This is a genomic window from Janthinobacterium sp. SUN033 (genome assembly GCF_030397595.1).
Taxonomy (GTDB): Bacteria; Pseudomonadota; Gammaproteobacteria; order Burkholderiales; family Burkholderiaceae_D; genus Janthinobacterium; species Janthinobacterium kumbetense.
The window spans coordinates 1,251,756-1,307,724 of sequence record NZ_JAPQNV010000001.1; the positions used below are offsets into that span (position 1 = coordinate 1,251,756).

A 55,969-nucleotide genomic window follows, 5' to 3' on the forward strand; every position below is an offset into this window, starting at 1 on the left:
CGCATGGCTGGCCGCCAGGCGCGCATACGCCATTTCATCATAGCCGGGAAAGTCGAAGCCGATGGAATACGTGCGCGCGGGCCGGCCCGTCACTTGCCCCATGATGGCGGCCAGGGTGGAACTGTCCGTGCCGCCGCTGAGAAACGCTCCCGTGTCCGCCCCATCCGCGCCCAGGCTGCTTTCCACGGCCAGTCGCAGCAGGCGCAGGAATTCCTGCTTGTTGCTGGCGAAGGTGGCCCGCGTGCGCGCCGCCGGCTCCTGGAAGGCCAGCTGCCAATAGCTGCCCTTGCATAGCTTGCCGCCCCGCATATGCAGGTATTCGCCGGGCAGCAGGCGCTGCTGACCCAGGTAAGCCGTGGCGGGGGCCGGCACCATGTGGAAGTACAGGTAGTGATACAGGGCCTGCGGATCGAGCGCGCCCCGCACGGACGGATGGGCCAGCAAGGCGTCCGCCGAGGAGGCAAAGAACAAGCCTTGCGCATTGTTCGCATAGCTGAGCGGATGCATGCCGGCGCGGTCCACGGCCAGCAAAGCCGAGCCGGAAAAGGCGTCGAGGATGGCCAGCGCGAAGGGGCCGGACAGGCTGGCGCAAGCCGCCACGCCCCGGCTCAGCCACAGCGACGCGAGGCGGCACGCCACGTCGTCGGCCGAACCGTCAAGTTCGGGCCGGCCCCACAGGGCCACTTGCAAGCCATCTTGCTGATACACATGGCGGCTGCCGTCGATGGCGGCCACGGCAACGCCGCCCACTTCGCTCAAGCTGCTGGCCAGCGGCGCGCCATCGAAACGCGACAGAGGCGCCGCCATGCTTGCCAGCGCTATGGACACGGCGCCATCGGATGCCGTGCCGCCTTGCGCGCCGGCAAGGCTGGCAGCGCCGTGCGCCACCCCGCCAGGCGCGGCCAGCCAACCGCACAGGCCGCTCATACGAGCACCTCGGCCGGCAGCGGATGGCCGAGAAACGCCGTCGGGCTGGCCGTCAAGCCGTAGGCGCCCGACTGGAACACCACCACCAGGTCGCCCTCCTCGGCGCGCGCCATCTCCATTTGATCGGCCAGCATGTCCAGCGGCGTGCACAGCGGCCCCACGACGGACGCCACTTCGCGCGGCCCGCCCAGCAGCCGGTTGCCGATGGCGACCGGATAATTCTTGCGGATCAGCTGGCCAAAGTTGCCGGACGCGGCCAAGTGGTGGTGCAAGCCGCCATCCGTCACGAGAAATACCTGCCCATGCGACACCTTGCGTTCAAGCACCTTGCACACATACACGCCCGCCTCGGCCACCAGATAGCGTCCCAGTTCCAGGTTCAGCCGCGCGCCGGGCGCTTCCTGGGCCAGGATGGCGAGCTGCCGCTGCAAGCCTTCGGCCACAGGCGCCAGGTCCAGCGCCTGGTCGCCGGGAAAATACGGTACGCCGAAGCCGCCGCCGATATTCAGGGTGCGCAAGGGCGACGGCGCGCTGTCGGCCAGTTGCAGGGCCAGTTGCACGCTGAGCGCCTGCGCTTCGGCCAAGGCTGGCGCCGACAGGCTTTGCGAACCCGCATACAGGTGGAAGCCGTGAAAATCCAGTCCCAGCTGGCCGATGCGCCCCAGCAGCGCCGGCACCAGGGCCGCATCGACGCCGAACGGCTGCGCCCCGCCGCCCATGCGCATGCCCGTGCGGCGCAAGGCGAAATCGGGATTCACGCGCACGGCCACCCTGGCAGTCAGGCCCAGCCGTTCGCTGGCCAGCGCCAGGCGTTCCAGCTGGGCGCCCGATTCCACGTTGACCAGCACGCCCGCGGCCACGGCCCGCGCCAGTTCCCCGTCGCTCTTGCCCGGCCCCGCAAAACTGATGCATTCGGCAGGCATGGGCGTATCGAGCGCGGTGGCCAGTTCGCCGCCGGACGCCACGTCGATGCCATCGACCAGCCCTGCCAGCCACTGCACCACGGCCGGCATGGGGTTGGCCTTCATGGCGTAATGCACGTGCACGCCGGCGGGCAAGGCGGCGCGCAAATCCGCCACGCGCCGCGCGATGTGCGCCCGCTCATAGGCGTAAAACGGCGTGCTGCCCACCCGCTGGGCCAGCCGGCGCAGGGAAACACCGCCGATCTGCAGCATGTCGTTTTCCACTGCGAACTGGCGCAGTGGTTGGTGCGATGGCAATTCCGTATTGTTCGAGCGTATCAAGTCCTTCATGCCGCATCTCCCGATTGGACCGCATACGCATGTGCCAGTTCCCTGGCCAGCAAGGGGCGGTCGATCTTGCCGTTCGGATTGCGCGGCAACACGCCGTCGCGGATGTCCACCCACAGCGGCACCATATAGCTGGGCAGGCGCGCGCGGCAGGCGGCCAGCACGCTGTCGCGCAGCAAGACGACGCCCGGCGCGGGCGTGACGAGCAAGGCGATGGCCTGGCCCAGCACGGCATGGGGCAAGCCCAGCGCGGCCGCCTCGCCCACCAGCCCGCTCGCATACACGACTTCCTCGATCTCGGCCGGGCTGACCCGGTAGCCGGAGGTCTTGATCATGTCATCGCTGCGGCCCACGAAATACAGGTAGCCGTCCGCATCGCGGCGCACCGTGTCGCCCGACCAGACGGCCAGTTCCGGCAGCACCAGGCCGCTCGCCTGGGGCGGCAGCGGCTTGAAGCGCTCTGCCGTGCGCGCCGCATCGTTCCAGTAGCCGAGCGCCACCAGCGCGCCGCGGTGCACGAGTTCGCCCGGCTCGTCCGTGTCGCACGCGCTGCCGTCCGGGCGCAGCACCAGCACTTCCGCGTTGGGGATCGCTTGCCCGATGGAATCGGGGCGCCGCTCCAGCTGTTCCGGCGCCAGATAGGTGGAGCGGAACGCTTCCGTCAAGCCATACATCAGGTAGACCTGCACGCGCGGCAGCGACTGGCGCAACCGGTCGAGCGTGGCGCGCTGCATCACGCCGCCCGAATTGGTGATGTAGCGCAAGGGCGTGGACAAGGGCCAGCTCAGCTGCGACAGCTGCACCCACAGGGGCGGCACGGCGGCCAGTCCCGTGATGGCTTCCTGCTCCACGGCTTCGACGATATCGCGCAGCAGCAGATAATTCATCAGCACGGCGCAGGCGCCGCTGGCAAACGCCGTCGTCAGCTGGCTCAGGCCGTAATCAAAACTGAGCGGCAAGACGCACAGGATGCGGTCTTGCGGCGTATTGCGCAAATAGCCCGACACGCTGAGCGCGCCCGCCAGCATGTTGCGGTGCGACAGCACCACGCCTTTCGGCCGCCCCGTGCTGCCCGAGGTATATAGAATGGCGGCCATGTCCGCGTCGATCGCCGCATGCGGCCGGGGTGCGGGCGCGCCGGCGGCCACGTTGGCGGGCATGGCGCTCCACGCCAGCACGCGCACCTTGCCCAGGCGCGATTCCGGCAGTGCTTCGCCCGTCAGCAGCACCGTGCGCAAGTCCGGACAGGCGGCCAGCGCGGGGCCCAGCTGCGCCAGGCGTTCGCGCGACGTGACGAGGATGTCCACGTTGCAATCGGCCAGGATGTACGCCACCTGCTCCGGCCTGAGCAGCGGGTTGACGGGCACGAACACGCCGCCGGCCGCCGCCGCGCCAAACATGGCGCTGACGTTTTCCGGGCGTTTTTCCAGGTACACGGCCACGCGCGCGCCACGCTGCAAGCCCAGGGCCAGCAGGGTGCAGGCCGCCTCGCGCACGGATTGCGCCAGCGCGGCATAGTGCATTTCCTCTCCCTGCCACGACAGGGCCGGCGCCTGCGGCGCGCGCTGCGCCGTTTCAAAGATCAGATCGTGTATCAGTGTCGCCATCGTGTTATCCCCGGGTTGCCATGATTGCCATGCATTCCCCTATGATTCAGACAAACGGCCACAGCGGTCTTGATTTTGATCAATTAACAGTTTCAGCAACACAGCTTGAGCCGGCGCAAGACCGCCGCTGGCCGCTGCGCTCTAATGGACAGCGTTGGCTGCATAGCCGCCCCATCCGTTACCGCCATGGCCCTGTCCCCGCAATTTCCCCTGCTGCAACGGCTGGCCGCCAGCCTCGATCAACTGGGCTGGCGCGACAGCGCCTGGCTGGCCGTGGCGCGCTTGCTGGCGATGGTGACGGGCGGACGCTGCGCCCTGTACCGCTATCAATTCGTCGCGCAGGCCGTGGCGCCCGGTTCGCTGTGCCGCGGGCGCGGCCAGTCGATCAAGGTGACGCCCTGCCTGGCGGAAGCGGACTTGCCGCCCGGTCCCGAGCGCCGGCCCGGCGCCCTGCGCGAGCGCTACCGGCAAGGCGCGCAATGCCTGGTGGCGCGCGACGCGTCGGGCATGCTGGGCTGGATCTGGCTGCTGCGCCACGGCTGCCAGGAAGACGAGGTGCGCGCCCGCTATGCGCTGGCGTCGCAGCAGTCGTCGTGGGACCTGGACGTGTGGGTGCACCCCGAACGGCGCGGCGGCCTCGTCTTCGCGCGCCTGTGGGAAGAAGCCAACGCCGTGCTGCACGCGCAGGGCGTGCGCTGGACGTGCAGCCGTATCTCGCGCTTCAACCGCGCCTCGCTGGGCGCCCATGCGCGCCTGGGCACGCACGCGCTGGGCACGGCCACCTTCATTCGCTGCGGGCGCTGGCAAGCGATGGCCGCCAGCCTGCCGCCGTATCTGCACCTGTCGCGCCGTCCCGACGATATGCCCTGCCTGGCCTTCGATACGTCTTCCCTGCCGCACTACCCTTCCCTGGAGCTGACATGCCGCATCTTGAAGCAGTAAAGCACATCCTCGACACGACGCTGGGCTTGAACGGGCGCATGCTGGAAGCCCACACGCCGCTGCTGGGCAGCGTGCCGGAACTCGACTCGATGGCCGTGATCGGCGTGATCGCCGCGCTGGAAGACCATTTCGGCATCGTGGTCGCCGACGACGACATCCATGCGCGCCACTTCGCCACCGTGGGCACCCTGCACGATTTCGTGTTTGCAAAGCTGCGGGCATGAACCGCGCCGCCCTCGACGCCCTGCCGCTGCTGCCCTTCTTCCTGCCCGCCAGCGGCGGCCAGCGCTACTGCCTGCTGCACCTGCCGCCGCCGGGCCAGGCCGCGCGCGGCGGCATCCTCTACGTGCATCCGTTCGCGGAAGAGCTGAACAAGAGCCGCCACGTGGCCGCCGCGCAGGCGCGCGCCTTTGCCGCGGCCGGCTACAGCGTGCTGCAGATCGACCTGTTCGGCTGCGGCGACAGCAGCGGCGACTTTGGCGAAGCGCGCTGGGACATCTGGCACAACGACCTGCACCTGGCTTGCGCGTGGCTGGCGCAGCGCGTCGACGGTCCGTTGAGCGTGTGGGGCTTGCGCCTGGGCGCCCTGCTGGCCCTCGATTTCGCCAGCCGCGCGCCGCTGCCCCTGGCGCGCTTGCTGCTATGGCAACCGGAACTCGACGGACGGCGCAGCATCGACCGCTTCCTGCGGCTGCGCCTGGCGTCCCACATGCTGGCCGGGGCCTCGCAGGAAGCGCCCGGCCAGGCGCGCGCCGCGCTGGCGGAAGGTGAACCTGTGGAAGTGGCCGGCTACCTGCTGGCGCCCGAACTGGCGCAGGCCATCGACGGTGTCAACGCGTCGACGCTGCTGCCTTGCGTGCCCGTCTACTGGCTCGATTACCGCGCGGCGGAGCAAAAGGACGCTTGGTCGCCGCCGCTGCTGGCGCGGCAATGGCGCAAACGCGGCGCCGCCGTGCACGTGGCCAGCTTCGATGACGGCCCGTTCTGGCACAGCGGCGAGCTGCTCGCGTGTCCGCAACTGCTGTACGCCACGCGGGAACTGTGCCGCGACTGGCTCGACGAGGAAAGGTCCCGGTCATGAAGCGCGACGACAGCCGGCAGCACCCCGCGGCGCACGCCGTGCGCGAGCTGGCCCTGCGCTTTCGCAGCGCAGCCGAAGACAGCGAGGCGCAGGCGCGCCTGGCCGGCATCCTCAGCCTGCCCGACGCGCCTGGCCCGCGCGGCGTCCTGATCGTCACGGGCGGGCCGCAGTACCGGATCGGCAGCCACCGCCAGTTCGTCCTGCTGGCGCGCGCGCTGGCCGCGCAAGGCTGGCCCGTGCTGCGCTTCGACTTGCGCGGCATGGGCGACAGCGAGGGCGGCGCGCGCGATTACCGCGCCGCCGGTCCCGACATCGCCGGGGCGCTGGCGCAATTCTTCGACGCCGTGCCGGCCTTGCGCGAAGTGGCGCTGTGGGGCTTGTGCGACGGCGCCACGGCCGCCGCCTGCCATGCGCCGCGCGACGCGCGCGTCAAGGCGCTGGTCCTGCTCAACCCGTGGGTGCGCAGCAGCGCCGGCCTGGCGCGCGCCACCTTGCGCCATTATTACTTGGGGCGCCTGCTGCAAGGCGATTTCTGGCGCAAGCTGGCCAAAGGCGGACTGCGGCTGGGCGCCAGCCTGGCGTCGCTGCGCCAGGTGGCGGCCACCACGCGGGGGCAGGCGCAGGCAACGGGGGAAGACGACGCGCCCGCGCCGGCCCTGCTGCGGGCGCTGGCGCAATTCCAGGGCAAGGTCTTGCTGATCCTCAGCGGCGACGACCTGGGCGCGCGCGAGTGGCAAGCGCTGCTCGAAGGCGACGCGGCGTGGCGCGCCGTGGCCGCCCGCACGCAATGGACGCAGGCGCAGGTCGACGGCGCCAACCACACGTTTGCCAGCGCCGCCTGGCGCGGCGCGGTCGAACAGCTGTGCGCACGGTGGCTGCAGTCATGGTAGCGGCCCGACCAAAACGGGTGCTGATGGTCGCCTACCATTTTCCGCCCCTGGCAGGCGGCAGCGGCATCTTGCGCACCCTGGGCTTTGCGCGCCATTTGCCCGACTGCGGCTGGCAGCCGCTCGTGCTCAGCCCCGGCGCCAGCGCGTATGCGCAGCGGGGCGATACGCAACTGGCGCAGGCCGCCACGCAAGCCACCGTGCGGCGCACCCTGGCGCTGGACGCGGCGCGCCATTTCGCCATCGGCGGGCGCTATCCGCGCTGCCTGGCGCTGCCCGACCGCTGGAGTTCCTGGTGGCTGAGCGCCGTGCCGGCCGGCCTGCGCATGATCCGCGCCTACCGTCCCGACGCCATCTGGTCGACATACCCGATCGCCACGGCGCATTTGATCGCGCTGACCCTGCAAAAACTCAGCGGCCTGCCGTGGATCGCCGACCAGCGCGACCCGATGCTCGACGACAGCGACCCGCAGGCGCCGTATCCGCCCGAGCCGCGCCTGCACCGCATGCATGCGTGGATCGAACAGCGCATCGCGGCGCGCAGCGCGGCCATCGTCTGCACCACGCCGGGCGCCATCGCGGCGCACCAGCGGCGTCTGGCGCAGGTGGCGCGCGAGCGTTTCCACCTGATCGAGAACGGTTACGATGAAGACGGCTATGCGCATGACGGCGGCCATGAGCGCACGGGCCGGCGCGGCCGCTTCCTGCTGCTGCACAGCGGCGTGATCTACCCGTCCGAACGCGATCCGCAAGCGCTGTTCGAAGCGCTCGCCCGGCTGCGCCGCGACGGCGTGCTCCACGCGCGCAATTTCCAGCTGGTGCTGCGCGCCACGGGCCACGATGCGTGGCTGGCGGGCCTGCTGGTGAAATACGCCATCCTCGACCTGGTGCGCCTGGAACCCTTGCAGCCGCACGGCGCGGCGCTGCAGGAAATGCAGGCAGCGGACGGCTTGCTGCTGCTGCAGGCGGCCAATTGCAACGGGCAGATTCCCGCCAAGCTGTATGAATACCTGCGCTGCCGCCGGCCCATCCTCGCGCTGACCGACGCGGCGGGCGACAGCGCGGCCAAGCTGCGCCACTGCGGCATCGACACCATCGGCCAGCTGGCCTCCAGCGGCGATTGCGCGCGCGCGCTGCTGCGCTTCCTGGAACTGGCGCGCCAGGGCCAGGCGCCGCTGGCCAGCCCCGCCGCCATCGCCCTGCAATCGCGGCAAGCCCGCAGCAACGCCCTGGCCGCCTTGCTGGACCAGGTCAGTCACAGGAGCCCGACATGAAGCATCGCCTGCTTGCCTGCACCCTCGCCGCCTGCTGCGCCCATGCCGGCGCGGCCGAATGCCCGCCCTACGTCAAGCACACGCCGGGCGGCGACTACACGAGCGAGGAAGACCGTTCCGGCCTGTCCGTGGTCGAGAAATTCCATTTTTCGCGCGCCGTGGAAACGCTCACGCAAGGCATGACGACCAGCCTGGGCGGCGACATCAGCTACACGCTGGAGCACTTCCCGAATCACCACCGGGCGCTGGCGTCGATGGCAAAACTCGGCTTGCGGCTGAAAAGCGCGCAGCCCGTCGGCGCCCGCTACACGGTCAACTGCTACTTCGAACGGGCGATCGCCTTCGCGCCGCACGACGTGACGGCGCGCATGGTGTATGGCAGCTACCTGCTGGCCACGGGCCAGGACGCGGCGGCGCTGGAGCAGCTGGACGCTGCCAGCCGCCTGGCGCCCGACCAGGCCACCATCCAGTACAACCTGGGCTTGATGTACGTGAAAAAGAAGGAATATGACAAGGCCAGCGCGCACGCGCAAAAAGCCTACGCTCTGGGCTTTCCCTTGCCGGGCCTGAAGAACAAGCTGAAGGCGGCGGGCAAGTGGAAAGAACCGCCGCCGGCCGTCATGGAAGCCAAGGAAGCACCGAAGGCAGCGACAGAACCGGCCGTGCCGCCGGTCGAACAGCCTAGCGGGGAATGACGGCGGGCCGCCCGGCCACGCTCAGGTGCGCCGTCGGCGACGCGGCCAGCGCGGCGGCCAGGTCGCGCCGCGACTGCGCCTTGTCGGCGGCATTGCCGATATGCGCCAGTTCCGCCGGCTGCAGCACGGTGGCGGTGAGCAGCATCACTTCGCCGTACGGCGTGGCGAAGGATGCGGGAATGGTGGCCGTGCCCTGGGCCAGCAGCACGCCCACCTGTTCGTTTTCGTCTTCCAGTCCCTTGGGCGCATCCTGCACGTCCAGCACCATCGACACGCTGCCGTGGCGCTGCACCAGCAAATCGATGGAACCGTGATCGGCCACGTTCTGGCTGACCTGGTAAATCACGTCGAACAGCCACGATTGCGCCACTTCCTGCTCGTCGAAGGCGGACAGCGGCGCTTCGATGCACACTTCCAGCAGGTGGCCGCGCGGGACGAACACGTCGTCGTCATCCTCGAACGGATCGCTCAAGCCATCGCTGGCGAGAATGATCGACTCGGCGCGGCGGATCACGCGCCACGCCTGGCGCAACGATGGCCAGCGCGGGCCACCCATGAAGGCGGGATTGACGAGGGGCGCCAGCACGTCGGCATCTACAGTGCCCAGGGTGGCATAGAAGGCGTCGCGCGCGGCGCAGGCCGCAGCCAGCATGCGCGCGCCCGCTTCCTTGCCGACGACGGCGTCGTCCGGTTGCGGTACTTGCGGGATAGCGTTTTCAGGCATGAGATTCCTCTTGAATTAATCGGCGGGTGGAAAATCGTGGTACGAGCGTGGCAAGTAGCCCCAGATGCGCGCCACCCGGTCGCGCACCTCGAAATCGAAGCCGATGCGCGCCAGTTCCGGCACGATCCACACGCCATGGTCGATGATTTTCTTGGGCAGCAGCATGGCCACGTGTTCTTCCGAGTACAGGCTGATGTCGAACCATTCCACGCCCAGGAAGGGAAACGGCGGGTGGTAATCCCATTCCGTATCCCAGCGCGAGACATAGCCGGTGACGGAGCCGTAACGGTAGGACGGCGCCCAGTCGGGTTGCCCGCGCATGAAGGCCAGCAACGCGTTCCACTTGCAGTCGTTGGCGGCGCCGGCCAGGTTGCGCCGCGCGATGTGGCCGCGCAGCTTGCGCTTGACGTCGTCGCCGCCCGCATCGGCCTGCGGCAGGCCGTGCGTCGCTGATGCCATCATGCGGGCGTCTCCTGCGCGTCGCTCACGCGGAGGTTCGCCCGCAGATCCTCGACCAGGCGCTTGCGGCTGCTCAAGGCGTATTCGATGGGCGAAAATGGCATGGCCGCCGCCGCATAGGCATCGATCAGCGCATGCATCTGCTGCGCCTGCGCTTGCGGCAACAGCGTCTTGCTGCCATTCCCGCTCTGCTGCGCGAGCTTTTCCTGCAGCACTTCCTTCCAGGCGATGTGCGCCTCGGACATGGGATTGGCCACGCACAGGGAAAACGTGCCGTTCAAGAAATACGTCCAGGCGCTGTCGGTGCGGGCGCGCAAGCCCTCCGCGATCGGCGCGCCCCTGTCGTCGAAACTGTCGCGCAGGCGCCAGGTCGTCAGGTTCAGGGTCGCCAGCGCGGCCCCGTAACGCGACGCAAATTGCGCCTGCAGGCGCGCTGGCGCCGTTTCCGCATCGCCGGCAACAGCGTCACGCGCCACGGCGATCCAGGCCAGCTGGGACGGCGGAAAATAACGGCCGGCCCTGGACCCGGGCGCCGCCATGGCGCCAAAGACGAACGAGCACAGATTGCCACTGGCATCGACCACGTATGCCGGCGCGGGAACCTGGCGGGCCTGGATCAGGGCGTCGATTTCTTCCATGGTCATGGCGGCGGCGGCCGCCAGCTGCCTCTCGTCCAGATAGTGCTGCGCGAGATAATGATCGAGTTCCGTCATGCGCCGGCTTCCATGTTGATGACTGTTGTATCGGCCAACACGCTTACGGCGCGACCGGCTTGACCTTGGACGCGGCCAGCACGGCGCGCGCGCGGGCCGTGTCGATATCGTCGGCCGTGGCCAGCGCCACGCCCATGCGGCGGCGGGCGAACGATTCCGGCTTGCCGAACAGGCGCAAGTCCGCGCCCGGCACGCTCAAGGCGTCGGCCACGCCTTCGAAGGCGATGCCTTTCGCTTCCAGCTGGCCATAGATGACGGCCGAGGCGCCGGGCGAACGCAGCGCCACGTTGACGGGCAAGCCGAGGATGGCTTTCGCGTGCAGTTCGAATTCGCTCTGCACCTGGCTGGCCATGGTGACCATGCCCGTGTCGTGCGGACGGGGGCTCACTTCCGAGAACCACACCATGTCGTCCTTGACGAACAGCTCCACGCCGAACAGGCCCAGGCCGCCCAGGTTGTCCGTCACCTTGCGCGCGATTTCGCGCGCCCGTTCGAGCGCCAGCGGCGCCATGCGGGCCGGCTGCCACGATTCCACGTAGTCGCCGTGCACCTGCAGGTGGCCGATCGGCTCGCAAAACTGCGTCTCGACCTGTCCCGAAGCACCCACGGCGCGCACCGTCAGCAGGGTGATTTCGTAATCGAAGTCGATGAAACCCTCGACGATGACGCGGCCCGTATCGACCCGGCTGCCGCTGGCCGCATACGCCCACGCCGCGTCCACCTCGGCGGCGCCATCCAGCTTGGACTGGCCCTTGCCCGACGACGACATCACGGGTTTCACCACGCACGGGAAGCCGATTTCCCGGCATGCATCCTGCAACTCCTGCAGGCTGCTGGCGAAGCGGTACGGCGACGTGGCCACGCCCAGGGTTTCGGCGGCCAGGGTGCGGATGCCTTCGCGGTTCATCGTCAGCACGGCCGCGCGCGCGTTCGGAATGCACGTGATTTGCCCGGCCGCTTCCAGCGCAGCCAGGGTATCGGTGGCGATGGCTTCGATTTCCGGCACGATCAGGTCCGGCTTTTCCAGGGCTATCAAGGCGGCCAGCGCCACGCCGTCGCTCATGTCGATCACGTGCGAGCGGTGCGCCACCGGATGGCCCGGCGCGTCCGGATAGCGGTCGACGGCGATCACTTCCACGCCCAGGCGCTGCAGCGAGATGATCACTTCCTTACCCAGCTCACCGGAACCGAGCAGCATGACTTTGATGGCGGTGGGCGACAGCGGTGTGCCGAAGGTGCGGGGCGCGATGGTGCTGCTGGTGGTGCGAGTGGTCATGGCAGGGTCTGTAGGCGGATGGAAAGATGGCTGGGACTATAACAAATGCCGGCCCGCTTGGACAGGGTGCGCCAACCGTGCAGGCGCTGGCGGCGGCACTTGCCAGCGCCCGCAGTCAATGCAATAATTGAGAATGATTCTCAATTAACTATCGCCGACCATCGTCCCAGCCGCCATGAACCCTGCCGCACCGCCCGACCTTGCCACCCTGTACCGCGCCCACCACGGCTGGCTGCAGGGCTGGCTGCGGCATAAGCTGGGCTGCGGCGCCGATGCGGCCGACGTGGCGCACGATACCTTCCTGCGCCTGCTGCAGCGGCGCGAACGGCCGCAGCCGGCCCTGCGCGAACCGCGCGCCTACCTGACGCGCATCGCGCAAGGCCTGGTGATCGACCATTACCGGCGCCGCGACGTGGAATACGCCTACCTGCAGGCGCTGGCCGCCCTGCCCGAGCAGACGGCGCCGTCGCCCGAAACGCGGCTGCTGATCATCGACACCCTGGTGCGCCTCGATACGGCGCTCGACGCCCTCAAGCCGCGCGCCAGGCTGGCCTTTTTGCTGGCCCAGCTGGACGGCTTGACGGGTCCCGCCATCGCCGCCAGGCTCGAAGTCTCGCTGGCCACTGTCGAGCGCGACCTGGCCAGTGCCTGGCGCGCCTGCTACCGCGTGTATTTCCAGTGACGGCCGCCTTGCAGGATGACCCCGTCGAGCAAGCGATCGCCTGGGCCGTGCGCCTGCAGATGCACGGCGCCACGCCGGACGCCCTGCTGTCGCTGCAGCGTTGGCGCGATGCCGATCCCGGCCACGAACAGGCGTGGCAGCGCCTGGCCGCCATCGGCAATCAATTCTCGGGTTTGCCGCCGGAAGCGAGCCGCGCCACCCTCGACGCCAGCCTGGCGCGCCGCCGCCAGCGCCGCCAGGCCTTGAAAGTGCTGGCCGGCATCGGCTTTGCCGGCACGGCCGCCTGGTTCGCCATCGACACGCGCGCCGACTACCGCACGGGCACGGGGCAACACCTGGCCGCGCGCCTGCCGGACGGCAGCTTGCTGCACCTGAATGCGGGAACGGCCGTCAGGCTGCGCTTTGACGGCAAGCAACGGCTGCTGACCTTGCTGCATGGCGAAATTGCCGTCACCACGCAAGCCGACCCGCAGCGCCGGCCGTTTCTCGTCGACACGGGCGAAGCGCGCATGCTGGCGCTGGGCACGCGCTTCACGGTGCGCCGTCTCGGCGGCGCCGACGGCATGCTGACGCGCCTGGCCGTGCAGGAACACGCGGTGCAGCTGCAGGCCGGCGCAAGCACAGGCGTGGCCAGTCCCGTGCTGGTGCAAGCCGGCGACAGCGTCGTGACGGATGGCGCGCGCACCTGGCGCGAACCGCCGCATGACGATCCGGCCGCCTGGCTCGACGGCGTGATTGCCGCGCGCGACATGCCCCTGGGCCAGCTGGTGGCCGAACTGGCGCGCCACCGGCACGGCTTGCTGCTGTGCGACGCCGATATCGCCAGCTTGCCCGTCTCCGGCGTCTTCCAGCTGGACGACCCCGAGCGGGCCCTGCGCGTGCTGCTGCAGACGCAGCCCATCGTGGCCGTGTACCGCACGCGCTTCTGGGTCACGCTGAAAAAAGCGTAAAAAAGATGAGGGGATCGGGCTGGCCGCACGGCATACAGCTTGATACCCCCCAACTTGATAGCGATTATGAACCACTCTTTCCTGCCCTGCCCCCAGCCATTCCCCCCGCTTCCCGCGCGATTTCCAGCCCGTTCCCGCCTGGCCGGCGCCGTCGCCGGCGCCCTGCTGCTGCTCGGCGCGCCGCCCGTCCTGGCCCAGCACAATCCGCCGCAGGCCAGCAGCGCCAGCGCCACGTACACCCTGCAGATCGCCGCCGGCCCGCTCGATGCGGCGCTGGAACAGCTGGCGCGCAAGGCGGGCCTGACGCTCACCTACCAGGCGGCCGAGGTGCGCGGCTTGCGCACGGCCGGCCTGGCCGGCAATTACAGCGCCGCGGCCGGTCTCGATGCGCTGCTGGCCGGCAGCGGCCTGGCGGCGCTGCGGCTGGCGCCCAACGATTTCGTCCTGCGCCCGCTGCCCAGGTCGGCGAACGCGGCGGCCGATGGCGCGCAGCAACTGGCCGAAATCACGGTCACGGCCGGCGGCGAGCCGGCGCTGGAAACGGAAGGCAGCGGCGCCTATGCGGCGGCGCTGGCCGGCACGGCCACGCGTTTTACCCTGTCGCCGCGCGAAACGCCGCAATCGCTGACCGTCATCACGCGCCAGCAGATGGATGACCAGGGCGTGCTGAGCCTGGCCGACGTGCTGCAGCAGACGCCGGGCGTGACCGTTTCGCACGACGATACGGAGCGCTATAACTACTATGCGCGCGGCTTCAGCCTGAACAGCTTCCAGTATGACGGCGTGCCCACCTTCGATTTCAGCACCAATTCGAACGGCCTGGGCATCCGCGACATGGCCATCTACGACAGGGTGGAAGTGGTGCGCGGCGCGAATGGCCTGATGAGCGGCGCCGGCAGCCCGGCCGGCGCCGTCAACCTGGTGCGCAAGAAACCCACGCGCCAGTTCCAGGCGTATGCGCAGGCGGGCATCGGCAGCTGGGACCGCTACCGCGCGGAAGCCGATGTCTCCGGCCCCTTGAATGCGGACGGTTCCGTGCGCGCGCGCCTGGTGGCCGCGCACCAGCAGCACGGCTCCTACATCGACTATTACCAGCAGGACAAGAGCGTGATGTACGGCGTCATCGAGGCCGATGTGACGCCGCGCACGCGCGTGCTGGCCGGCATCGATTACCAGAAAATCGATTCGAAGGGGTCGTCGTTCGGCCAGAATCCCCTGTTTTACGCCGATGGCAGCCGCACGCGGTTCGCGCGCGCCTTCAACCCCGCCGCGCGCTGGACGGACGCGGGCAGCACCAGCACGCGCGTGTTCGCCGCCGCCGAGCACCTGTTCGACAACGGCTGGCAAGCGAAGGCGGAAGCGAGCCACTGGAAAGGCGATACGGACCAATTGCAGGCGAATATCATCAGCTGGGGACCGTATCCAAACCCGGCCACGGGCCTGGCTACCGTGCAGCGGGGCGCGAAAACCTATGTCATCGACAGCAATTCGCTCGATGCGTATGCGACGGGACCATTCCAGTGGCTGGGCCGCCAGCATGAGCTGGTGCTGGGCGTCAACGCCAGTCACCGCACGTCCGACTACCTGGCGTATGGCGGCGGCAATGTGGAAATCGATTACCGCCACTGGAACAACAATGTGCCGCTGCCGGCGAGCATGGCCGTCAGCCTGACGCAAAAATACAGCTTCAAGGAGTATGCGGCGTACGGCGCGGCCCGCTTCAAGCCGGCCGATGGTCTGTCGCTGATCTTCGGCAGCCGCCTGAACAGCTATGAGCGCACGGGCGACCTGATCTACGGCTGGGGCGGCACGGGCCGCGACGACGCGAAGGAAAAACACCGGCTGGTGCCGTATGCGGGCGCCGTCTACGACTTGAACGGCACGTATTCCGCGTATCTCAGCTATGCCAGCATCTTCGAGCCGCAATCGGTCAGCGACGCGAATGCCAGGGCGCTGCCGCCCACCACGGGCAAATCCTGGGAAAGCGGCATCAAGGGCGAGTTTTTCGAGCGCAAGCTGAACGCCAGCGTGGCCATCTTTCACATCCAGCAAGACAACCTGGCCGATTACGTGGGCACGGACGCCAACGAACGGGAAGTCTACCGCCCCATCGACGGCACCACCACGCGCGGCGTGGAGCTGGAAGTGGCGGGCCAGTTGTTGCCTGGCTGGCAAGTGCAGGCGGGCGCGACGTTCAGCCGCCCGCGCGACAAGGATGGCCGGCGCATCGATACGACGCGCCCCGAACGCAGCGTCAAGCTGGCGACCAGCTACCGCCTGGGCGGCGACTGGCGCCGCTTGAGCGTGGGCGGCAATATCAACTGGCAAGGCCGGACCTATTACCACACCGTCCTGACGGGCGACGTGCCGGCGCGCGCCGACGAAGGCAGCTTTGGCGTGGCGGGACTGATGGCGCGCTACGAGTTCGGCAAGGGGCTCAGTGCCGTGCTCAATCTCAATAATGTCTTCGACAAGCGTTATTACAGTGGCTACGGCCTGTACGGCAGCGGCTACTATGGCGATCCGCGCAACGCGCAGCTGACCTTGCGGGCCAGCTTCTAACCGGCGTACGCCCGCTTGATCTCGTCAATGTCGATCTTTTTCATGCCCATCATAGCCTTCATCACGCGCCCGGCCTTGACGGGATCGGGATCGGTCAGCAGCTTGATCATGAGGGTGGGCACGATTTGCCAGGACACGCCGAACTGGTCCTTGAGCCAGCTGCATTGCTGCGCTTCCGGCGGCCCCCCTTCGGACAGCAGGCGCCAGTAATGGTCGACCTCGTCCTGGGTTTCACAATTGACCTGGAACGAGATCGCCTCGGAAAACTGGAACAGGGGGCCGCCATTCAAGCCCGTGAACGTCTGGCCGTCCAGTTCGAACGCCACCGTCAGCACGCTGCCCGGCTCCTGGCCGTGGATTTCCCTGCCCTCTTCGCCATAGCGCAGGATCTGGCCGATCTTTGAATTGGGAAATATTTCAGTGTAAAACCGGGCCGCCGCCTCGGCGTTGCCGTTGAACCATAAACATGGGGTAATCTTTTGTACGCTGTGCATGATGTCTCCCTTGGCCGAAGCAGAACACCTTCCCTGTGCGGGAAGGCCAGTGCTCCATCATAGTCACTATCGCGCCGTCGAGGCGCGCAATTTGCCGCCGCCTGTGCCGCCGCTTGCGCCACCCTCTTGCGCGATATCGGCGCGTCCCAGCATGCCGGCGCTGGCCAGCAGGCGCAGCCGGGCCGAGCGCCATTCCGCCTGGCAACGAATGCGTTCCTGCTGCGCTTCCAGCAGCGCCGACTGCGTATTGAGCATTTCCAGGATGTCCGCCGCGCCCAGGCCGAACTTGCGCTGCACGCTGGCCAGCGCATCCTGCGCCGCGTCCAGCCACGTCTGCGCCGCGGCCAGGTTGGCCAGAGCCGTGCTCGCCTCCGCATGCGTCCTGACCAGGTCCATCAGGGTCTGCTGCTGCACCTCCTGCGCCTCCGCCTCCCTTTGCTCGGCCTGCGCCTGCGCGCCGCGTACCTTGTAGTGGCGCGCAAAACCGTCGAACAGGGGGATGTTGAGCGAGATGCCCACCAAGGTTTCGCGCGTGGAAGCGGGCGACAAGCCCTGGTTCGGGCGGCCGTTCTGGTACAGATTCGCCGTCAGGTCGATGCTGGGCCGGCCTTCCGAACGGGCCACGGCCACCCGCTCGCGCGCGGCCGCCAGCTGCGCCTGCGCCGCCACGATGGCCGGATGCCGTTCCCTGGCCTGCGCCAGCCAGGCGCCCAAGTCGTCGCGCAAGCCCGCGTTCAAGCCCGCCCCGGCGCCATCCCCGTCGTCGTCCACGAGCACCGCCGTGCCGGCCGGCAAGCCCAGGGTGTACACCAGCACGGCGCGGGCCTTGCGCTCGTCGCCGTCGGCGCGGCTGGCGCCCAGGGCCGCCTTGGCCAGCGCGCTCGTCGCTTGCAGGGTGTCGCTGTGCGAGCCCAGGCCCCGCTGCGCGCGCCGCTGCGTCGCCTGCACCGTTTCCCGGGCCAGCGCCTCGTATGCCTGCCGCATCCGCACGCTGGCGCGCGCCGTCTGCGCATCGAAATACGCGCTGACCGTCGCCGCCAGGGTCTTTTGCAGCACGGCGTCGCGGTTGGCCAGGGCCGCATCGAGCAAGGCCTGGGCCGACCGCTGGCCCGCCGCGCGCCCGCCAAAGTCGAACAGACGCCAGGACAGGCTGAGCGAACCCGTATTGCTGTCCAGGCTGCTGGAAGCCGTTCTGGCGCCGGGATAGGCCGTGCGGTCATGCACGCGGCTCAGGCTGCCATTCAGGGTGGGCAGATAGGCGGCTTTCGCTTCGCCCACGCCGGCCGCCTGCAGCCGGATGCCGGCCCAGGCGCCGTGCACCTGCGCGTTGCGGCACAGGGCCAGGTCGACGGCCGCCGGCAGGGTCAATGGTAAGGTCAGCTGTGCTTCGGCCTCCCAGGTGGACGGACATGGCGCGGTATTGAACTCCATCGGCGGCTGCGCCTGCGCGGGCAAGGCCCCCAGCAAGACGGCAGCCAGCAAGGCGGCGCGGCATCTAGCGTTCATGCAGCGCCTCCTTCTGGTGCTGCACCAGCGGCGAGAGCACGTATTCGATCACCCGTCGCGTGCCCGTGCGGATTTCCGCGCGCACGGCCATGCCGGCCGACAGCGGCACCAATCTGCCGTCGACGGCGATGGCCGGCTGCTGCAGCGTGATCCTGACCGCATACACGAGGCCCTTCTTCTCGTCCTCGATGGCGTCGCGCGACACGCTGCTGACGACAGCGGCCACGGTGCCATACTTTGTGTAGTCGAAAGCGTCGACCTTGATGGCGACCGCCTGCCCTTCCTGCACGAAGCCGGCGTCGCGGTTTTCCAGCATGGCGTCGATTTCCAGCCGGCCCTGGCGCGGCACGATCTGCATCAGCGCCTGCGCGGCAGGCACCACGCCGCCCACCGTGTGCAGCTTGAGCTGCTGCACCGTGCCGTCGACAGGGGCCGTCAAGCGCAGCAGGCTGCCGCGGGCGCCGGCGCGGCGCGCATCCTGGCCGCTGGCGGCCGCCACCCTGGCCCCTTCCGCCAGCGCGTCGTACGCATCCTTGCGCGTCTGCGCGACCAGGGCCGCCCGTTCGCTGCGGGCCGACGCCAGTTGGCCCGCCAGGTCGATGCGCGCCTGCTCCTTTTCCAGCCACGCGTGTTCGGCCACGTCGCGCGTGGCCGCCAGCGCCTTGTAGTCGCTGGCGCGCTGCACCGCCAGCGGCAGCGCCTGCGCATAGCGGGCGATTTCGCCATCGAGATGGGCCAGCCTGGCGCGGAAACTCGCGTACTGACCGTCCACATGCGCCTGCGCGGCGGCGACGTCGGCGGCGGAAGCCTCCGCGGGCGGCGCCAGCTTCGGCGCGCGCACGGTGTCGACGGCGGCGATCAGCGCGCGCGAGCGGGCCATTTGCAGCGCGGCCGCCACGGCGTCGCCGGCAGCCTTGTCGCGCTCCGCGTCGGGGCCGCGGCTGTCGAGCTCTACCAGCAGCTCGCCTGCTTTGACGGCTTGCCCTTCCCGCACGTGCAGGGCGCGCACGGCGGCCACGTCGACGGAAGCGATGGTCTTGGTATTGCCGGAGGGAATGATCTTGCCCGCCGCATTGACGATGATGTCGACCTTGCCGAAGACGGCCCACAGCACCACGCAGCCGACGAGCAGCATCAGCACGCGCGCCGTGAAGCGCAGCGACGGCGACACGGGCCGTTCCTGCAGCGCCAGCGCGGCCGGCAGGAAGGCTGCCTCGTCTTCGCTCAGCACGGGGCCGCCCAGGGTGGCGCGGCTGCGCCAGCTGTGCCGCAGCACCTGGCCATAGCGGGCCAGCAGTTCGCCATACGCGGCCAGGCGGTGGCCGGCGCTCATGCGGCGCTCCCGGTCGTTCCCTGCTGCAAGCCGTACAGGTGGGCATAGATGCCGTTCGGCCTGGCCAGCAGCGCGTTGTGCGTGCCCAGTTCGGCCACCTGGCCCCGCTCCATGACGACGATGCGGTGCGCCTCGCGCACGGCCGACAGGCGGTGGGCGATGATCAGCACGGTGCGCCCCGCGCAGATGCCGCGCATATTGTCCTGGATGATTTTTTCCGACTCATAGTCGAGCGCGCTCGTCGCCTCGTCGAAAATCAGGATGCGGGGGTTGCCGACGAGGGCGCGGGCGATGGCGATGCGCTGGCGCTGGCCGCCCGACAGGCCCGTGCCGTGCTCGCCCACCATGGTGTCATAGCCTTCTGGCAACTCGCAGATAAAATCGTGGGCGCCCGCCAGTTTCGCCACGGCAATGACGGCGTCGATGGGCAGCGCCGGGTCGCTCAGCGCGATATTGTCGCGCACGGAACGGTTGAACAGGATATTTTCCTGCAACACCACGCCGATCTGGCGCCGCAGCGAGGCCGTGTCGATGACGGCGATATCCTGCCCGTCGATCAGCACCCTGCCCCGTTCGGGGATGTACAGGCGCTGCGCCAGCCGCGTCAGGGTGCTCTTGCCGGAGCCGGAACGCCCGACGATGCCGATCACTTCGCCGGGCGCGATGGCGATCGACACGTCGCGCAGCACCTCGGCTGCATCGGGCCGGTAGCGGAAACCCACCTGCTGGAATTCGATGACGCCCGCGATGCGCGGCATGCGCGCCTTCTGGCTGCCGCCCAGGCCGCCGGATTCCGTGCGGGCATTCAGGATATCGCCCAGCCGGCTCATGGAAATGCCCACTTGCTGGAAATCGTTCCACAGCTGCGCCAGGCGCAGGATGGGCGAAGCCACCTGCCCGGCCAGCATATTGAAGGCCACCAGCTCGCCCACCGTCATTTTCCCGTCGATGACGAGGGTGGCGCCCCACCACATGATGGCGGCCGTCACCAGCTTGCTGACGAGGGTGACGCCGCCGCTGGCCAGCATGCCGATATTGTTCGCCGACAAGCCCGCCGACACGTAGCCGGCCAGCTGTTTTTCCCACTGCAGCTGCCAGCGCGGCTCGACGGCCATGGCCTTGACCGTGTCGACGCCGCTGATCGTTTCGACCAGGAAAGACTGGTTTTCCGCGCTGCGGTTGAATTTGTCGTTCAAGCGCCCCCGCAGCACGGGCGTGAGCAGCATCGACAGGGCCGCATACACGGGAATCGAGGCCAGCACGATCACGCTCAGCGCGGCGCTGTACCACAGCATGGCGGCGATGAAGATGAAGGAAAACAGCACGTCGAGCACCAGGGTCATGGCGTTGCCGGTGAGAAAGGAGCGGATGCTTTCCAATTCATGGATGCGGGCCACGGAATCGCCCACGCGGCGCGCCTGGAAATACGCGATCGGCAAGGCCAGCAGGTGGCGGAACAGGCGCGCGCCCAGTTCCACGTCGATCTTGCTGCTGGTGCGCGCAAAGACATAGGTGCGTATCTGGCCCAGCACGGCCTCGAAGACGATGGCGCACACGAGGCCGATGGCCACCACGTTCAGGGTCTGCATGGCGTGGTTGACCAGCACCTTGTCCATCACCACCTGGAAAAACAGGGGCGTGGCCAGGCCGATCAGCTGCAGCACGAAGGAAATCAGCAATACTTCGCCCAGCAGCCGGCGGTATTTGACGATGGCGGGGATGAACCAGCTGAAGTCGAAGCGGGCCGTCTCGCCCGCGTAGCTGGCCTTGCTGGTGAAAAAGATCAGTTCGCCCGACCAGATGGCGAGGAAATCGTCGCGGCCCAGGATTTGCGGCGGCTGGCCCGGATGCTGGACGAGTACCTTGCTCACGCCGCCGTCGCCCGTGTCGACCTTGCCGAGGACAAAGAAACGGCCGTCGTGGCCAATGGCGATGGCCGGCAGCGGCGCCTGCGCCAGCCGTTCAGGCGCTTGCTGCACCAGCTTGGCCGTCAAGCCCAGCTGTTTTGCGGCCAGCAAGACGGTTTGCCGCGTGAACACGGACTGGCCGAATGCGTGCTTGAGCTGGGCGCCGTCGGCAGCAATGCCATGCAGGCTGGCCATCAGCAGCAGCGACAGCAAGCCCGTGTCGGGCGCGGCAGGTTCCAGGGGGGACGTATCGTGGCGATATGAAAATGCGGTCATCGGATCATGTCAGAAATTCAATGGCGCAGCCTGGCCGGCACGTGCAAAGCCGGCCTGGCTGCGTAAGTGGCGATACGGCTAGCTAGCCGTTAGTGGGCCGCCGCCAGCTGGATCTGCGCCGCCGGGCCGCCATGGGCCGACCACGGCGCCGATGCGGCCGCCGGCACGGCAAAGCCGGCCATCGCTTGCACCAGTTGCGACGCATCCGCTTGCCAGCCGGCAAAGCCGCCCGCACTGGCGGCCTGGGTTTGTTGCGCGGCGCGCCAGTTCTGCGCCAGTACGGGCGCCAGGATCGCGGCCGTGCCGGCAGGCAAGGTGAGCTGGCCAGCCGGCGGCGGCGTCAGGCTGGCCATCGCCTGCACCAGGTTTTGCACCTGGCTGCCCAGCAAGACCCGGCCATCGGCCATGCGGAATTCCTCGATGCTCGCCCCAGTCGCCGCATACCAGCCAGTGATGCTGATCTTGTCCGTGGTGCCGATGGTGCTCACTTCCAGGTTCGTGCCCACCTGGCGGAACCACAGTTGCTCGGCGCTGACGCCGGCCAGGAAGGACACCACGTCGCGGCTGCCCGCCTCGTTGGCCTCGTTGATCATGTCGGCGCCGTCGCCGCGGGCGAAGATATAGGTATCGTTGCCCAGCACACCGGCCAGGACGTCGTCGCCCTTGCCGCCCTGCAAGATATCGTTGCCCAGGGCGCCCAGCAGGGTGTTCTTCAGTTCATTGCCGATCAGCACATCATCGAACTTGCTGCCGACGACCGCGTTGAAATTGGCCACCACATCCACGCCCGGACGCGCCGCCAGTGCCGTGCCTACGGCTGCGAAGGCAACCGTCGCGCCAGCGCTTGCGTTGACGTAATTGAGCGCGTTGCCCGCACCGCCGCCGTCGAGCACGTTGCCGCCGGGGGTAGTAACGAAAAAGATGTTGTTGGTGAAGGAGCTGCCCGTCACGGTCAGGCCAGAGCCCCCGAGGCGCACATTCTCGACGTTGTCGGCCACCGTGTAGTTGACCGTGGTAAACACGGTATCGTTGCCGCCGTTGTCCCGTTCGTCAATGAAATCGCCGCCGTGGTTGACGTAATACGTGTCGTCGCCGCCCAGGCCCTGCAGCAGGTCGGCGCCGGCCGTGCCATACATGACGTCGGCATTCGCCGTGCCCGTGAAGGTTTGCCCCGTCGGCTGCGTGGGGCCGTTGAAGTGCCAGGCCCGGGCCAGCGCGGGCGCCAGGGCGGCGGCCGTGGCGGCAGGCAAGGTCAGCTGGCCCAGCGCAGGTGGCGCCAGGTACGCCATCGCCTGCACCAGCGATTGCACGTCGGCGCCGCGCAGGACGTGGCCGGCGGCCGTGCGGAATTCCTCGATGTTCGGCGCGGCCGCGTTCCAGGCGCGGATGGTGATCTTGTCCGTCGTGCCGATGGTGCTCACTTCCAGGTCCGCGCCCACCTGGCGGAACCACAGCTGGTCGATGTTCACGCCGGGCAGGAAGGCGATGGCGTCGTAGCCGGCGTCGGCGGAAAGCTCGGTGATGACGTCGGCGCCGTCGCCGCGGGCGAACACGTAGGTATCGTCGCCCAGGCCGCCGGCCAGCGTGTCGGCACCCTGGCCGCCTTGCAAGGTGTCGTTGCCGAGGCCGCCGGACAGGCTGTTGGCCAGTTCGTTGCCGATCAGCACATCGTCATAGGCGCTGCCTGTCACGCTGGAAATATTGACCAGCACATCGCTGCCAGGCAGGAACGCGGTACTGCCGCCGACGGGAGCGATGGTCGCCGTGGCGCCCGCCCTGGAACCGGCATAGGTCGCGGAATTATTGCTGCCGATGCCATACAACAAGTTGCCGCCGGCTACGTCGACGTGAAAGACGTTACCGCTGCCGTTGCCCGTCACACCCAGGCCCGCTGCGGCCAGGTGCAGTTCTTCGATGTTGGCGGCCATGGTGTAGTTGACGGTCGTGTAGACAGTGTCGCGGCCGCCACCAGGCTGTTCAGTTACCACGTCGTTGCCATGGTTGACGTAATAAATGTCGTCGCCGGCCAGGCCCGCCATCACGTCGGCGCCCGCCGTGCCCTTGATGATGTCGGGATTCGCCGTGCCGGTGAAGCTGCCATTGGCGGGCTGGCTTGGTCCCTCGGTGCGCCAGTTCTGCGCCAGCACGGGCGCCAGGACGGTGGCTTCGTAGACATGCAAAGTCAGCTGGCCCAGCGGCGGCGGCGTCAGTCCCGCCATCGCCTGCACCATGTTTTGCACGTCGCTGCCCAGCAGCACGCGGCCGTCGGCCGTGCGGAATTCCTGGATGCGGGGCACGATGCCCTCGCTGTACCAGCCGCCGATGGTGATCTTGTCGCCGGTGCCGATGGTGCTCACTTCCAGGTTCGAACCGACCTTGCGGAACCACAGCTGGTCGGCGCTGACGCCGGCCAGGAAGGAAACGACGTTGTGCGCCCCCGCTTCGGCCATTTCGGTGATGAAATCTGCACCATCGCCACGGGCAAAAATATAGGTGTCGTCACCGCCCAAGCCAATCAGGTGATCATCGCCCTGGCCACCGCGCAAGGTATCGTTGCCAATACCGCCCAGGAGACTGTTTTTAAGTTCATTGCCGGTCAGCACATCATCGAATTTGCTGCCGATGAGGTTGGCGAAGTTGAGCAGCACGTCGCTGCCCGCAGGCGCCGTCAGAGGGTCATTCGCGCCCAGCAGCGTTGCCGTCACGCCCGTGCGAGAACCGATATACACGACCGAGTTGCCCGTGCCGCCGCCATCGATCCTGTTGCTGCCAGCCGTGTCGATGTAAAAGATATTATTGGTATTGGCGCTGCCCGTGACGGTCAGCCCGGCGGCGGTCAGGTACACCCTCTCCACATTCTCGGCCACCGTGTAATTGACGCTGGTGTACACGCTGTCGTTGCCGCCGTTGGCCAGTTCGACGATCACGTCGCCGCTGTCGTTGACGTAATACGTGTCGTCGCCGGCCAGGCCTTCGAGCACGTCCGCGCCCGTGGTGCCGGTCAGCACATCCGCGTTCGCCGTGCCGATGAAGCGCTGCGGAGCGGCCGCGACACTGTTCAGGTATGCCTCGATGGCGGACATGCCGTCGGCAGCGGTGGAAGTTTGCGATGCAAATTTTTCAGTCATGTTGCAGTTTCCTGTCATTAAACGTCAAAACCAAGAGTGAATATGTCGGCGCAAGCTGACATGCAAGGCAAAAGTTCCGGCCGCCTCCACTTGCAGTTCAGCGTGCACCTTCAACGGTCCGGCACTTTCGGCGCAGGGACGGCGCGCGATTGAACGCCGCCTCGCATGCACGCCGTATTGACGTTCAAGCGGGTGTAGCACTGTTATTTGTCATGCAAATGTCACACTGCATGGTGGAAGGGAGGCGGGGAAGGAAGCGCGCGGGCGCGCCCGCTGCGATGGCGTATGGTTTCAGGCGGCAGGGACAGAACTCTCGCTTGACGGCCGGGCGCCGAACGTCTGATCCTGCAGCTGCGCCACCAGGAAATCGATGAACACGCGCAAGCGCGGCGGCAAATGGCTGCTGGCCGGCCACAGCAGCCAGAATGCCGTGCGCGCCTGCGTATGCGCGTCCAGCAGCGAAACCAGTTGCCCCGCCGCCAGCTCGCGCTGCACGGCGAACGCGGGCAGGTAGGCGATGCCCTGCCCCTGCAAGGCCAGGAAGACGCGCATTTCCACGCTGTTGCACACCATGCCGGACGCCGGCTGGGCCAGCGCATCCATCAGCGGCCACGGCTCCAGGCGGCCCGTGGCGGGAAAACGGTAGTCCAGGCGGGCGTGCCGCAGCAGCGCGGCGCCATCGGCGGGCCAGCCATGGCGCGCCAGATAGGCGGGCGACGCCACCAGCAAGCGGCGGAACGTGCATAGCTTGCGCCGCATCAGGCTTGAATCGGCCAGCTCGCCCGTGCGCACGGCCGCGTCGAAGCCGTCGCTGACGAGGTTGACCATGGCGTCGGAAAAATCGAGATCGAGTTCGATGGCGGGATAGGCTTGCATGAAAGCGCCGATGGCCGGTTCGAACAAGCCGCTGTAGCGTGGCAGGCTGATACGCAGGCGACCGCTGGGGCCGCTGCTAGCCTCGCTCAATTCCCGCTCGGCCGCGTCCACCTCGGCCAGGATGCGCTTGCAGCGCTGCAGGAATTTTTCCCCTTCCGCCGTCAGCGCCAGGTGCCGCGTGCTGCGCTGGAACAGGCGCGCGCCCAGCCGCGCCTCCATGCGCGCCACGCTCTTGCCCACGGCCGACGAAGACAGGCCCAGCAGCCGGCCCGTGGCCGAGAAACTGCCGCTGTCGGCCACCTGTACAAACATGGCGATGCCGCCGAGACTATCCATGCGCTCCCCATTAAAGACAAATGTGTCCGATATGTTGATCAGTTTAGCCCATTTTTCTTCAATGACGGGCGCGCCATACTTGCCGCTCCTTCTCTCCGAGCCCACTTCCATGCCCTCTTCCCCACGTTTGACGCTTGCCCTGCAAGTGCTGGCCGCCTGCCTGACAGGCTTGCTGATTCCTTTGTGCTTCACGGGCCCGGCCGTGGCGCTGCCCGCCCTCGGCGCCGAATTGCGCGGCAGCGCCGCCGCCCTGAACTGGGTCATCAATGCATACATCCTCAGCTATGGCAGCGCCATGATGGTGGCCGGCAGCCTGACGGACGTGCTGGGCCGGCGCCGCGTCTGGCTGGCGGGCCTGGCCCTGTTTTGCGCGGCCACCCTGGCCATCGCCATGGCCCCGTCCGTCGCGCTGGTCGCCGCGCTGCGCTTCGTGCAGGGCCTGGGCGGCGCGGCCGCGTTCGCCGCCGCCATGTCGTCGCTGGCGCCCCTGTTCCACGGCGCGGCGCGCAGCCGGGTGATGAGCGTGCTGGGCACGACGTTCGGCCTGGGCCTGGCCTTCGGCCCGCTGGCGGCCGGCGCCATGCTGGAACTGGCCCGCTGGCCCGCCATCTTTTACGCCACGGCCGCGCTGGGCGCCATCGGCGCGCTGCTGGTGCTGGCCAGCGTGCCGGCCGATGCGCCCCGTGCCCAGGGCCGGCTGGACTGGCCCGGCGCCCTCAGCTTCAGCGGCGCGCTGTCCCTGTTGACCCTGGGCATGCTGCTGGCGCCCGAACATGGCTGGCGCAACGGGGCCGTGCAACTGTCCATCGCCTCGTCCGCGCTGCTGTTTTGCGTGTTTGTCGCGGTCGAACGCAGGACGGCGCGGCCCATGCTGGACTTGACCCTGTTCCGCCAGCGCCGCTTTGTCGCCGTGCAAGTGCTGGCCGCCTCGCCCGCCTTTTTGTTCATCGTCCTGATCGTCATGCTGCCGGGGCGCTTCATCGGCATCGACGGCGTGTCGCCGCTGGCGGCGGGCCGCCTGATGATCGCCCTGGCCGCGCCCCTGCTGGTCGTGCCCATGCTGGCGGCGCTGCTGTTGCGCTGGGTCAAGGCCGGCACCGTGTGCGCGGCGGGATTGCTGCTGGCCGCCGCCGGACTGGCCTGGCTGGCGCAAGTGCTGGGCAACGGCGGCACCGCCGCGCTGGCGGGACCGCTGCTGCTGGTGGGCGCCGGCATCGGCTTGCCGTGGGGCTTGATGGATGGCATGGCCCTGAACGTGGTGGACACGCCGCGGGCCGGCATGGCGACGGGCATCTTCAATACCGTGCGCATCAGCGCCGATGGCGTGGCGCTGGCCCTGGCGGGCGCCGTGCTGGCCAGCCTGATCGGCGCCGCGTTGCAGCGCCAGCTGCCCGCCGGCCTGCCCGTGCTGGCCGCCGCCAGCCGCGCCGCGCTCGGTGATATCCAACAGGCAACTCAGCTGCTGGGCGGCCAGGAAGCGCTGCTGCGCGCCAGCTATGACGCCGCCTTCCGCCATTTGCTCAATGGCCTGGCCGTGCTGGCCGTGGCGCTGGCGGCGCTGGTGCCGTATTTACTCAAGAAAAGAGAACTTCACGACGCTTGACAAAACCGTCGCGAGCGGAAGGTAGAGGTGGTCGAGAAGCGCAACCGTACTCAGGTACGGTGAGCATCGCAGGCCATCTATACCGACGCGCAGCAGGTTTGGGCAGGCGTCCTAGGCGTCCAGGCCATAGAACACGGCAACGAGGATGGCGATGTTATTGCAGGCGCGGGAAAAAGTCGTTGTGGCGTAGGCCACGGCCACACTGGGGCCGCGGTAGCGCAGGTAGACAAAGCTGAACATGGCGCCCGACCCCAGCGCGACGATGGCGTGCAACAAGCCGCCGCTGATGAAATGCACGATGGCCCACAGGATGGCACCGATAAAAATGCTCAGCTGACGGCTGGCGCCCAGGCGCCGGAGGATTTCCAGCGGCAGCAGCTGGCCGAGGAAGGTTTCCAGGATGGGGGAATAGATGACGACCCAGAACACCAGCAGGGGCAGCGACATTTCGCGCTTGAATTTGGACAAGCCCGTGTGCGCACCCCAGTATTCAGGCGGCAACAACCATTTGGTGAGGAACAGGATGGCAAAGCACAGCATGCAGGTGAGTAACCCCCAGCCGAGGCCGGCAAGGGCCAGCTGCAGCACGGGCGGCGCCGGACCGTCGTCGTCCGGGCTGGAGAGATCATGGCTGCTGCGCACTTGCATGAGTAGTCCTGGCGGTGATCCAGCGCTCATTGTAGCGCGGAATACGACTGTTCGCGCATGGCTGTGGAGCGCGGCGCATGGCGCGCCGCGCTGCCGCGCTATCGGCGTCAGGCCGCCAGGCGCAACGGACCGTTGGCCGGCTTGGCCAGTTTGAAGATGCCCACTTCCTGTTCCAGTTGCGCCGCCTGCTGCTGCAATTCATGCGCGGCGGCGGCCGCCTGCTCGACCAGGGCCGCGTTTTGCTGGGTCACGCGGTCCATGTCGACGATGGCGCGGTTGACTTGCTCGATGCCGGCGCCCTGCTCCTGCGTGGCGTGGCTGATCTCGGCCATGATGCCCGTCACCCGGCCGATGCCGGCCACCACGTCATGCATGGTGACACCGGCCTGCTCGACGAGCAAGGTTCCCGTGCCCACCTTGCTGACGGAATCGTCGATCAGCAGCTTGATTTCGCGCGCGGCGGCGCTTGACCTCTGCGCCAGGTTGCGCACTTCCGTGGCGACGACGGCGAAGCCGCGTCCCTGCTCGCCCGCGCGCGCCGCTTCCACGGCCGCGTTCAAGGCGAGGATATTCGTCTGGAAGGCGATGCTGTCGATCACGCCGATGATGTCGACGATCTTGTTCGACGAGGCATTGATCAGGCTCATGGTGTGCACCACTTCGGCCACCGCCTTGCCGCCCTGCTCCGACACCTTCGACGCTTCGCGCGCCAGGTGGTTCGCCTGCTGCGCGTTATCCGCATTCTGGCGCACGGTGGAAATCAGTTCTTCCATCGATGAGGCGACCTCTTCCAGCGAGCCGGCCTGCTGCTCCGTGCGCTGCGACAGGTCGCGGTTGCCCGAGGCGATCTCGGTCGAGGCCGTGGCGATGCTTTCCGTGCCGTGGCGCACCTTGCCGACGATGGCGGCCAGGTTGTCGCGCATGGTCTTGATGGCAAACAGCAGGCTGCTGTCGTCGCCGTGGCGCGTGTGCACGTCGATGGCCAGTTCGCCGAGCGCGATGCGCCCCGCGATCGAGGCCGCATACCCCGGTTCGCCGCCCAGCTGGCGCAGCAATCCCCGCGTGATGACGGTGGCAACAAAGATGCAAATGAGTACGCTGAGGGCGGCCAGCACGCCGATCCAGCGCAGCGACTGGCCGTAGATGGCGCGCGCGGCCACGCTGGCCAGCTCCGATTCGCGCTGCACGTTTTTCAGCACGGTATCGATGTCGGCGACGATCTGGCGCCGCAGGGGGCTGCACTCCTCGACGAGGAAGGTGCCGTACTGTTCCATCTGCCCCGTGGCGCGGAACTGGCGCGGACGCTGCAATTGCTGCGCCATGGTGTTCAAGCCCGCGCTGACTTTTTCGAATTGCGGATCGCCGGCGAACTGCGGCGCCAGGCGCGCCAGCGCTTCCAGGTACAGCGCCTTCTGGCTGTCGAGGATGGCCAGCTCTTTTTCGGCGGCGGCCTGGTCATGGAAGATATACGCGTTGCGGGCGGCCAGGCCCGTCTGGTCGAGCGCTTCGCGCGCCACATACAGCGGTTCGAGTTTTTCCAGCTGTACTTTGTCTTGCGCGTCCATGGCGCCGGAGATGGCGCCGATGCGCAGCAGCGCGAAAGCCGCCAGCACCAGCATGAATACCACCAGCAGCCCGAAGCCTGCGCTCAGGCGCGCGCCTATCGTCAAACGATTGAATGACATCATTGTTGTTATTGCCCTGTAAATAAAGTTGATTGTTGCTGGTTATTTAAAAACCAGCGATCTGCTCGCCGTCGTGTTGCCTTTCCTGCATGGCGCAGGATGGGTCTCTAACTGGCGTTTTTTGGGCAGTCAGCTTCTAATTTCGGGCAATGCAGGCGCGCGGGACATACCCTGCGCCATACAACAGCACACTGAATTATAAGCGAACAGCGTTATGGATGATTCCACGCGCTCACTTTTAATGCCTTGACGCATATCAAAAAAGACAATTAACGCTGGCCTGGCGTATCGATGACGGCCATGGTGATGCGCGAGATGCAGCACAGCTTGCCGTCGTCGTCGGTGATGCGGATTTCCCAGACCTGGCTGGTGCGGCCCCGGTGGATCGGCGTGGCGCGCCCCGTCACCTGGCCACCGCGCACGCCGCGCACGTGGTTGGCATTGATTTCCTGGCCCACGCTCACTTGCCGGCTGGAATCGAGGCAGGCATTCGCGGCCATGCTGCCCAGGGTTTCGGCCAGCAGCACGGAAGCGCCGCCATGCAGCAGTTTAAAAGGCTGCATGGTGCGGTGGTCGACGGGCATGGTCGCCTCAATCCAGTCGGGGCCGAAGGCGCTAAATTCGATGCCCAGGTGGCGCATGGCCGTGCCTACACTGGCGGCGTTGAGGGTGGCCAGGTCGAGCGGTGCGTGCCAGATTTCCATCGTTACCTCATATCAGTGGGGAGAACAGCCATTGTAGGACAGAGCGCTGCCGCGCGCCGCTTCATCTTTCCTTCACCGTGGCACGGGGTGGCGCCGGCATTAACTGGTTATAATTGCCCCATTCTTTAAAAACGAGGTTGTGTATGAAGTGGGCCTTGCTGGGCATTTTTGTGTTTTCTGTTTTACATATTCATTTTCGTGGCAAGGTGCGCCTGCCGTTCCGCCGCCAGATCTTCGATCACTCCTCGTTCATGGCGCCGCTGAACCTGTTCATGCACACCTTTTCCAAGGTGCCGGCCACGCCCTATTTAGCCGTCGAGCAATTCCCGGAACTGGCGCCGCTGCAGCAGAACTGGCAAATCATCCGCGATGAAGCGCTGCGCATGCAGGAAATGAAAAAGATCAAGGCTGCCGAAAAGAACAATGACGTGGGTTTCAATTCCTTCTTCAAGTATGGCTGGAAGCGTTTCTACCTGAAATGGTATGACGCGAACCACCCGTCGGCGCAACAGATGTGCCCGCAAACCTATGCGCTGCTGCAATCGATTCCGTCGATCAAGGCGGCCATGTTCGCGGAACTGCCGCAGGGCGGCAAGCTCAACCCGCACCGCGACCCGTTCGCCGGCTCCCTGCGCTACCACCTGGGCTTGCAGACGCCGAACGACGACCGCTGCTTCATCGACGTCGATGGCGAACGCCACAGCTGGCGCGACGGCCAGGCCGTGATGTTCGATGAAACGTATATCCACTGGGCCCGCAACGACGCCGACAGCGACCGCATCATCCTGTTCTGCGACATCGAGCGCCCGATGCGCTACCGCTGGGCGCAAGCGCTGAACCGCTGGCTGGGCCGCACCCTGATGACGGCCGCCGCCTCGCCAAACGAGCTGGGCGACCAGGTGGGCGGCGTGAGCAAGCTGTTCCAGATTTCCTGGACCATGGGCCAGTACCGCCGCCGCTTCAAGGCGTGGAACAAGACGGCGTACCAGGTCACCCGCGTGGCCCTCGTCGTGGGCGTGATCGCGCTGATCTACTTTATCTAGACGCCGGCATCGCCACTTTGACAAAAACCGCCTCCGGGCGGTTTTTTTTATAATGCGATGCCACTCACCAGGAGAATCTGCAAATGACCGAACGCGACCGCCAGTACGATATCCAGATCGGCGACGATGCACGGATCGAGTTCATCAGCCTTGACGGCCGCTATGACCAGGCCATCGATATCGATGCCCTGCTGGACGGCCTGTGGCCGCTGATCTGCCGCCTGGAAACCTATTGCGTGGCCGGCTGTTGCGGCATGGATGCCTTCGATTTCACGCCCGAAGGCATCGCTGCAGCGCTGGTAGACCTTGACCGCGCGCAACTGCACGCCGCCTGCGCGCAAGCCCGCAACGCCGTGGCAGCGGCCGCCAGCGACGTCTTCACGAGCAACACGCTGAACCACATGGCCGACAAACGCGTGTTCCTGCAATTGCTCGAGCATGTCGGGCGCTGCACGGCGGACCCTGAAACGGGCCGGCCGGCAAGCCAGCCGCGCTGACATAGGCGATAATACGGGTTCACACCACTCTCTTCTTTTATTTATGCGCGACATCATTGCCGGATTTCTACGTTTCCAGAAGGAAGTCTTTCCTGAACGCCGAGAGCTGTTCAAGACACTGGCCACGGGACAGACACCCAAGGCCCTGTTCATTTCCTGCTCCGACAGCCGGATGGTGCCGGAACTGGTGACGCAGCGCGAACCTGGCGAACTGTTCGTGATCCGCAACGCGGGCAATATCGTGCCCTCGTTCGGCCCGGAACCGGGCGGCGTGAGCGCATCCGTCGAATTTGCCGTGGCGGCCCTGAATGTGACGGACATCGTCATTTGCGGCCACTCCGATTGCGGCGCGATGAAAGCCATCGCCACCTGCACCTGCCTCGATCACATGCCGGCAGTCAAGAACTGGCTGCGGCACTCTGACGCGGCGCGCATGATCAATGAATCGATCGAGCATGCGACGGAACAGGACCGCATCGATGGCATGGTGCGGGCCAATGTCGTGGCGCAACTCAACAACATCCGCACCCACCCTTCGGTGGCGCTGGGCATCACGCAAAAACGCCTGACCCTGCATGGCTGGGTGTATGACATCGAAAATGGCTCGCTCGATGCGCTCGACGAGTCCACCGGCCAGTTTGTCCCGCTCGCGGAACATCCGGCCTCGAAGCTGTAAGGGCAAGCCATCCCCGTCAGGCGCAACATTGCGCTTGACCTTGTCCAGACGGGAAGGTGCAAGGTAGCGGTACTCAAGGAGATTATCGTATGCCAACCATCACCGTATTACCCCATCCCGAGCTGGCCCCCGAAGGCGCCGTGTTTGACGCGCCGCAAAACATGAGCATTTGCGACGCCTTGCTGCTCAACAAGATCGACATGGAACACGCGTGCGGCCAGGTGGGCGCCTGTTCCACCTGCCACGTGGTCGTGGTGCAGGGTTTCGACTCGCTCAATGCGCTGGGCGACAATGAAGAAGACATGCTCGACCAGGCCTGGGGCTTGCAGCCCCACTCGCGCCTGTCTTGCCAGGCGCGCATGGCGCAGGAAGACCTGACGCTCGAACTGCCCAGGTACACGCTCAACCACGCCAAGGAATAGTCCCCGGCGCGCTTGCCCAACGCCCTACCTGATTACCACATGATCACGCGCTGCTCGGGCGGCAGATACATCGGGTCGCCCGGCTTGATGCCGAACGCTTCGTAAAAGCCGGGCTGATTCTTGACCGTGCCCTTGGCGCGGAATTCGCCCGGCGAATGGGGGTCGCTCTTGATCTGCGCGATGGCCGCTTCCGGACGCAATTTCGCGCGCCATTTCTGCGCAAAGCCGATGTACAGGCGCTGTTCGCCCGTCAAGCCATCGATGACGGGCGACGGCTTGCCGCCGAGCGAACGCTGATACGCCTTGTAGGTGATCGACAGGCCGGAATTGTCGCCGATGTTTTCGCCCAGGGTGAGTTCGCCATTGATATGGTAGCCAGGCACGGGGCTGTAGGCGCCGTATTGCTTGACGAGCCCGGCCGCCAGCGCCTTGAAGGCCGCGCGGTCCTCTGCCGTCCACCAGTTGCGCAGACGGCCCTTGGCGTCGTACTGGCTGCCCGAATCGTCGAAGGCATGGCTGATTTCATGGCCGAAAGTGATGCCGAGCAAGCCGTAATTGACGGCGTCTTCCGCCTTCACGTTGAAGAACGGCGGCTGCAAAATGGCGGCCGGGATCGTGATCGCGTTGAGGGCCGGGCTGTAGCTGGCGTTGACGGTTTGCGGCGTCATCGACCATTCGTCGCGGTCCACCGGATTGCCCAGCTTGGCCAGGTTTTGCTGGCGGCTCCACGCGCGCGCGGCGCGCACGTTGGCGATCAAGTCGTTCGGCTGCGTCTTCATGCTGCCGTAGTCGCGCCAGGTATCCGGGTAGGCGATCTTCGGCTTCAGGGCGGCCAGCTTGAGCTGGGCTTCCTTCTTGGTTTCCGGGCCCATCCAGTCCAGCTGTTCGATGCCATCCTTGAACGAGGCGACGAAATTGTCGAACATGGCCATCACGCGGGGCCGGGTTTCCGGCGGCAAATACATTTCCACATAGCGCTTGCCGACGGCGTCGCTGATGGCGTTATCCGTGAAGCGCAGCGCCAGCTGCCACTGCGGTTCGCTTTGCGGCACGCCGCGCAGCACCGTGCCGTCGAAGGCAAAGCGCTCCTTGACGGCGGCGCTGTCCAGGTAGGAGGCATAGCTTTCGATGATGCGCCAGTTCAGATAGCTCTTCCACGACTCCAGCGGCACGGCGGCCACGATCTCGGCAAAACCTGTCATGAAGCTGGGCTGGCGCACCACGGCCGAGGCGGCTTTCGGCGCCAGGCCGGCAGCCGTAAAGTAGGCGTTCCAGTCGAAGGCCGGCGCCAGCGCCGCGAATTGGTCGAAGTCGACGCGGTTGTACGATTTGACGGGGTCGCGCATCTGCACGCGCGTCCACTGCACCGCCGCCAGGCGCGTTTCGAGGTCGAGGATTTGCGCCGCGTGCGCGCCGGCGGCCTTGTCGCCGCTCATGGCCAGCATGGTTTCGACGTGCTTGAGGTATTTGGCGCGCACGGCTTGCAGCTTGGCGTCGTCATCCTTCAGGTAGTAATCGCGGTCAGGCAAGCCCAGGCCGGACTGGCTGATGTTGACCGTGTAGCGCTCGGGGTCTTGCGCATCGGGCGCCACATAGGCGGAAAACGGCGTGGCAACGCCATTGCCTTGCAGGTAAGCGAACAGCGCCGGCAAGTCCTTCTTGTCTTTCACGCCAGCCACGCGGGCCAGTTCGGCCTTCAAGGGCTTGAAGCCGGCCGCATTGCGCGCCTTCTCATTCATGAAGCTCGTGTACAGGTCGGCGATCTTGTGCGCCTCGCTGCCGGGCTTGCCGGGGTTCTTGACGGTGGCGTCGATCAGACCGCGCAACTGGCCCTGGGCGATTTCGCGCAATTCGATATACGTGCCCCAGACGGATTTGTCGGCCGGGATGTCCGTATTGCGGGTCCAGACGCCGTTGACGTAGCCGTAGAAGTCGTCCCGCGGGCTGACTGCCGGGTCCAGGGTTTTCAGGTCGATGCCGGAGACGGGTGCGGCGGCGGTAGCGCCTTGCTGGGCGTACAGCGACGGCGAAGACAAGGCGAACAAGGCGCAGCAGGCGGCGCTGATAAGCGAACGTTTCACGAAGATTCCTTTAATTGTTTTGACTTCATGTTGGGGAACATGCTGTATCCAGGCATGAGAGGTCGGATTATAGTCGGCATGCTTGCGGGGAAACAATGTCGATTGAACAATCCCGGTGATCCGATGTGCATTGAAGCACGCCTCGCGCCCGCGCCGATGATCGGCAAATGTTACCATCTAGCAATAGCCATACCTGTCGCTCACCACCTTTTTTGCCTGGCTCTTGGACTGGAGAAGTTTGATGCAGGAATGCAGATTCAATATTTTCGGCACGCTGATTGCCGTCCGGGGACATCAAGGAGCATGGCGCGCCTTCTATCTCGGCGCGGAAGGCAAGCGCAGGCCCGCCGATTTCATCATTCCCGACGATATTCAAGGCGATGCGTTGTGCGAATACCTGGCGGACCTGTTCCATGAAGAGGCGACGCCGCGCAACAACACGGCCACGCAAATCACCACGCCCGCGTTCCAGGCCTAGCTTCTTATTTCACCGGTTCGAACGTCACCGTCAACCCGTTTCCGGTAGTCCGGATCTGCGTGGGCACGAATTGCACGCCCGCATAGCGCAATTCGTCGGGTTTGAACGTATAAATGGGCGTTTCATGCATGAGCTGGTCGGCCACCAGGCTGGCCACCTTGGCGAACTGGCGCTGCTGCGACTCGTCCATGCCGTCGATGGTCACCTTGTCCACGCTCGCTTCGCTCAGGTAGACGGCGTTGCGCTGGGCGTCGAGCACGAGGCGGCCCGACATGGCCAGGCTGCCGCGCCAGCTCTGGCGTATGAATGGCGGCAAGACGCTGGCATCCACGCCGAGGGCGACTCTTTCGCGCTCGGGCTGCAGCGACAATTGCGGATGCGTCAGCTTGACGTCCAGCACGGACAGCACCCGCTTGTCGATGGGAAAGCGGCGCTCCAGGCCTTGCTGCATCTTGCTCAGCGACACATTCACGTCGCGCGGGCCGATCAGGGTGGAGCACGCGGCCAGCGCGCTGCAGGCCAAGGCGGCGATGGCGGCGGTTTTCAGCAAGGGACGAAAGGCGGTCACATTCATGGATAGTCTCGGTGGAAAGATGGCGCCATCTTACACATGCGCCCGCTTTCACGCAAAAACCGGCGCCCACCTTGCAGCGGACGCCGGTTTGCATGTGGGCCTTGTCAGCGCACGAACAGGGCGATCAGGATTACGATGGGCAATGGAATGCCCAGCAGCAGCAAGAGGATGGAACGCATGGCAGTCTCCTGGATTGAATTGGTGGATTAATCGGTAAATTAAATGGTCACATGGCGCAGCACGCGCTCATGGTCGCGCTGGCGACCACCAAACGTGGCGGCCAGGCTGGCCACGAAAGCGCCCAGCAGCAAGGCGACGAACATCCACAGCGCCGTGTGGGCGCCGGCCTTGCGGGCCGCTTCGGCCGCTTGCTGTGCCTGCGCCTTGGCGTCGGCGGCAGCCTTGGCGGCGCGGCCGTAGACGGCGTCGACACGCGCTTCCGCTTCCGCCTGCGTCAAGCCCGTGCGGCTGGCGACGACCTGGCCCAGGTAGGCGCGGTCATCGGCGGCCAGGCTACCCGTGGACAGGCCGGTGGCGAAGATCTTGCCGATTTCGCCGCGCTGTCCGGCGGATACGCCGCCCGCTTCACCCGCCCCGGCCGCCGGGGCGGCGCGCAGCAGCATGTCGGAAAAATAGTCGAGCGGATTGGCGCCGCTGCCCTCGCCTTGCTTGGCGCTTGCAGCGCCAGCAGCACCTGCGCCCGCTGCCGCTGCGGGGGCAATGGCAGCCGCCACGCCGCTGCCCGCATCAATGGCACCGCTCAGTACGGCCCGCGTGCCGCCGGCCAGCACGGCCACGGTGATCAGGGTGGCCACGGCCCAGGCCAGCAAACCGTGCGCCGTATCGCGGAAATGCACTTCATCGGTATGGATGGAGCTCCATTTCACGCGCAGACGGCCCGCCATGTAGCCGCCGATGCCGGACGCGGCCAGTTGCATGAAGGCCAGCCAGGCGATGGTCGACACGCCGATGGCCGTCGCATTGAACGACCACGGCGACACGGACGACAGACCCAGGCCCACGCCGAGGATCAGCAGGATGAAGGACAAGGCGGCCGCCGCAGCAGCGCCCGCCAGCACGGCGCCCCAGGAGACGCCCGGATTGTTCAAGTCCGAGACGGACAGTTGTGTAGCTTGCATAAAATTCTCCCTTGGTTGTTGATTGTTTAAGCCGTTCAGGCGGCGACGCCCGTCAGTTGTTCCTTGCGCGCGGCCATTTCCTTGCCCAGCGCGTCCAGGTCGACGGCCGTGTGGCGCACCTTGGGAAACATGTCGCCCTCTTCTTCCTTGACGTGGTGCTCGATCTGTTCGGACAGCACCTTGACCTTGGCGTCGTACAGGTCGTCGGCAGGGTCCATCGCTTCGATCTGCGCGATGAGTTCCTTGGCGCTCGCGTGCTCGACGACGGCTTCATCCATCAGATCGCCATCGTGAATGGGGCGGCGCACGGCCGGGTAAAAGATTTCTTCTTCCAGCTGCGTGTGCACGGTCAATTCCTGACAGATCTGATCGGCCAGCTTTTTCTTGGTGGCAAATGAGCGGTCGCTCAAGCCTTCATATTGTGCAAACAAAGCCTTCACGGCCTTATGGTCCTGCATCAATAAACTGATCGCGTTCATGGCGCCTCCTCGTTGTGGATGAGGCAAGGATGCGCCACGGCGGCGCCAGCGTATGTGCGACGCCTTACACAATCTTGATTTTTAATACATTCGCCTACTTGATGCCGTGATGGCCCATCAGGTCGTACAGGGTGGGCCGGCTCACGCCCAGCAGCTCGGCCGCCTTGGCGATATTGCCGTCGGCCCGCGCCAGCGCGCGCACCATCACCTTGTATTCGGCCCCTTCGCGGGCCTGGCGCAGGTTCAGCGGCTCGTCCGGGGGCGCCGCCCGGGCGCTGGCGGGCAAACCCAGGTCGTCGGCGGCGATCTGCGGCCCGTCGCACATGATGACGGCCCGCTTGATGCAGTTTTCCACTTCGCGCACATTGCCGGGCCAGCCATAGCTTTCGATCAGCTGCAGCGCGCCCGCGCTGAAATGCAGGTTGCTGCGGCCCTCGCTGGCGCAGAACTTGTTCTTGAAATGTTGCGCCAGCAAGGTGCAATCGCCGGCCCGCTCGCGCAAGGGCGGAATGCGCAAGACGATTTCGCTGAGGCGGTAAAACAGGTCTTCGCGGAAGCGTCCCTGTTCCGCCAGCACTTTCAGGTCCTGATGCGTGGCGCAGACGATACGCACGTCGACGGCGATCTCGGCGCGGCCACCTACCCTTTCGATGACCCGCTCCTGCAGGAAGCGCAGCAATTTCGCCTGCAGCGGCATCGGCATGTCGCCGATTTCATCGAGAAAGAAGGTGCCGCCGTGGGCCAGTTCGATCTTGCCCAAGGTTTGCCGCGCCGCGCCCGTGAACGCGCCCCGCTCATAGCCGAACAGCTCGCTTTCCAGCAGGTTTTCCGGGATGGCCGCGCAATTGATGGCAACGAAACGCTGCGCATGGCGGCTCGACAGCGCATGCAGTCCCCGCGCGATCAGTTCCTTGCCGCTGCCCGAATCGCCCAGCAGCATCACGCTGGCCGACGAGGGCGCCACTTTTTCCACGTTGCGGCACAGTTTCAGCATGCCGGGATCGCGGCTGACGATGCCGGCCAGGGGAGAATCGGCCTGCGTCTGCAGCATGCGGCGGTTTTCCTGCTGCATCGCGTGCAAGTAAAACGCGCGCGCGATGACCAGGCCCAGCATGTCGGCCTCGAACGGTTTCTGGTGAAAATCGTAGGCGCCCAGCGCGATGGCCTTCAAGGCATGCGCGCGCTCCTGGTTGCCCGAGAGGATGATGACTTTCGTGTCCGGCGCCAGCGCAAGGATTTGCTGCAAGGTGGCCAGGCCTTCCGTGGCGCCGTCCGGATCGGGCGGCAAGCCCAGGTCCATCGTCACCACGGCCGGCTGGTGGCGCCGCACGAGCGCCAGCGCCGCCTCGCGCTCGCCCGCCAGCAAGACATCATAGCCGTCAAAGCTCCAGTGCAACTGCTTTTGCAGGCCGGGATCGTCTTCGATGACCAGCAGTTTTTGTTTGCCCATGGCACTCCTTTGCTATGCCGCATGCAGCGGCAGGATCACGCGAAACGTCGTGCCCACTTGCGGCTCGCTGCGCACTTCCAGGCTGCCGCCCACTTCGCGCAGGTATTCGCGGCTTTCGAACACGCCGATGCCCATGCCCGCCGTCTTGGTCGTGTCGAACGGTGTAAATAGACGTTCGCGGATGAATTGTTCGCTCATGCCCTGCCCCGTATCGTCGAGCTCGACAACGGCCGTATGCTGCACGCGCCGCAAGCGCACGGCCACCTTGCCGTCGCTGGCCGTGGCCTCGATGGCGTTCTGGATCAAATGGCCCAGCACCCGCTCCAGCCGCGCGCGGTTGGCCAGCACCGTCAGTTCGCCGTCGACGATTTCCAGGCACGGGGCCGGCGCCAGGCTGGCCTTGGCCGCCACGGCCTGGCGCAGCAAGCCGTCCAGCAGCAGCGGCACCGGCGCTTCCGGCGCTTCGCCGCGCGCCAGTTTCTGCAGCAGGGTCTTCATTTTCTGCACGGAATGGTCCAAAGTGCCCAGCATGTCTTCCTGGAAGGCGGGATTGGCGCGGTGCTTCTCGGCATTGCTCAGTAAAAGGGAGAGTTGAAACACCAGGTTCTTCAAGTCGTGCACGATGAAGGTGGACATGCGGTTGAACGAATCGAACTGGCGCGCCACCGTCAGGGTGGCGAGCGATTCGCGGTGCGCCAGGTAGCTGGCGGCCTGGCTGCCGGCAATTTTCAGCACGTCGCGGATCTCCCAGTTCAGGCCGATGCGCGTGCGGGGCCGCGCCAGCGCGACAAAGGCGAACAGCTGGCCATGCAGCATCAAGGGCACCAGCAGCCACACGTCGGGCAGCGCCAGCAGCGCGGGCGGCAGTGGCAAGCCGCCGTACTGGTCCGGATTCTGCACCCAGTCGGGCACGTCGATCACCCATTGTCTTGCTTCTAGGAACTGGCACAGGGGGCCGGACGCCGGCTCGCTCCACGTGCCCGGCGGCCAGTTCCAGCTGGCCGCCGGCGCGAAACGGTCCTGCTCGCGCAAGATCCACAGCGCGCCGGCGCGGCTTTCCACCAGCTGTGCCATGGCCTGTATCGTGCGTTCGCCCAGGTCCGGCCCGTCTTCGGACAGCGCGCGCGTAAATTGCAGCCATTCTTCGCGGTAATCGAAGATGGCATTGTAGAAATGCTTGTTGATCGTTACCTTCAGCTTGGCGCGCAAGCTGCCGGAAAACAGCACGCCCGCCAGCAGCAAGGCCGCGCCGCCCAGGTAAGCCATTTGCATCAAGGAACCCCAGGTGCCGCCGAAGTAGCGCAAATAATAGGCGCTGGCCGCCATGGCCAGCAAATAGATGGCCGAGCCCAGCAAGGCGGCCGAGCGGTACAGCATCTGGCGCGACACGGACAAGCCCAGCGCCCAGCCCGGATTGCGCGCGGCCGAGACGGCCAGCAGGGGCGCGCACAGGGCGTCGACGATGCCGCGCGCGGCCCAGATATCATCGTTGACCGCGCGAAACAGCAAGGCGTCGCTGTACAGATAGAAATCATAGGCGAACAGGCCGCCGACACCGAGGCACGCAAACTTGATGCCCCAGCGTTTCAAGGGCGGCGTATTGCGGTACCACTGTTCCACCAGCAACATGCCCAGCACGGCCAGCAGCAAACGGCAGACACTGGCGATGAATCGCGCAGGCAAAGGCAGCGCCAGCCAGGACGAGGCCATGGACAGCAGCCAGGGCGCCAGCGCCGTGAGGGCGATGCCGGCCAGCACCATGCGCAAACGGGACCGTGCCGGTTCGATCAGCAGCAGCAAAAACACCAGCCAGGCCAGGGTGCGCAGCAGTTCCAGCGCATCGCCGGCCAGCGCCGTGCGCTGTCCCAGCAGCACCAGCACCACCGTGCCCGTCGCCCAGCCGCCCGTCGCCAGGCAGGCGACCAGCAAGGCGCGCACGTTTTGCCGCGCGCGCCAGTTGCTGATGAGCAGCAGCGCCAGCACGAAGAAGGCCAGCGACGCCAGGCCATGGCTGAGGGCCGCCGCATCGGCCGCCGCCAGCCAGTCCGACTGCGCCCGCATCATCGGCTGCCCTTGCCAAACAGCACCACCTGCACCGTGTCGAGCAAGATCAGCAAGTCGAGGAACAGGCTATTGTTTTTCACATAATACAAATCGTATTGCAGTTTTTTGACGGCGTCGTCGACGGAGGCGCCATATTGATAGCGCACCTGCGCCAGGCCCGTGATGCCCGGTTTGATGCTGTGACGAATGTTGTAGTACGGTACCTGCTGCTTCAATTGCTCGACAAAGTAGGCGCGCTCGGGCCGCGGTCCCACGAAACTCATCTCGCCGCGAAACACATTGAGCATCTGCGGCAGCTCGTCGATGCGCAGCTTGCGGATCAGCCTGCCCACGCGCGTGATGCGCGCATCGTTGTCCAGCGCCCAGATGGGCTTGCCATCGCGCTCCGCGTCGCAGCGCATGCTGCGAAATTTCAGCACATTGAAGGGCAAGCCGTCGCGCCCCACCCGCTCTTGCTGGTAAAACACGGGGCCGCCGTCTTCCAGGCGGATGCACAGGGCCGTCGCCAGCATCACGGGCAACGCCGCCAGGCAGATGACGCCGCTGGCGGCCAGGTCAAACAGCCGCTTCGAGGCGGCGCGGAAAAAACTCTGGTCGAAGCCGCCGCCATAGATCAGATAGCTCGGTTGCAAGGAATCGATGCGGATCTGGCACGCTTCGCGCTCGAAAAACGTGGCCGCGTCGATCACTTTCACGCCGCCCAGCGCGCATTCCAGTAGTTGCTTGGCAGGAAACGCACCATTGCGCCGGTCGCTGACGGAAACGACGATTTCATGCGCCGCATGGCGCTGGGCCATGGCCAGCAGCGACGGTTCCGCCGGCAGCAAGGCCGAAGCCGGTACGCAACATTGCTCGCCAGCCACATCGATGCAGCCGACGACGGTAAACTGGTGGAAACCGATCTTGCTCGCCGCCAAGTCCATGCATTCGCGCGCCAGCGCCCCGCCGCCCACCAGGATCAGCCGTCCCTCCATCAGCGCCGATTGCGAGGATTTGAACACCACCAGGCGCGCCAGCAGCACGCCGATGGCGCCCAGGCCGAAGATCAGCACGCTGCCGCGCCCGAAATGCAAGGAAGGAATAAAGCGGATCAAGACGCTGAGCACGGCAAAACCCAGCACGAACGACGGCAGGATGCGCAGCAAGGTGTTGCGGATGTCTTCACGCGAGCGGTGCTGGTACATGCCCAGTGCGCTCATGCTGAAAACGATGACCAGGGCAAAGATCGAGGACGACAAATACACCTCGCTCGCCCGCACGAGGCGGCTGCCATCCGCCAGCCACAGCAGGGACGTCAGGGTGGCCGACAGCAGCAGGATCAGGATTTCCAGCAACAGCAAGATAAACGCTGTTTTCGAGACGTAATGGCTGAAGATGCGGATCATGGGGCCTCCTGCGGCAAAGGCAACACGCCGCGCACAAGGCGGCCTGCTGCTCTCCTGCCATCATGGCGAACTGTTCCACGAAGACATTGATACGCCACAAGCTACGGCCCCAGCTATCTTTCACCGGCAGAATTTATCTCAACACATTACCGATTGATGTGAAATGGACTATAGTATGCTTCCCCTGAAAAAAGATAAATGTCATGAAATTTGATGTAGCGATTGTCGGCAGTGGCCTGGCGGGTTTATCGGTTGCACTGCATTTAGCTGAGACGCGCACTGTCGCGATCATTTCCAAACGCGCGCTGCTCGATGGCGCCAGCAACTGGGCGCAAGGCGGCATCGCGGCCGTGCTGGACTCGGGCGACAGCCACCAGCAGCACATCGAAGACACCCTGATCGCGGGCGGCGGCCTGTGCGACGAGAGCGCCACGCGCTACATCGTTGAGCACGGCCGCGAAGCCATCGAATGGCTGATCGAGCAAGGCGTGCCGTTTACGCGTGACGCCACGGCCGAGCTGGGTTTCCACCTGACCCGCGAAGGCGGACACAGCCAGCGCCGCATCATCCACGCGGCCGACGCCACCGGGCACGCCGTGCAAGTGACCCTGGAAGAAAAGGTGCGCGCCCACCCGAACATCAGCCTGTTCGAACACCATTGCGCCATCGACCTGATCACTTCCGACAAGCTGGGCATGAAACCCACCCAGCGCAACGCGCAACCGCATTGCCACGGCCTGTACGTACAGGATGAGCAAACGGGGAAAGTCCTCACCTTTGCTGCCGAGCACACCGTGCTGGCCACGGGTGGCGCCGGCAAGGTGTATTTATATACCACCAACCCGGACACGGCCAGCGGCGACGGCATCGCCATGGCCTGGCGCGCCGGTTGCCGCGTGTCGAACATGGAATTCATCCAGTTCCACCCCACGTGCCTGTACCACCCGTACGCGAAATCCTTCCTGATCACCGAAGCCATCCGTGGCGAAGGGGGGTTGCTGAAACTGCCGCCCGAAGCGGGCGCGGCGGCTGGCACGCGCTTCATGCTGGCGCACGACGAGCGGGCCGAACTGGCGCCGCGCGACGTGGTGGCGCGCGCCATCGACTTCGAGATCAAGAAACGGGGTCTCGATTACGTGCACCTGGACATCAGCCACAAGCCGGCCGAATTCCTCATCGAACACTTCCCCACCATCTACGCGCGCTGCCTGGAACTGGGCATCGACATCACCAAGCAGCCTATCCCCATCGTGCCCGCCGCCCACTACACGTGCGGCGGCGTCGTGACGGACCTGTCCGGCCGCGCCGACTTGCCTGGCCTGTATGCCGTGGGCGAGACCGCGTGCACGGGCTTGCATGGCGCGAACCGCCTGGCGAGCAATTCCTTGCTGGAATGCATCGTCATCGGCCGCGCCTGCGCGCAAGACATCGAAAGCAAGGAAAAGCTGGGCACGCCATACCTGCCCGACTGGGATGAAAGCCGGGTCACGGATGCGGATGAGGAAGTGGTGATTTCCCACAATTGGGACGAGCTGCGCCGCTTCATGTGGAATTACGTGGGCATCGTGCGCACAACGAAGCGCCTGGAGCGGGCCCAGCACCGCATCGCCCTGCTGAAGGAAGAAATCGACGAGTACTACCGCAACTTCCGCATCACCCACGATTTGCTGGAATTGCGCAACCTCGTCGACGTGGCCTCGATGATCGTCAACAGCGCCCTGTCCCGCCGCGAAAGCCGCGGCCTGCACTTCAGCCGCGATTATCCGGAAACGTTACCGAAGGCCATCGCCAGCGTGCTGACGCCGCCGCACCGGTAAACTGTTCGTGATTGGGGAGATGCCTCACTGGCATACTCCCTGGCGGCTCATCAGACCGCTCTTTTATTTTTGCGTTCCCCACACAGACGGCTGTGGCAATGGCTGCGTTGGTTGAAACGATGGTAGAGGTTGCAGTGGCTGAATCTCCTGGCGTGGCGCTGGCTTTGCCTGAGGCTGATATCCGTAAGAGCTATCTGCTTGATTTGGAACAGTTCCAGCCTTCCCCGTGTAGGGATTGACATTGCCCTGTGTGCTGTAGTTATTCGAAATGGTGCTGTCAGGTGCGGTTCTTTGATGCGGTGCCACGTAAGTTCCATCCTTTTTCGTGTACCCATTTACATGCACTTGGGCATTGGCAATGCTGGTGAACAACACCATTGATATCGCTAAGTATTTGATCATTTACTTCTTTCAGGTTCCGGCATAGTGGCGTGTCGTTGCGCCCGCAAAAAAGATTGCCGTTTCCTTGAGGCTATATTTTTTGGTATGGTGACTATAGGCCAATTCTCATAGGTAAAAAATAAAGTATTTCTTTCCAATACAAATAGAGGAAATTGACTGATTTTCTGTAGTAAATATGCAACCATCTAGATAAATGCGGTATTTATCAAACTGCCGCAGCACCGTTGGAATACACGTCAAATATCAATCCTCCGGCATCTCAAACTCAATCCCATCTTCCGTGTACGACATCTTGGCCGACTCGCCCGTGCATTCCCCCTGCGGCTCGTCCGCCACATAGCGGCATTCGCTTTCCACGCTGCCATCTTCCCGCCAGTGCCGGGTCCAGCCCTGGCGTTCGCCATCCACGTATTCGATCAGCTGCTTCGGCTTGCCATCGGCATACCAGGAACGCAAGGCGCCCTCCTCGCGGCCGCCCGCGTTCCATAGTTTGTGCACGATCAATACGCCGGCCCGGCTGAAGCGTTGTTCGCTGCGCAACACAAAGTGATCGATGTGCGTGCGCTTGCTGGCGACTTTACCGTCCGGGTAATATTCGACGCTCTCGCCGACAGGCTTGCCGTCCACGTAGTTGGCAGTGCGCTGCACCTTGCCATCCGGAAAATATCCGGTGCTCGGTCCCGTCATGACGCCGTTGTCATGCTGGCTGCGGCTTTCCACGGCGCCGTCCGGATAGAACCGCAGCAATTCGCCATCCGTCCGGCCCTTGACCTGGGTCGTGCGCGTTTTCAGCTTGCCGTCCTCGTCGAACGTTTCCATCACACCATCGGCGCGGGCGCCGTTGCGGTAGGTGCGCGACGCGATCTGCTTGCCATTCTGGTGATAAGTCTGCTCCTCCCCGTCCTGCACGCCATTGCGCCACGTAATACGCATGGAAACCTTGCCTTCCGGGTAATACAGAGTCTGCACACCCTCCTGCACGCCGCGCCCATCCCGCTCCATCTGCATTTCGACTTGTCCATGCGGGTAATACATGCTGTAGTTGCCCACCAGCTTGCCGCGCAGGTAATCGGGAGCGTTGACGTGGCCAATCAGCCGCTTCGGTTCGCCTTCGCGCACATGATAGATCGCGACTTGCCAGGTGCCGGGCGTCTTGCCGGGCGGCAGCGGCAGGACCAGCGCATAGCGCGCCTCTTCCATCACCTCGCCGCGCGACAGGTTGTGGTTCAGGTAGAGCCGCGCCTTGCCGTCGGCACAGTACGCATCGCAGCCGCGCAGCATGTGGATGACGGGAATGGCCTCGGCCTTGGTCCGCTCGGGCGCCGGGCAGGCGCGCAGGCGCACGAGCAAGGGATTCCTGTCGCGTATCATGTTGGCCAGCTCGGCCTTCATGACGCCATACTGCTCCTCGTTCAGTCCGACCGACGCCGCATCCATGCGCAGCTGCCTGCCGCCGCAGCCCGTGTCCTCGTCCACGGTCAGGATATCGCCGCCGCCGGGCGCGGCCGTGATCGCCGTGACCACTTGCCGCTGCACGATCTCGGCGTGGGCCAGCGCCGGCAACAGCAGCATGGCGCCAAACAAATGTTTCAAAGTGCGCGCCATGCCTGCTCCTTGCGCTGCAGTTCCGGCGCTGGCGGCGCTTCCCCGCATGCGCCCTGGGCCTTGCCGGCCAGATACTGGCACTCGCCCTTCAGGCTGCCATCCTCGTGCCAGCTGCGGCTCCAGCCGTCGCGCCGGTCGTTCACGTACTCGATGGCTTGCTCGGGCTTGCCATTTTCATACCACGAGCGCGACGTGCCCTGCTCGCGCAATTGCGCATCCCACCGTCTTTCCAGTACCAGCACGCCCTGGGGGCTGTAGCGCCGGACGCTCAGCAGCCCGCCTTCGTCGCCATATTGCTGGCGGGTTTGCACCTTGCCGTCGGGATAGAACTCCAGCGCTTCCCCTACGGGCAAATCGTTGACCTGCGTCATGGTGGCGCGCACGGCGCCATCGGGATAGTATTCCGCGCTGCGGCCATTGAACTTGCCCTTGCTCACTTGCGTGCGGCCGGCTACTTTTCCATCCGGGAAATACGAGAGCAGTTCGCCTTCCATGCGGCCATCGCGCAGCACGTAACTGGTGCTCAACTTGCCATTCGCGTCAAACGTCTGCACGGGGCCGTCCACGCGCTGTCCCTTGCGGTACACGCTGGCCTCGCGCAGCTGGCCCGTGGCGTGATATTGCTGGTGCGTGCCTTCCGGCAAACCATGGCGCCAGTTGCCACGCGATTCCAGGCTGCCATCCGCACGATACAGGCTGGTGACGCCATCCTGCCGTCCCTGCCCATCCTGCGCCACCTGTTTCTCGATCTTTCCGTCCGGGTAATACGTGACATAGCCGCCCACCAGCTCGCCCTGCGCATAATCGGCGCGGTTGACCTGGCCCGACAGGCGCAGCTTGCCGCCTGCCACGCTGACAATCTCCACCTTCCACGTGCCCGGCAGCTTGCCTTTCGGCAAGGGCAACAGCAGCACGTTGGGCGCGTTTTCCTGCTCGACGGGGTAGAAACGCTCGTGCAGGTACAGTCGCGCCCGGCCATCGGCACAGGCGGCTGGCGTGCAGGCGGCGATGTGGCGCACAATGGGCACGCTCGCATCCTCCGGGCATTTTTTCACGGTGACGAGCATGGGCGTCCTGGCGCGCATGCGTTCAGCAAGCCGGACTTTCAGCGCCTCGTACGGCGCCTCGTCGAGGTTCACCGAGCGCGCATCCATGCGTATCTGCTTGCCGCCGCAGGCCGTCGTGCCGGCAATAGTGAACACATCGCCGCCTTCGCTATCCGGCTCGCTGGCCATCGCCGTCACCACCAGGCGCTGCACGATTTCCGCCTGAGCCGTGGCTGAATACAGCAAGGAAGCGCCCAGCACGGCGCATATCGTCTTGATTTTCATGCTATTCCTCTAATTTTCCGCCGTGACGGCGACACCGCCCGGCACGAAGCTGACCCGGCCATCGCGGTAACGCACCAGCACCACCACCTTGGCATCCATCAATTGACCGTGCTGCACGGCCGGCAGATAGGTCCAGCGCTGCACGCTATCGAGCAGCGCCTTGTTGAGCATGGGTTCCATCGGCAATTCCGCTGTCGCAAGCGTCAGGCTGCCGTCGGCGGCAATCGACAGGATCAAGCGGTTTTCGCCCGTCGCGTGCTTTGCATCGAGCACGCCGTAGTCGACCGTCGTCATCGTCTCGCGCTGCACGCCGCCAACCTGGTCACGCAGGGGCGGCATGGCCTCGAGTTTTTGCGCCAGCAACGCGCCGTCGGCCAGCGTCTTGTCCCAGCGTTTCTGGTAGGCGCCCGGTTGGGCCAGGCGCAACACCCTGGCAGTCAGGTCCATGCGCTGCATGGTGCGCGCGACGCCATTGTCGGCTGGCTCGCCCGGGTCCGCCGGCAAGGCGTTCTGCACGGCATAACGGTAAGCCGTCAACCGCGCCAGCGCCACCAGATTGACGGCATCGCGCTCGTCGCCGCCGCGCAGCTGTGCAGCAGCTGCGATGCCCAGCCAGGCCGTGCCATCGGTCGGGCGCGCCCACACGGCTTGCTCGAAGTACTGGCGCGCCGCCTGCGGTTCGTTCAGGCTCAGGTGCATGCGGCCCATGGCCGCCGCCACCAGATGGTCGCGCGGGTTCGCTTGCAGCAGATCAAGATAACTGGCGACCAGCGCCGGCTGATAGCCGGGCACCCAGCCCAGGCCTTCCAGCAACGAGGCGCGCAGCTGCGCCTGCGTGCGGTCGCCGCCGTAGCCGGACTGCTTTTCTTCGCCAGCCCGGTACAGCAGTTGCAAGCCGCGCGTGACGGCGTCATCGTCGCCCTTGGTGACGGCTTGCGACAGGCTGCGCACGGCCTTGCGCGCATCGGACGGCTGGAAACCTGCCACCTTGCGCGGGCGCCAGCGAAATACTTCCAGGCCAGCCGCCTGGTCGGCTTGCGCCTGCAAGTTGGCCTTGTCCTTGACTTCATCGGACGACGAGGTCCAGGCCGTAAAGCCGATCAGGAACAGCACGATCAAGAGCACCACCACGGCCCAGCCCTTGCCCGTGATGCCGCCGCCCGCGTTGCCCGCTGCATTGCCGGCCACATTGCCAGCCCAATTCGCAGCGGGAATGGCGACGGGCGCCTGCCCCGGCGCCGTGCGGCGCGCGCTGCGCTGCGGCGGCGGCTGTTGCAGTTGCATCTGCTGCGCCTGCACGGACGCTTGCGCGGCCGCACCGATGACCTTGTCGCGCGCGCACGCGGCGCAGCCCAGGCCTGCAAAATGCTGGTGTTCGGGATGCGCGGCACACACGACGAGCTTGCCGCCGCTGCGCTGAGCATAGCCGCGCAGCAACTGCGCCCAGTCGGCCGCCGCGGGCCGCTGGGGTGTTGGCGACTGGGAAAACGCGCGGTCGAACATGGCGCGCAATTCGGGCGGCATCAGCGCATGGCCGCTGGTGGCATTCGGCGCCAGCTGCTTGTGGCGCTTCACCCCATACGCATAGCAACCGTCGCGGATGCGGCCGGGAATGTCTGTCGCCACTTGCGCATTGCCGGGCCGCCCGCTGTACGGGTGGATGCCGAAGTTGAGCAACTGGAAGATAATGACGGCCAGGGCGAAGCGGTCTTGCGCCATTTCCGTGCCCGCCGGCATGCCTTTGCGCTGGAATTCCGGCGCCAGGTAGTCGGCCGTGAATTGCTCGGCAGGAAATCGCTCCGCATGGCCCTGGATGCTGAAACCGTCGCAATCGAGCATGGCGATGTACAGCGAATCGCGGTAAAAACGCAAGTTCACGGGCTTCAGATCGACCACGTAATGCTGCTGCTGGTGCAGCGCATCGATGACGGCGGCCAGGTTGGCGGCCAGGGTCAGCTTGGGACCGAGTCCCGTGGGCAATCCTGCCGCGCGCGCCTGGCGCTCCTGCATGATCTGTTCCAGCTCGGCCGTCTGCGCCATGTCCAGCAAGGGCATGACGAAACCCGCAAAGCCGCCCTGACCGTCGAACACGGCCGCTTGCGGCCAGGCGATCTGGACGTAGCGCTTGCCGTTTTCCACTTGATCGGGCAGCTCGGGCGACAATTCCAGCATCGCTTCGAGCTTGCGCCGGTTGGCGGCCCGGTCCAGGTGCGGGTGGTACAGCTTGGCAACCTGCGTGGGTGCGCCGGGCAACAGGTACACGCTGCCCGCGCCGCCGCTCTTGACGAGTTTGCCCAGGATCAAACTGCGCACTTTATCCAGCCAGATTTTTCCACCCGGACTCAGGCCGGGTGTCACGCCCTGCTTCCGGCTCATGCGCGCAAGGCCAGCAGCAGGGTCTTGTCGTCGCCCGTGATCTGGTGCGTGCGCGGGTCGGCCAGGGTGGACGCCAGCGCCGTATCGCCCAGCTCGATACTTTCGACCGTGCGCAGATAGCCTTGCACGGCATCCATGAACGGCGCGTACAGGCCACCATTGTTCTTGCTCATGGCGAAGGGCATGCAGCCGTCCGACATCAGCACCACGCCGCGCGCGGACCGGGGAATCGGCAACAGGCGCAGCTGCTCGCGCCAGCGCTCGCCCGACAGAAAATAGGTTTCGTTCGCGTATTCGCCGTTGGCAGGCAGCGAGATCAGTTCGCCGCCATCGCCCAGTTGCGCCACGCCCAGGCCGTCGCCCAGGTGGAAGAAAAAGCCTGTATCTTGCCCCATGACCACGCCGACGACCGTGGCAGCGTAGTCGTCGAGGGTGGCGTTGGCGGCGCGGGCGATGTCGTCCAGCGCGGCGCGGATCTGCGCCAGGGTGGCCGCCAGCGCGCCGTCATGCAAATCCTGCACGGTGGCGCCCTGCTCCAGCCGTCCGGCCAGCGCCTGCACGGCGTGCGTTGCAACAAACTGCGCGCCCTGCTCGCTGAGCCTGGCCGAACCGGCGCCATCGCAGACGATGGCGACCAGCACGCCATTCACGACGGCGTGCGCGTGCGCATCCTGGCAAGCGATGTCTTTATCCAGGTGCGCCTTGCCCGTGACGGAGGCGCCGAACACGCGCCAGATAGTCTGTACTGCAGTCATGGATCAGCGGGCTTTCACGTATTCACGACCGACCAGCCGTCCGTCGAGGCCAGCTGGGCCTGCGCACCGGGACGCGATTGCGACACCACTTGCATGCTGGCGCTCAGCCACAGGAACAGTTCGCGGAACTGCAAGCCTTTCAGCTGCTTCACGCCCCGTTCGCCACGGCTGGAGAATTCGCCCAGGGAATCGATATTCGCATGGTCGCCCACGGCGATGGGGAAGATCGCCACTTTATTCGCCTGCTCGGCCGCGCGCGCCTGTTCGGCGCCATGCTGCCAGCGGTCCGTCGGTTCGCCGTCCGACATCAAAAACAGCCACGGCCGCGTGTACGCCACGCCCGCCTGGCGGAAACGCTGCTTTTCCTGCTCGATTTCCGCCAGCGCCAGTTCCACGGCCGCGCCGGTCGGCGTGGTGCCGTTCGCTTCAAGACGAGGCGCCGTGAAATCCATGGCGTCGCACCAGTTGCTGGCGACGACAGCTTCATCGTGCGCGCCATACTGAATCACCAGGATGCGCACGCGCTTGGCGGCGATCACGTCGGATTTGAGTTCCTGTTCCAGCAAGGCCAGGCCTTCGTTGAGCAGCGAGACGGGTTCGCCATCCATGCTGCCGGAGCAGTCCAGCACGAGCACCAGCGGCGTGCGTTGTTCGGTATTGTCGACAAGGGCGACGTCGGGGATCATTATGGAAGTCATGTAATTTTGATAGAGTTGCGAAATAGCCTAGCCCCGAAGCTTACCCTATGGATATGTTTTCCATGCGTCCGATTGCTTCGGATTTCACCATGCGGTATCAAACACCTGACAAAACCTCTGGCTTGCAATAAAAATAACAAGCTCGTACACTGCGCCATTCTGCTCCGACTCTGGCGGCCATCCATTTACTGACGTTTTGGAAAAATTATGCAACTGCACCCTGAAATGGACTATGTCGGCTTTTGGCCGCGCGTTGGCGCGACGTTGATCGACACCTTTCTCTTGCTGATTTTTATCATACCGATGTTGATTACCATATATGGCGAAAGCTACTTTTTGACCGATTCCTTTTTCCGTGGCCCGGCCCACTTCATGATTTCATGTGTCATGCCGCCACTGATTCAATTGGGGTTTTGGATGACCCTGTCTACAACGCCTGGCAAGATGGCCATCGGCGCGATCATTGTCGATGCGAAAACGGGCGGCAAACCGTCTGCCAGCCAGTGTGTCAAACGTTGTCTCAGTGCTTACCTGTCGGCACTGCCGTTTTACCTGGGATTCCTTTGGGTCGCCAGGGACCCGCGCAAGCAGGGATGGCACGACAAGATCGCTGGTACGGTTGTGATACGGCGCAAGACAACGGCAGTGCCGGCCGCCCTGCAATAAGCAAACTGGATGATGACACCGATCGCCAGCCTGGATGAGCTGGAAGAATTCCTGGGAGAAAAACTGGACCCGTACGATGCCGGGCCGCCAATCGCGCATCCGGGGCTGCGGCTGTCGCATGCGTGCAGGCGGGTGACGCTGGACATCCGCAACGGCAACGCCTCTGCCGTGCGCATCGCCGTCCTGATATTGACAAAGGATCCTGGCATGCCTTTCGGCAAGATCATCAAGAGCGGTTTCGCCAGGGCGTTAAGGCGACGTGCGGAGCTGCTGTCCGAGATGCAACGGCGTGGCTTGATCGCGAAAACCTGCGAGTTGCTCAGTCTCGCATTCTGTCCGCGCGAAACAGAAGATTATTGCAAATTAATCAAAAAATTTGATCCAGGCGAGTTGCTCGCGAGGATAGAGGATGCCCGCGCCACGGACGCGAAATCGCGCATGCTGCTGCAAAGCCTGATAGCCGACGGTGCGCGACGTACAGCCGCAAGTTAGCAGCACTATTCCCAGATGATTTCCAAGGGCACGCCCGGCTCGAGCTCCGCCTCCTTGCCGGAAAGCGGATATTTTCGATGCCCCAGCGAGTATTTGGTCACGAAGACCTTGTAGCTGCCATCGTGAAGAAAATGCACGACGAACCGGCCCGCATCGCCAGCCGCATACTTCGGCACCGGCACGGTTTGCTCCACGCGGATATCCTTGCCGTTTTTTACCGTATACATGACGACGGTCGCCTGCATCCCCGGCTTCCATGCCGCCGGTATCGAAAGGCAGCAAGTGTCTCCTCCGCCACCCTCGGCAGGAGCAAGATAACCGGCCTCCGCCGACGAACCATCGGCCAGTGTCACCATATAACTGCCGACGCCATGCTCGCCATGGTTGTAGGCCGTCAGGCTCACGGCGATTTGTCGTTCACTCCTCGCACAGCCGGCATTCAAAAGCGACAAGACCATGCACACGAAGCAGGCGGCATATTTACTTTTCGAGAAAAATATCATTTAGCCCTCAATCCAGCCAGTTATGACAGGGAATTTCATGTGCATGCAACCTCTGCCACGCAGCGTCTTCACTCCCAGATAATTTCAATGGGAACGCCGCGCTCCAATTGTGCCTCTGTTCCGGAAAGCGGGTATTTACGATGGCCGAGCAAGTATCGGGTGACAAACACCTTGTATTTGCCGTCGCGCAGAAAATGCACGACGAACCGGCCAGCATCGGCGGGAGCATACTTCGGCACCGGCACGGTTTGTTCCACGCGGATATCCTTGCCATTCTTGATGGTATGCATGACGATATTTGCCGTCATTCCCGCTTGCCACACGCGGGGAATGGACAGGCAGCATGTCAATCCGCCGCCGCCCTGGCCAGCGTCCAGGTAGCCCGCCCCCGCTGTGGCGCCATTCTGCAAGGTCACCTCATAGCTTCCCACCCCGTGATCGGTATGGTTGTAGCCGCTCAAATTCACCGTCAGCTCCCGGCTTTCCTTGCCCTGCGCGGCATGCGGCAAGGCCGTGAACAGCCACAGGAAGCCGATCAGCACCGCTTTCATCGAAAAAAGATTCTTGACCATGGGATAGCCTCGGCAATCGCGTATGAATGACGCTGTCAATTCTGCATTGTTGTCGCGCCTCGACGGTTGCCTATTTGCGTCTGCCGGTCGAGGTCATCGATTCCCGCATCGAGCGCGCGCTGCTGGTATTTGGCAACAAAAGCATTGAGCACGCGCGGCGGCGTGTCATTCGTTTCATCCGTGATCACGCGCCGCAGATGGCTGACCAGGTTGGCGGTATCGGCAGGCTTGACCTTGACCTGCCGCGCACCGCTGGAGGCTTGCGGCGCCGCCTTGTCGGCAGCCTGCGCCTGGGGTTGCCACCAATAAACGCCAGCGCCGCGCACAGGGCCAGCGCCGGGAGGGTCGTCGGGTAAGGCTTGCCTGGTTGCATAAGAACTTTCGCTAAGTGAATGGCATGCGACTCCCGCCCCACGCCTGGAATTTATATTTTTGACAATTTTTTATTGTATCGGGGAATTTTTTATCCAGGAGCACGATTGCATCGGCGGCGCCGCATTGCGGTGGCGCCGCGTATGTACTATCTTGATAGTTGCCCAGGACAGAAGGCAGCGACCCGCCCCTCCTCACAAAGGTGGGGCGGATCGCTGCGCAACACCGCCCTTACCCAGTTCCGCACCTGCACGCCTGCGGCACACTGATGTAATCAGGATTGGGGGCAAGCATGCACACAGGGACAGTCACCGCGGATGTGGGCAAACTGATCGGCGCCATGTACGACTCGGCCTGCGGCACGGGCGACTGGCCGCAGCTCGACAACGCTGGACTGAACGGCCAGCAATGGCAGGAACTCCTGCCGCATCTGCAACGCGCGCTGTGCCTGCAGCAGCGTCTGCGCGAGGCGCAACTGGCCAGCCACTGCGCGCTGGCGGCGCTCGACGCCATGGGCGCGGCCGTGCTGGTGCTCGATGGCAACCTCTCCTTGCGTTTCGCCACCCCCGCCGGACACGCCCTGCATGCGGCGCAACTGGAACACGCGGCTCCGCCCGCCCTGGTGCGCGCCGTGCGCCTGGTGATCGCCAGCGCCGGCGGCACAGCCCAATGCCAGTCGCTGCGCCTGCCGCGCAAGCAGCAAGCGCCGCTGGCCCTGACTGTCACCCCGCTTGCCGATTGCCAGCCCACCTGCGCCCTGCTCATCGCGCGCGACCCCACGAAAACGTGCACGTCCGTCCCTGCCTTGCGCCAACTGTTTGACTTGACGCAAGCCGAGGCACAAGTGGGCAAGGCGCTGGCGCAGGGGGCCACCATCGAGGAAATCGCCGCGCAGGGCGGCATCAGCGTCAACACCGTCAAGACGCATCTGCACCACACCTATTTAAAGACGGATACGCGGCGCCAGGGCGAGCTGATCGCGCTGATCCACGGCGCCACGGCGCACCTGGCCGTACTCGATGCATGAGGCCGTGTCATCCGATCGGATGATGCGCGGCGCATGTTGCCTGCCTACACTGGCAAGACCGGCAGCCCGCGCCTTGCCAGTGTGACAGCAGCGCTTGCGGACCAGCCGGTGCGGTTTCCCTGTCACCCACATCAACATCGCCGCGCCGGCAGCGGGACGGCACCACAGTTCAAGGATGGGTAAAGAAATGAAAACATGGATCTTGGCCGGCACCCTGGGCGTCTGCGCCCTGCTGGCAAATGCGCAAACGCTTCCCGACAGCCAGACCGTCGTCGTTCCCGGCGGACGCCTGCACACGATCGAATTGCCGGCACACAAACATTTCATGAGTGCGGAAAGTTTTGCCCCGTTCCGCGGCGGCTATGAATTGTCGAACGGACAAGTGCTCTACCTGCGCAATGCGGGCAGCATCGGCGCCATGATGTATGCGCGCATCGATAACCAGGAAGAACACCGCATCATCGCCACCGGCAGCGACAGCTTCGTGGCGCTCGACCAGCAGCTGGCCATGCGCATCGACTTGCGCGACGACGGCAGCGT

At 65.4% G+C, this 55,969-nt stretch carries 51 protein-coding genes (2 of these 51 only partly in view); 20 read left to right on the forward strand and 31 right to left on the reverse strand.

The genetic code is table 11. The features are described 5' to 3' along the window. The 3 genes in view from OX460_RS05815 to OX460_RS05825 are tightly spaced (each overlapping or abutting the next) and all read right to left on the reverse strand, a layout consistent with a single transcriptional unit that may run on beyond the window. Positions 1-927 carry the 5' end (the start) of an asparagine synthase-related protein gene (locus OX460_RS05815; protein ID WP_289898019.1) on the reverse strand. Its footprint begins 1,041 nt before the window's first position, so the window shows 927 of its 1,968 coding nt (coding positions 1-927); the start codon lies at positions 925-927; its stop codon lies off the left edge, out of view. Then, positions 924-2,180, reverse strand: coding sequence for a pyridoxal-dependent decarboxylase, exosortase A system-associated (locus OX460_RS05820; protein ID WP_289898020.1), 1,257 nt, complete (start codon positions 2,178-2,180; stop codon positions 924-926). The genes OX460_RS05815 and OX460_RS05820 overlap by 4 nt, the downstream gene beginning before the upstream one ends. Further along, the gene (locus OX460_RS05825) at positions 2,177-3,784 is read right to left on the reverse strand and encodes an acyl-CoA ligase (AMP-forming), exosortase A system-associated (RefSeq protein ID WP_289898021.1); all 1,608 of its coding nucleotides are present in this window, start codon (positions 3,782-3,784) and stop codon (positions 2,177-2,179) included. Before OX460_RS05825 ends, OX460_RS05820 begins: the two co-directional genes overlap by 4 nt. A gap of 186 nt (positions 3,785-3,970) precedes the next feature. Between OX460_RS05825 and OX460_RS05830 the strand changes: the two genes are divergently transcribed. From OX460_RS05830 to OX460_RS05855, 6 genes are read left to right on the forward strand one after another with little or no spacing between them, the layout of a single operon-like run. Continuing rightward, on the forward strand, positions 3,971-4,726 hold the full coding sequence (locus OX460_RS05830) for a hypothetical protein (RefSeq protein WP_289898022.1): 756 nt from the start codon (positions 3,971-3,973) through the stop codon (positions 4,724-4,726). Further along, entirely contained in the window at positions 4,705-4,950 is a 246-nt protein-coding gene (locus OX460_RS05835; protein WP_289898023.1) for a phosphopantetheine-binding protein, read from the forward strand. The genes OX460_RS05830 and OX460_RS05835 overlap by 22 nt, the downstream gene beginning before the upstream one ends. Beyond that, positions 4,947-5,807 carry a hydrolase 2, exosortase A system-associated gene (locus OX460_RS05840; RefSeq protein WP_289898024.1) on the forward strand — a complete coding sequence of 287 codons (861 nt, stop codon included), beginning with the start codon at positions 4,947-4,949 and terminating at the stop codon, positions 5,805-5,807. The genes OX460_RS05835 and OX460_RS05840 overlap by 4 nt, the downstream gene beginning before the upstream one ends. Continuing rightward, positions 5,804-6,697: a hydrolase 1, exosortase A system-associated gene (locus OX460_RS05845; RefSeq protein ID WP_289898025.1), complete on the forward strand. Its 894-nt coding sequence runs from the start codon at positions 5,804-5,806 to the stop codon at positions 6,695-6,697. The genes OX460_RS05840 and OX460_RS05845 overlap by 4 nt, the downstream gene beginning before the upstream one ends. Next, positions 6,691-7,968 carry a glycosyltransferase gene (locus OX460_RS05850; protein ID WP_289898026.1) on the forward strand — a complete coding sequence of 426 codons (1,278 nt, stop codon included), beginning with the start codon at positions 6,691-6,693 and terminating at the stop codon, positions 7,966-7,968. The genes OX460_RS05845 and OX460_RS05850 overlap by 7 nt, the downstream gene beginning before the upstream one ends. Beyond that, positions 7,965-8,663, forward strand: coding sequence for a tetratricopeptide repeat protein (locus tag OX460_RS05855; RefSeq protein WP_289898027.1), 699 nt, complete (start codon positions 7,965-7,967; stop codon positions 8,661-8,663). The genes OX460_RS05850 and OX460_RS05855 overlap by 4 nt, the downstream gene beginning before the upstream one ends. Here the strand turns inward: OX460_RS05855 and OX460_RS05860 are convergent. The 4 genes from OX460_RS05860 to purT are packed head-to-tail and all read right to left on the reverse strand — an operon-like array spanning position 8,650 to position 11,835. Continuing rightward, a complete protein-coding gene (locus OX460_RS05860; protein ID WP_289898028.1) occupies positions 8,650-9,387 on the reverse strand; it encodes a hypothetical protein in 738 nt (245 codons plus the stop codon). The genes OX460_RS05855 and OX460_RS05860 overlap by 14 nt on opposite strands. 15 nt (positions 9,388-9,402) lie before the next feature. Continuing rightward, positions 9,403-9,849, reverse strand: coding sequence for a DUF6678 family protein (locus tag OX460_RS05865; RefSeq protein ID WP_289898029.1), 447 nt, complete (start codon positions 9,847-9,849; stop codon positions 9,403-9,405). After that, positions 9,846-10,559 (reverse strand): DUF6058 family natural product biosynthesis protein, encoded by a 714-nt coding sequence (locus tag OX460_RS05870; protein WP_289898030.1) that lies wholly within the window; start codon positions 10,557-10,559, stop codon positions 9,846-9,848. The genes OX460_RS05865 and OX460_RS05870 overlap by 4 nt, the downstream gene beginning before the upstream one ends. A gap of 43 nt (positions 10,560-10,602) precedes the next feature. Next, entirely contained in the window at positions 10,603-11,835 is a 1,233-nt protein-coding gene (gene purT / locus OX460_RS05875) for a formate-dependent phosphoribosylglycinamide formyltransferase (protein WP_289898031.1), read from the reverse strand. 175 nt (positions 11,836-12,010) lie between these two features. Between purT and OX460_RS05880 the strand changes: the two genes are divergently transcribed. From OX460_RS05880 to OX460_RS05890, 3 genes are all read left to right on the forward strand, one after another. Further along, positions 12,011-12,517, forward strand: a complete 507-nt coding sequence (locus OX460_RS05880; protein ID WP_099664089.1) for a sigma-70 family RNA polymerase sigma factor — start codon at positions 12,011-12,013, stop codon at positions 12,515-12,517. Next, entirely contained in the window at positions 12,514-13,467 is a 954-nt protein-coding gene (locus tag OX460_RS05885; protein ID WP_289898032.1) for a FecR domain-containing protein, read from the forward strand. Before OX460_RS05880 ends, OX460_RS05885 begins: the two co-directional genes overlap by 4 nt. Positions 13,468-13,533: 66 nt before the next feature. Further along, positions 13,534-16,029: a TonB-dependent siderophore receptor gene (locus OX460_RS05890; protein ID WP_289898033.1), complete on the forward strand. Its 2,496-nt coding sequence runs from the start codon at positions 13,534-13,536 to the stop codon at positions 16,027-16,029. On the opposite strand, the gene OX460_RS05895 is transcribed toward OX460_RS05890, so the two are convergent. The 6 genes from OX460_RS05895 to OX460_RS05920 all read right to left on the reverse strand — a co-directional run bounded on the left by OX460_RS05895 (position 16,026) and on the right by OX460_RS05920 (position 25,885). Further along, complete coding sequence (locus tag OX460_RS05895) at positions 16,026-16,526, reverse strand: VOC family protein (protein WP_251349222.1); 501 nt, start codon at positions 16,524-16,526, stop codon at positions 16,026-16,028. The two genes, OX460_RS05890 and OX460_RS05895, sit on opposite strands and share 4 nt — an antisense overlap. A gap of 63 nt (positions 16,527-16,589) precedes the next feature. Then, positions 16,590-18,029, reverse strand: coding sequence for a TolC family protein (locus OX460_RS05900; protein ID WP_289898034.1), 1,440 nt, complete (start codon positions 18,027-18,029; stop codon positions 16,590-16,592). Continuing rightward, positions 18,019-19,362 carry an HlyD family type I secretion periplasmic adaptor subunit gene (locus OX460_RS05905; protein ID WP_289898035.1) on the reverse strand — a complete coding sequence of 448 codons (1,344 nt, stop codon included), beginning with the start codon at positions 19,360-19,362 and terminating at the stop codon, positions 18,019-18,021. The genes OX460_RS05900 and OX460_RS05905 overlap by 11 nt, the downstream gene beginning before the upstream one ends. Further along, a complete protein-coding gene (locus OX460_RS05910) occupies positions 19,359-21,545 on the reverse strand; it encodes a type I secretion system permease/ATPase (protein WP_289898036.1) in 2,187 nt (728 codons plus the stop codon). The genes OX460_RS05905 and OX460_RS05910 overlap by 4 nt, the downstream gene beginning before the upstream one ends. A gap of 89 nt (positions 21,546-21,634) precedes the next feature. After that, on the reverse strand, positions 21,635-24,673 hold the full coding sequence (locus OX460_RS05915; RefSeq protein WP_289898037.1) for a calcium-binding protein: 3,039 nt from the start codon (positions 24,671-24,673) through the stop codon (positions 21,635-21,637). 291 nt (positions 24,674-24,964) lie between these two features. Beyond that, entirely contained in the window at positions 24,965-25,885 is a 921-nt protein-coding gene (locus OX460_RS05920; protein WP_289898038.1) for a LysR family transcriptional regulator, read from the reverse strand. Between the two features lie 109 nt (positions 25,886-25,994). Here OX460_RS05920 and OX460_RS05925 point away from each other — a divergent pair, with 109 nt between their 5' ends. Beyond that, positions 25,995-27,488, forward strand: a complete 1,494-nt coding sequence (locus tag OX460_RS05925; protein ID WP_289898039.1) for an MFS transporter — start codon at positions 25,995-25,997, stop codon at positions 27,486-27,488. Positions 27,489-27,599: 111 nt separating this feature from the next. Here the strand turns inward: OX460_RS05925 and OX460_RS05930 are convergent, their stop codons facing one another. The 3 genes from OX460_RS05930 to OX460_RS05940 form a co-directional block, all read right to left on the reverse strand. After that, positions 27,600-28,136 (reverse strand): CPBP family glutamic-type intramembrane protease, encoded by a 537-nt coding sequence (locus OX460_RS05930; RefSeq protein WP_099664098.1) that lies wholly within the window; start codon positions 28,134-28,136, stop codon positions 27,600-27,602. 107 nt (positions 28,137-28,243) lie between these two features. Next, positions 28,244-29,824 carry a methyl-accepting chemotaxis protein gene (locus OX460_RS05935; RefSeq protein WP_289898040.1) on the reverse strand — a complete coding sequence of 527 codons (1,581 nt, stop codon included), beginning with the start codon at positions 29,822-29,824 and terminating at the stop codon, positions 28,244-28,246. A 266-nt stretch (positions 29,825-30,090) separates the two neighbouring features. Next, the gene (locus tag OX460_RS05940) at positions 30,091-30,525 is read right to left on the reverse strand and encodes a hotdog fold thioesterase (RefSeq protein WP_099664100.1); all 435 of its coding nucleotides are present in this window, start codon (positions 30,523-30,525) and stop codon (positions 30,091-30,093) included. 143 nt (positions 30,526-30,668) lie between these two features. Here OX460_RS05940 and lpxO point away from each other — a divergent pair, with 143 nt between their 5' ends. The 4 genes from lpxO (at position 30,669) to fdx (ending at position 33,163) form a co-directional block, all read left to right on the forward strand. Further along, positions 30,669-31,568 carry a lipid A hydroxylase LpxO gene (lpxO, locus tag OX460_RS05945; RefSeq protein WP_099664101.1) on the forward strand — a complete coding sequence of 300 codons (900 nt, stop codon included), beginning with the start codon at positions 30,669-30,671 and terminating at the stop codon, positions 31,566-31,568. Between the two features lie 83 nt (positions 31,569-31,651). Next, entirely contained in the window at positions 31,652-32,065 is a 414-nt protein-coding gene (locus tag OX460_RS05950) for a DUF6331 family protein (protein WP_289898041.1), read from the forward strand. A 43-nt stretch (positions 32,066-32,108) separates the two neighbouring features. Then, on the forward strand, positions 32,109-32,741 hold the full coding sequence (locus tag OX460_RS05955; RefSeq protein ID WP_099664103.1) for a carbonic anhydrase: 633 nt from the start codon (positions 32,109-32,111) through the stop codon (positions 32,739-32,741). Positions 32,742-32,830: 89 nt separating this feature from the next. Further along, on the forward strand, positions 32,831-33,163 hold the full coding sequence (fdx, locus tag OX460_RS05960; RefSeq protein ID WP_289898042.1) for an ISC system 2Fe-2S type ferredoxin: 333 nt from the start codon (positions 32,831-32,833) through the stop codon (positions 33,161-33,163). Between the two features lie 32 nt (positions 33,164-33,195). Here fdx and OX460_RS05965 read toward each other — a convergent pair whose 3' ends face one another. Further along, on the reverse strand, positions 33,196-35,244 hold the full coding sequence (locus tag OX460_RS05965; protein ID WP_289898043.1) for a M13 family metallopeptidase: 2,049 nt from the start codon (positions 35,242-35,244) through the stop codon (positions 33,196-33,198). Positions 35,245-35,485: 241 nt separating this feature from the next. Between OX460_RS05965 and OX460_RS05970 the strand changes: the two genes are divergently transcribed. Beyond that, entirely contained in the window at positions 35,486-35,722 is a 237-nt protein-coding gene (locus OX460_RS05970) for a hypothetical protein (RefSeq protein WP_099664106.1), read from the forward strand. A 4-nt stretch (positions 35,723-35,726) separates the two neighbouring features. On the opposite strand, the gene OX460_RS05975 is transcribed toward OX460_RS05970, so the two are convergent. From OX460_RS05975 to OX460_RS06000, 6 genes are all read right to left on the reverse strand, one after another. Next, a complete protein-coding gene (locus tag OX460_RS05975; RefSeq protein ID WP_289898044.1) occupies positions 35,727-36,296 on the reverse strand; it encodes a DUF1439 domain-containing protein in 570 nt (189 codons plus the stop codon). 218 nt (positions 36,297-36,514) lie between these two features. Next, entirely contained in the window at positions 36,515-37,435 is a 921-nt protein-coding gene (locus tag OX460_RS05980; protein WP_289898045.1) for a hypothetical protein, read from the reverse strand. Between the two features lie 35 nt (positions 37,436-37,470). Then, a complete protein-coding gene (locus tag OX460_RS05985; protein ID WP_289898046.1) occupies positions 37,471-37,914 on the reverse strand; it encodes a hemerythrin domain-containing protein in 444 nt (147 codons plus the stop codon). Positions 37,915-38,008: 94 nt separating this feature from the next. Next, positions 38,009-39,364 (reverse strand): PEP-CTERM-box response regulator transcription factor, encoded by a 1,356-nt coding sequence (gene prsR / locus OX460_RS05990; RefSeq protein ID WP_099664108.1) that lies wholly within the window; start codon positions 39,362-39,364, stop codon positions 38,009-38,011. A gap of 12 nt (positions 39,365-39,376) precedes the next feature. Next, the gene (gene prsK, locus OX460_RS05995) at positions 39,377-41,428 is read right to left on the reverse strand and encodes an XrtA/PEP-CTERM system histidine kinase PrsK (RefSeq protein WP_289898047.1); all 2,052 of its coding nucleotides are present in this window, start codon (positions 41,426-41,428) and stop codon (positions 39,377-39,379) included. Continuing rightward, positions 41,425-42,813, reverse strand: a complete 1,389-nt coding sequence (locus tag OX460_RS06000) for a TIGR03013 family XrtA/PEP-CTERM system glycosyltransferase (RefSeq protein WP_289898048.1) — start codon at positions 42,811-42,813, stop codon at positions 41,425-41,427. Before OX460_RS06000 ends, prsK begins: the two co-directional genes overlap by 4 nt. 203 nt (positions 42,814-43,016) lie before the next feature. On the opposite strand from OX460_RS06000, the gene nadB reads away from it, so the two are divergent. Further along, on the forward strand, positions 43,017-44,630 hold the full coding sequence (gene nadB, locus OX460_RS06005; RefSeq protein WP_034748527.1) for an L-aspartate oxidase: 1,614 nt from the start codon (positions 43,017-43,019) through the stop codon (positions 44,628-44,630). Between the two features lie 645 nt (positions 44,631-45,275). Here nadB and OX460_RS06010 read toward each other — a convergent pair. Genes OX460_RS06010 through OX460_RS06030 form a run of 5 tightly spaced genes read right to left on the reverse strand, consistent with a single transcriptional unit; the run spans position 45,276 to position 51,797 of the window. Further along, complete coding sequence (locus OX460_RS06010; protein WP_289898049.1) at positions 45,276-46,637, reverse strand: toxin-antitoxin system YwqK family antitoxin; 1,362 nt, start codon at positions 46,635-46,637, stop codon at positions 45,276-45,278. Further along, positions 46,622-47,968 (reverse strand): toxin-antitoxin system YwqK family antitoxin, encoded by a 1,347-nt coding sequence (locus OX460_RS06015; protein ID WP_289898050.1) that lies wholly within the window; start codon positions 47,966-47,968, stop codon positions 46,622-46,624. Before OX460_RS06015 ends, OX460_RS06010 begins: the two co-directional genes overlap by 16 nt. A 9-nt stretch (positions 47,969-47,977) precedes the next feature. Further along, positions 47,978-50,344, reverse strand: a complete 2,367-nt coding sequence (locus tag OX460_RS06020) for a hypothetical protein (RefSeq protein WP_289898051.1) — start codon at positions 50,342-50,344, stop codon at positions 47,978-47,980. Further along, entirely contained in the window at positions 50,341-51,099 is a 759-nt protein-coding gene (locus OX460_RS06025; protein ID WP_289898052.1) for a PP2C family serine/threonine-protein phosphatase, read from the reverse strand. Before OX460_RS06025 ends, OX460_RS06020 begins: the two co-directional genes overlap by 4 nt. Before the next feature lie 14 nt (positions 51,100-51,113). Next, entirely contained in the window at positions 51,114-51,797 is a 684-nt protein-coding gene (locus OX460_RS06030; RefSeq protein WP_077404035.1) for a VWA domain-containing protein, read from the reverse strand. A 207-nt stretch (positions 51,798-52,004) separates the two neighbouring features. On the opposite strand from OX460_RS06030, the gene OX460_RS06035 reads away from it, so the two are divergent. Both OX460_RS06035 and OX460_RS06040 read left to right on the forward strand, forming a co-directional pair. After that, entirely contained in the window at positions 52,005-52,463 is a 459-nt protein-coding gene (locus tag OX460_RS06035) for an RDD family protein (RefSeq protein WP_289898053.1), read from the forward strand. Between the two features lie 9 nt (positions 52,464-52,472). Next, a complete protein-coding gene (locus OX460_RS06040) occupies positions 52,473-52,955 on the forward strand; it encodes a hypothetical protein (RefSeq protein ID WP_289898054.1) in 483 nt (160 codons plus the stop codon). A 5-nt stretch (positions 52,956-52,960) separates the two neighbouring features. On the opposite strand, the gene OX460_RS06045 is transcribed toward OX460_RS06040, so the two are convergent. From OX460_RS06045 to OX460_RS06055, 3 genes are all read right to left on the reverse strand, one after another. Beyond that, positions 52,961-53,458 carry a DUF3304 domain-containing protein gene (locus tag OX460_RS06045; protein WP_289898055.1) on the reverse strand — a complete coding sequence of 166 codons (498 nt, stop codon included), beginning with the start codon at positions 53,456-53,458 and terminating at the stop codon, positions 52,961-52,963. 68 nt (positions 53,459-53,526) lie between these two features. Beyond that, positions 53,527-54,030: a DUF3304 domain-containing protein gene (locus OX460_RS06050; RefSeq protein WP_289898056.1), complete on the reverse strand. Its 504-nt coding sequence runs from the start codon at positions 54,028-54,030 to the stop codon at positions 53,527-53,529. Between the two features lie 35 nt (positions 54,031-54,065). Further along, a complete protein-coding gene (locus tag OX460_RS06055) occupies positions 54,066-54,356 on the reverse strand; it encodes a hypothetical protein (RefSeq protein WP_289898057.1) in 291 nt (96 codons plus the stop codon). A 338-nt stretch (positions 54,357-54,694) separates the two neighbouring features. On the opposite strand from OX460_RS06055, the gene OX460_RS06060 reads away from it, so the two are divergent. Beyond that, on the forward strand, positions 54,695-55,429 hold the full coding sequence (locus OX460_RS06060) for a LuxR family transcriptional regulator (RefSeq protein WP_289898058.1): 735 nt from the start codon (positions 54,695-54,697) through the stop codon (positions 55,427-55,429). Between the two features lie 187 nt (positions 55,430-55,616). Then, positions 55,617-55,969, forward strand: the 5' portion of a protein-coding gene (locus OX460_RS06065) for a hypothetical protein (RefSeq protein WP_143451315.1). 97 nt of this gene lie beyond the right edge of the window; the window shows 353 of its 450 coding nt (coding positions 1-353); it begins with the start codon at positions 55,617-55,619; its stop codon lies beyond the right edge, outside the window.

What these genes read in the sequence shown, in the direction of transcription:
- OX460_RS05820 (WP_289898020.1), bottom strand. Translation starts at nt 2,180, where the DNA reads ATGAAGGACTTGATACGCTCGAACAATACGGAATTGCCATCGCACCAA.
- OX460_RS05825 (WP_289898021.1), bottom strand. Translation starts at nt 3,784, where the DNA reads ATGGCGACACTGATACACGATCTGATCTTTGAAACGGCGCAGCGCGCG.
- OX460_RS05830 (WP_289898022.1), top strand. Translation starts at nt 3,971, where the DNA reads ATGGCCCTGTCCCCGCAATTTCCCCTGCTGCAACGGCTGGCCGCCAGC.
- OX460_RS05835 (WP_289898023.1), top strand. Translation starts at nt 4,705, where the DNA reads ATGCCGCATCTTGAAGCAGTAAAGCACATCCTCGACACGACGCTGGGC.
- OX460_RS05840 (WP_289898024.1), top strand. Translation starts at nt 4,947, where the DNA reads ATGAACCGCGCCGCCCTCGACGCCCTGCCGCTGCTGCCCTTCTTCCTG.
- OX460_RS05845 (WP_289898025.1), top strand. Translation starts at nt 5,804, where the DNA reads ATGAAGCGCGACGACAGCCGGCAGCACCCCGCGGCGCACGCCGTGCGC.
- OX460_RS05850 (WP_289898026.1), top strand. Translation starts at nt 6,691, where the DNA reads ATGGTAGCGGCCCGACCAAAACGGGTGCTGATGGTCGCCTACCATTTT.
- OX460_RS05855 (WP_289898027.1), top strand. Translation starts at nt 7,965, where the DNA reads ATGAAGCATCGCCTGCTTGCCTGCACCCTCGCCGCCTGCTGCGCCCAT.
- OX460_RS05860 (WP_289898028.1), bottom strand. Translation starts at nt 9,387, where the DNA reads ATGCCTGAAAACGCTATCCCGCAAGTACCGCAACCGGACGACGCCGTC.
- OX460_RS05865 (WP_289898029.1), bottom strand. Translation starts at nt 9,849, where the DNA reads ATGATGGCATCAGCGACGCACGGCCTGCCGCAGGCCGATGCGGGCGGC.
- OX460_RS05870 (WP_289898030.1), bottom strand. Translation starts at nt 10,559, where the DNA reads ATGACGGAACTCGATCATTATCTCGCGCAGCACTATCTGGACGAGAGG.
- purT (WP_289898031.1), bottom strand. Translation starts at nt 11,835, where the DNA reads ATGACCACTCGCACCACCAGCAGCACCATCGCGCCCCGCACCTTCGGC.
- OX460_RS05880 (WP_099664089.1), top strand. Translation starts at nt 12,011, where the DNA reads ATGAACCCTGCCGCACCGCCCGACCTTGCCACCCTGTACCGCGCCCAC.
- OX460_RS05890 (WP_289898033.1), top strand. Translation starts at nt 13,534, where the DNA reads ATGAACCACTCTTTCCTGCCCTGCCCCCAGCCATTCCCCCCGCTTCCC.
- OX460_RS05900 (WP_289898034.1), bottom strand. Translation starts at nt 18,029, where the DNA reads ATGAACGCTAGATGCCGCGCCGCCTTGCTGGCTGCCGTCTTGCTGGGG.
- OX460_RS05905 (WP_289898035.1), bottom strand. Translation starts at nt 19,362, where the DNA reads ATGAGCGCCGGCCACCGCCTGGCCGCGTATGGCGAACTGCTGGCCCGC.
- OX460_RS05910 (WP_289898036.1), bottom strand. Translation starts at nt 21,545, where the DNA reads ATGACCGCATTTTCATATCGCCACGATACGTCCCCCCTGGAACCTGCC.
- OX460_RS05915 (WP_289898037.1), bottom strand. Translation starts at nt 24,673, where the DNA reads ATGACTGAAAAATTTGCATCGCAAACTTCCACCGCTGCCGACGGCATG.
- OX460_RS05920 (WP_289898038.1), bottom strand. Translation starts at nt 25,885, where the DNA reads ATGGATAGTCTCGGCGGCATCGCCATGTTTGTACAGGTGGCCGACAGC.
- OX460_RS05925 (WP_289898039.1), top strand. Translation starts at nt 25,995, where the DNA reads ATGCCCTCTTCCCCACGTTTGACGCTTGCCCTGCAAGTGCTGGCCGCC.
- OX460_RS05930 (WP_099664098.1), bottom strand. Translation starts at nt 28,136, where the DNA reads ATGCAAGTGCGCAGCAGCCATGATCTCTCCAGCCCGGACGACGACGGT.
- OX460_RS05935 (WP_289898040.1), bottom strand. Translation starts at nt 29,824, where the DNA reads ATGATGTCATTCAATCGTTTGACGATAGGCGCGCGCCTGAGCGCAGGC.
- OX460_RS05940 (WP_099664100.1), bottom strand. Translation starts at nt 30,525, where the DNA reads ATGGAAATCTGGCACGCACCGCTCGACCTGGCCACCCTCAACGCCGCC.
- lpxO (WP_099664101.1), top strand. Translation starts at nt 30,669, where the DNA reads ATGAAGTGGGCCTTGCTGGGCATTTTTGTGTTTTCTGTTTTACATATT.
- OX460_RS05950 (WP_289898041.1), top strand. Translation starts at nt 31,652, where the DNA reads ATGACCGAACGCGACCGCCAGTACGATATCCAGATCGGCGACGATGCA.
- OX460_RS05955 (WP_099664103.1), top strand. Translation starts at nt 32,109, where the DNA reads ATGCGCGACATCATTGCCGGATTTCTACGTTTCCAGAAGGAAGTCTTT.
- fdx (WP_289898042.1), top strand. Translation starts at nt 32,831, where the DNA reads ATGCCAACCATCACCGTATTACCCCATCCCGAGCTGGCCCCCGAAGGC.
- OX460_RS05970 (WP_099664106.1), top strand. Translation starts at nt 35,486, where the DNA reads ATGCAGGAATGCAGATTCAATATTTTCGGCACGCTGATTGCCGTCCGG.
- OX460_RS05975 (WP_289898044.1), bottom strand. Translation starts at nt 36,296, where the DNA reads ATGAATGTGACCGCCTTTCGTCCCTTGCTGAAAACCGCCGCCATCGCC.
- OX460_RS05980 (WP_289898045.1), bottom strand. Translation starts at nt 37,435, where the DNA reads ATGCAAGCTACACAACTGTCCGTCTCGGACTTGAACAATCCGGGCGTC.
- OX460_RS05985 (WP_289898046.1), bottom strand. Translation starts at nt 37,914, where the DNA reads ATGAACGCGATCAGTTTATTGATGCAGGACCATAAGGCCGTGAAGGCT.
- prsR (WP_099664108.1), bottom strand. Translation starts at nt 39,364, where the DNA reads ATGGGCAAACAAAAACTGCTGGTCATCGAAGACGATCCCGGCCTGCAA.
- prsK (WP_289898047.1), bottom strand. Translation starts at nt 41,428, where the DNA reads ATGATGCGGGCGCAGTCGGACTGGCTGGCGGCGGCCGATGCGGCGGCC.
- OX460_RS06000 (WP_289898048.1), bottom strand. Translation starts at nt 42,813, where the DNA reads ATGATCCGCATCTTCAGCCATTACGTCTCGAAAACAGCGTTTATCTTG.
- nadB (WP_034748527.1), top strand. Translation starts at nt 43,017, where the DNA reads ATGAAATTTGATGTAGCGATTGTCGGCAGTGGCCTGGCGGGTTTATCG.
- OX460_RS06010 (WP_289898049.1), bottom strand. Translation starts at nt 46,637, where the DNA reads ATGGCGCGCACTTTGAAACATTTGTTTGGCGCCATGCTGCTGTTGCCG.
- OX460_RS06015 (WP_289898050.1), bottom strand. Translation starts at nt 47,968, where the DNA reads ATGAAAATCAAGACGATATGCGCCGTGCTGGGCGCTTCCTTGCTGTAT.
- OX460_RS06020 (WP_289898051.1), bottom strand. Translation starts at nt 50,344, where the DNA reads ATGAGCCGGAAGCAGGGCGTGACACCCGGCCTGAGTCCGGGTGGAAAA.
- OX460_RS06025 (WP_289898052.1), bottom strand. Translation starts at nt 51,099, where the DNA reads ATGACTGCAGTACAGACTATCTGGCGCGTGTTCGGCGCCTCCGTCACG.
- OX460_RS06030 (WP_077404035.1), bottom strand. Translation starts at nt 51,797, where the DNA reads ATGACTTCCATAATGATCCCCGACGTCGCCCTTGTCGACAATACCGAA.
- OX460_RS06035 (WP_289898053.1), top strand. Translation starts at nt 52,005, where the DNA reads ATGCAACTGCACCCTGAAATGGACTATGTCGGCTTTTGGCCGCGCGTT.
- OX460_RS06040 (WP_289898054.1), top strand. Translation starts at nt 52,473, where the DNA reads ATGATGACACCGATCGCCAGCCTGGATGAGCTGGAAGAATTCCTGGGA.
- OX460_RS06045 (WP_289898055.1), bottom strand. Translation starts at nt 53,458, where the DNA reads ATGATATTTTTCTCGAAAAGTAAATATGCCGCCTGCTTCGTGTGCATG.
- OX460_RS06050 (WP_289898056.1), bottom strand. Translation starts at nt 54,030, where the DNA reads ATGGTCAAGAATCTTTTTTCGATGAAAGCGGTGCTGATCGGCTTCCTG.
- OX460_RS06060 (WP_289898058.1), top strand. Translation starts at nt 54,695, where the DNA reads ATGCACACAGGGACAGTCACCGCGGATGTGGGCAAACTGATCGGCGCC.